General features: G+C 71.3%; 50 protein-coding genes and 2 pseudogenes (1 of these 52 cut by a window edge). 19 read left to right on the top strand and 33 right to left on the bottom strand.

Translation table 11 applies throughout. The features are described from left to right. The 5 genes in view from I4J89_RS26755 to I4J89_RS26735 are tightly spaced (at most 46 nt apart) and all read left to right on the top strand, a layout consistent with a single transcriptional unit that may run on beyond the window. On the top strand, positions 1–659 hold the 3' portion of the coding sequence (locus I4J89_RS26755; protein WP_196416836.1) for an enoyl-CoA hydratase. 178 nt of this gene lie to the left of the window's left edge; the window shows 659 of its 837 coding nt (coding positions 179–837); its start codon lies off the left edge, out of view; it ends in the stop codon at positions 657–659. Next, positions 656–1756, top strand: coding sequence for an acyl-CoA dehydrogenase family protein (locus I4J89_RS26750; RefSeq protein ID WP_196416835.1), 1101 nt, complete (start codon positions 656–658; stop codon positions 1754–1756). Before I4J89_RS26755 ends, I4J89_RS26750 begins: the two co-directional genes overlap by 4 nt. After that, positions 1753–2742 carry an acyl-CoA dehydrogenase family protein gene (locus I4J89_RS26745; protein ID WP_196416834.1) on the top strand — a complete coding sequence of 330 codons (990 nt, stop codon included), beginning with the start codon at positions 1753–1755 and terminating at the stop codon, positions 2740–2742. Before I4J89_RS26750 ends, I4J89_RS26745 begins: the two co-directional genes overlap by 4 nt. Next, the gene (locus I4J89_RS26740; RefSeq protein WP_196416833.1) at positions 2739–3764 is read left to right on the top strand and encodes an acyl-CoA dehydrogenase family protein; all 1026 of its coding nucleotides are present in this window, start codon (positions 2739–2741) and stop codon (positions 3762–3764) included. The genes I4J89_RS26745 and I4J89_RS26740 overlap by 4 nt, the downstream gene beginning before the upstream one ends. Before the next feature lie 46 nt (positions 3765–3810). Next, positions 3811–5649, top strand: coding sequence for a serine/threonine-protein kinase (locus I4J89_RS26735; protein WP_196416832.1), 1839 nt, complete (start codon positions 3811–3813; stop codon positions 5647–5649). Between the two features lie 13 nt (positions 5650–5662). Here the strand turns inward: I4J89_RS26735 and I4J89_RS49880 are convergent, their stop codons facing one another. The 5 genes from I4J89_RS49880 to hsaA form a co-directional block, all read right to left on the bottom strand. Then, complete coding sequence (locus I4J89_RS49880; protein WP_230859628.1) at positions 5663–5815, bottom strand: hypothetical protein; 153 nt, start codon at positions 5813–5815, stop codon at positions 5663–5665. Positions 5816–6071: 256 nt separating this feature from the next. Next, positions 6072–6632 carry a 3-hydroxy-9,10-secoandrosta-1,3,5(10)-triene-9,17-dione monooxygenase reductase subunit gene (gene hsaB / locus I4J89_RS26725; protein WP_196416831.1) on the bottom strand — a complete coding sequence of 187 codons (561 nt, stop codon included), beginning with the start codon at positions 6630–6632 and terminating at the stop codon, positions 6072–6074. Further along, complete coding sequence (gene hsaC / locus I4J89_RS26720) at positions 6629–7531, bottom strand: iron-dependent extradiol dioxygenase HsaC (protein ID WP_196416830.1); 903 nt, start codon at positions 7529–7531, stop codon at positions 6629–6631. Before hsaC ends, hsaB begins: the two co-directional genes overlap by 4 nt. Beyond that, a complete protein-coding gene (gene hsaD, locus I4J89_RS26715) occupies positions 7528–8334 on the bottom strand; it encodes a 4,5:9,10-diseco-3-hydroxy-5,9,17-trioxoandrosta-1(10),2-diene-4-oate hydrolase (RefSeq protein ID WP_196416829.1) in 807 nt (268 codons plus the stop codon). The genes hsaC and hsaD overlap by 4 nt, the downstream gene beginning before the upstream one ends. A gap of 1 nt (position 8335) precedes the next feature. Beyond that, the gene (hsaA, locus tag I4J89_RS26710) at positions 8336–9502 is read right to left on the bottom strand and encodes a 3-hydroxy-9,10-secoandrosta-1,3,5(10)-triene-9,17-dione monooxygenase oxygenase subunit (protein WP_196416828.1); all 1167 of its coding nucleotides are present in this window, start codon (positions 9500–9502) and stop codon (positions 8336–8338) included. Between the two features lie 87 nt (positions 9503–9589). Between hsaA and I4J89_RS26705 the strand changes: the two genes are divergently transcribed. Genes I4J89_RS26705 through I4J89_RS26695 form a run of 3 tightly spaced genes read left to right on the top strand, consistent with a single transcriptional unit; the run spans position 9590 to position 11849 of the window. After that, positions 9590–10705, top strand: a complete 1116-nt coding sequence (locus tag I4J89_RS26705; protein WP_196416827.1) for a 3-ketosteroid-9-alpha-monooxygenase, oxygenase component — start codon at positions 9590–9592, stop codon at positions 10703–10705. After that, positions 10702–10932: a hypothetical protein gene (locus tag I4J89_RS26700; protein ID WP_196416826.1), complete on the top strand. Its 231-nt coding sequence runs from the start codon at positions 10702–10704 to the stop codon at positions 10930–10932. Before I4J89_RS26705 ends, I4J89_RS26700 begins: the two co-directional genes overlap by 4 nt. Next, entirely contained in the window at positions 10932–11849 is a 918-nt protein-coding gene (locus I4J89_RS26695) for a ferredoxin--NADP reductase (protein ID WP_196416825.1), read from the top strand. Before I4J89_RS26700 ends, I4J89_RS26695 begins: the two co-directional genes overlap by 1 nt. A 43-nt stretch (positions 11850–11892) precedes the next feature. Here I4J89_RS26695 and dmpG read toward each other — a convergent pair whose 3' ends face one another. The 4 genes and pseudogenes from dmpG to I4J89_RS26675 form a co-directional block, all read right to left on the bottom strand. Beyond that, positions 11893–12906, bottom strand: a complete 1014-nt coding sequence (gene dmpG / locus I4J89_RS26690; RefSeq protein ID WP_196416824.1) for a 4-hydroxy-2-oxovalerate aldolase — start codon at positions 12904–12906, stop codon at positions 11893–11895. Then, positions 12903–13766: an acetaldehyde dehydrogenase (acetylating) gene (locus I4J89_RS26685; protein WP_196416823.1), complete on the bottom strand. Its 864-nt coding sequence runs from the start codon at positions 13764–13766 to the stop codon at positions 12903–12905. Before I4J89_RS26685 ends, dmpG begins: the two co-directional genes overlap by 4 nt. Further along, on the bottom strand, positions 13763–14560 hold the full coding sequence (locus I4J89_RS26680; RefSeq protein ID WP_196416822.1) for a 2-keto-4-pentenoate hydratase: 798 nt from the start codon (positions 14558–14560) through the stop codon (positions 13763–13765). The genes I4J89_RS26685 and I4J89_RS26680 overlap by 4 nt, the downstream gene beginning before the upstream one ends. Before the next feature lie 115 nt (positions 14561–14675). Beyond that, positions 14676–16316, bottom strand: a pseudogene (locus I4J89_RS26675) (FAD-binding protein); the annotation flags it as partial. 38 nt (positions 16317–16354) lie between these two features. Here I4J89_RS26675 and kstD (I4J89_RS26670) point away from each other — a divergent pair. Then, entirely contained in the window at positions 16355–17989 is a 1635-nt protein-coding gene (gene kstD, locus I4J89_RS26670; protein WP_196416820.1) for a 3-oxosteroid 1-dehydrogenase, read from the top strand. On the opposite strand, the gene I4J89_RS26665 is transcribed toward kstD (I4J89_RS26670), so the two are convergent. Genes I4J89_RS26665 through I4J89_RS26655 form a run of 3 tightly spaced genes read right to left on the bottom strand, consistent with a single transcriptional unit; the run spans position 17990 to position 20102 of the window. Next, positions 17990–19003 (bottom strand): hypothetical protein, encoded by a 1014-nt coding sequence (locus tag I4J89_RS26665; RefSeq protein WP_196416819.1) that lies wholly within the window; start codon positions 19001–19003, stop codon positions 17990–17992. Then, the gene (locus I4J89_RS26660) at positions 19003–19476 is read right to left on the bottom strand and encodes a SigE family RNA polymerase sigma factor (protein ID WP_196416911.1); all 474 of its coding nucleotides are present in this window, start codon (positions 19474–19476) and stop codon (positions 19003–19005) included. The genes I4J89_RS26665 and I4J89_RS26660 overlap by 1 nt, the downstream gene beginning before the upstream one ends. 56 nt (positions 19477–19532) lie before the next feature. Next, positions 19533–20102, bottom strand: a complete 570-nt coding sequence (locus tag I4J89_RS26655) for a TetR/AcrR family transcriptional regulator (RefSeq protein WP_196416818.1) — start codon at positions 20100–20102, stop codon at positions 19533–19535. Positions 20103–20146: 44 nt separating this feature from the next. Here I4J89_RS26655 and I4J89_RS26650 point away from each other — a divergent pair, with 44 nt between their 5' ends. Next, positions 20147–21382 (top strand): macrolide family glycosyltransferase, encoded by a 1236-nt coding sequence (locus I4J89_RS26650; protein ID WP_255521799.1) that lies wholly within the window; start codon positions 20147–20149, stop codon positions 21380–21382. On the opposite strand, the gene I4J89_RS26645 is transcribed toward I4J89_RS26650, so the two are convergent. From I4J89_RS26645 to I4J89_RS26620, 7 genes and pseudogenes are all read right to left on the bottom strand, one after another. After that, complete coding sequence (locus I4J89_RS26645) at positions 21360–22079, bottom strand: alpha/beta fold hydrolase (RefSeq protein ID WP_196416816.1); 720 nt, start codon at positions 22077–22079, stop codon at positions 21360–21362. The genes I4J89_RS26650 and I4J89_RS26645 overlap by 23 nt on opposite strands. An 85-nt stretch (positions 22080–22164) precedes the next feature. After that, positions 22165–22719 carry a hypothetical protein gene (locus I4J89_RS26640; protein WP_196416815.1) on the bottom strand — a complete coding sequence of 185 codons (555 nt, stop codon included), beginning with the start codon at positions 22717–22719 and terminating at the stop codon, positions 22165–22167. A gap of 130 nt (positions 22720–22849) precedes the next feature. Then, positions 22850–23995, bottom strand: coding sequence for a lipid-transfer protein (locus I4J89_RS26635; protein WP_196416814.1), 1146 nt, complete (start codon positions 23993–23995; stop codon positions 22850–22852). Further along, entirely contained in the window at positions 23992–24369 is a 378-nt protein-coding gene (locus tag I4J89_RS49875) for a MaoC/PaaZ C-terminal domain-containing protein (protein ID WP_230859651.1), read from the bottom strand. Before I4J89_RS49875 ends, I4J89_RS26635 begins: the two co-directional genes overlap by 4 nt. Then, positions 24355–25197: pseudogene (locus I4J89_RS26630) on the bottom strand (bifunctional MaoC family dehydratase N-terminal/OB-fold nucleic acid binding domain-containing protein); the annotation flags it as partial. The pseudogene I4J89_RS26630 and the gene I4J89_RS49875, both read right to left, overlap by 15 nt. A gap of 6 nt (positions 25198–25203) precedes the next feature. Further along, positions 25204–26346, bottom strand: a complete 1143-nt coding sequence (locus I4J89_RS26625) for an acyl-CoA dehydrogenase family protein (protein WP_196416812.1) — start codon at positions 26344–26346, stop codon at positions 25204–25206. Next, a complete protein-coding gene (locus I4J89_RS26620; RefSeq protein WP_196416811.1) occupies positions 26331–27407 on the bottom strand; it encodes an acyl-CoA dehydrogenase family protein in 1077 nt (358 codons plus the stop codon). Before I4J89_RS26620 ends, I4J89_RS26625 begins: the two co-directional genes overlap by 16 nt. A gap of 101 nt (positions 27408–27508) precedes the next feature. On the opposite strand from I4J89_RS26620, the gene kstR reads away from it, so the two are divergent. Continuing rightward, positions 27509–28126: a cholesterol catabolism transcriptional regulator KstR gene (gene kstR / locus I4J89_RS26615; RefSeq protein ID WP_196416810.1), complete on the top strand. Its 618-nt coding sequence runs from the start codon at positions 27509–27511 to the stop codon at positions 28124–28126. Here kstR and I4J89_RS26610 read toward each other — a convergent pair. Continuing rightward, positions 28115–28546, bottom strand: coding sequence for a type II toxin-antitoxin system Rv0910 family toxin (locus I4J89_RS26610; protein ID WP_196416809.1), 432 nt, complete (start codon positions 28544–28546; stop codon positions 28115–28117). The genes kstR and I4J89_RS26610 overlap by 12 nt on opposite strands. Positions 28547–28557: 11 nt before the next feature. After that, a complete protein-coding gene (kstD, locus tag I4J89_RS26605; RefSeq protein ID WP_196416808.1) occupies positions 28558–30189 on the bottom strand; it encodes a 3-oxosteroid 1-dehydrogenase in 1632 nt (543 codons plus the stop codon). Between the two features lie 170 nt (positions 30190–30359). On the opposite strand from kstD (I4J89_RS26605), the gene I4J89_RS26600 reads away from it, so the two are divergent. Beyond that, on the top strand, positions 30360–31076 hold the full coding sequence (locus tag I4J89_RS26600) for a PaaI family thioesterase (protein ID WP_373688158.1): 717 nt from the start codon (positions 30360–30362) through the stop codon (positions 31074–31076). 1420 nt (positions 31077–32496) lie between these two features. On the opposite strand, the gene I4J89_RS26595 is transcribed toward I4J89_RS26600, so the two are convergent. The 3 genes from I4J89_RS26595 to I4J89_RS26585 all read right to left on the bottom strand — a co-directional run bounded on the left by I4J89_RS26595 (position 32497) and on the right by I4J89_RS26585 (position 36936). Then, the gene (locus I4J89_RS26595; RefSeq protein ID WP_196416806.1) at positions 32497–33555 is read right to left on the bottom strand and encodes a pectinesterase family protein; all 1059 of its coding nucleotides are present in this window, start codon (positions 33553–33555) and stop codon (positions 32497–32499) included. Positions 33556–33647: 92 nt separating this feature from the next. Further along, a complete protein-coding gene (locus tag I4J89_RS26590; protein WP_196416805.1) occupies positions 33648–35513 on the bottom strand; it encodes a hybrid sensor histidine kinase/response regulator in 1866 nt (621 codons plus the stop codon). 94 nt (positions 35514–35607) lie between these two features. Next, on the bottom strand, positions 35608–36936 hold the full coding sequence (locus I4J89_RS26585; protein ID WP_230859627.1) for a hypothetical protein: 1329 nt from the start codon (positions 36934–36936) through the stop codon (positions 35608–35610). A 188-nt stretch (positions 36937–37124) separates the two neighbouring features. On the opposite strand from I4J89_RS26585, the gene I4J89_RS26580 reads away from it, so the two are divergent. Further along, entirely contained in the window at positions 37125–38672 is a 1548-nt protein-coding gene (locus tag I4J89_RS26580; protein ID WP_196416804.1) for a serine hydrolase domain-containing protein, read from the top strand. Between the two features lie 33 nt (positions 38673–38705). Here I4J89_RS26580 and I4J89_RS26575 read toward each other — a convergent pair whose 3' ends face one another. Genes I4J89_RS26575 through I4J89_RS26565 form a run of 3 tightly spaced genes read right to left on the bottom strand, consistent with a single transcriptional unit; the run spans position 38706 to position 42804 of the window. Beyond that, positions 38706–39500, bottom strand: coding sequence for an isocitrate lyase/PEP mutase family protein (locus I4J89_RS26575; RefSeq protein ID WP_196416803.1), 795 nt, complete (start codon positions 39498–39500; stop codon positions 38706–38708). A 6-nt stretch (positions 39501–39506) separates the two neighbouring features. Then, complete coding sequence (locus I4J89_RS26570) at positions 39507–40373, bottom strand: LacI family DNA-binding transcriptional regulator (protein ID WP_309238489.1); 867 nt, start codon at positions 40371–40373, stop codon at positions 39507–39509. Between the two features lies 1 nt (position 40374). Then, complete coding sequence (locus I4J89_RS26565) at positions 40375–42804, bottom strand: glycoside hydrolase family 2 protein (RefSeq protein WP_196416802.1); 2430 nt, start codon at positions 42802–42804, stop codon at positions 40375–40377. A gap of 108 nt (positions 42805–42912) precedes the next feature. On the opposite strand from I4J89_RS26565, the gene I4J89_RS26560 reads away from it, so the two are divergent. Genes I4J89_RS26560 through I4J89_RS26550 form a run of 3 tightly spaced genes read left to right on the top strand, consistent with a single transcriptional unit; the run spans position 42913 to position 46906 of the window. Then, positions 42913–45069, top strand: coding sequence for an alpha-galactosidase (locus I4J89_RS26560; protein WP_196416801.1), 2157 nt, complete (start codon positions 42913–42915; stop codon positions 45067–45069). Beyond that, entirely contained in the window at positions 45069–46283 is a 1215-nt protein-coding gene (locus I4J89_RS26555; RefSeq protein ID WP_196416800.1) for an ROK family transcriptional regulator, read from the top strand. The genes I4J89_RS26560 and I4J89_RS26555 overlap by 1 nt, the downstream gene beginning before the upstream one ends. A 59-nt stretch (positions 46284–46342) precedes the next feature. Then, a complete protein-coding gene (locus tag I4J89_RS26550; RefSeq protein ID WP_196416799.1) occupies positions 46343–46906 on the top strand; it encodes a hypothetical protein in 564 nt (187 codons plus the stop codon). Between the two features lie 51 nt (positions 46907–46957). Here the strand turns inward: I4J89_RS26550 and I4J89_RS26545 are convergent, their stop codons facing one another. Genes I4J89_RS26545 through I4J89_RS26525 form a run of 5 tightly spaced genes read right to left on the bottom strand, consistent with a single transcriptional unit; the run spans position 46958 to position 52318 of the window. After that, complete coding sequence (locus I4J89_RS26545; RefSeq protein WP_196416798.1) at positions 46958–47764, bottom strand: ABC transporter ATP-binding protein; 807 nt, start codon at positions 47762–47764, stop codon at positions 46958–46960. After that, complete coding sequence (locus I4J89_RS26540) at positions 47761–48645, bottom strand: ABC transporter ATP-binding protein (protein ID WP_196416797.1); 885 nt, start codon at positions 48643–48645, stop codon at positions 47761–47763. Before I4J89_RS26540 ends, I4J89_RS26545 begins: the two co-directional genes overlap by 4 nt. Then, positions 48642–49604: an ABC transporter permease gene (locus I4J89_RS26535; RefSeq protein ID WP_196416796.1), complete on the bottom strand. Its 963-nt coding sequence runs from the start codon at positions 49602–49604 to the stop codon at positions 48642–48644. Before I4J89_RS26535 ends, I4J89_RS26540 begins: the two co-directional genes overlap by 4 nt. 14 nt (positions 49605–49618) lie before the next feature. Beyond that, the gene (locus I4J89_RS26530; protein WP_196416795.1) at positions 49619–50605 is read right to left on the bottom strand and encodes an ABC transporter permease; all 987 of its coding nucleotides are present in this window, start codon (positions 50603–50605) and stop codon (positions 49619–49621) included. 3 nt (positions 50606–50608) lie between these two features. Next, the gene (locus tag I4J89_RS26525; RefSeq protein ID WP_196416794.1) at positions 50609–52318 is read right to left on the bottom strand and encodes an ABC transporter substrate-binding protein; all 1710 of its coding nucleotides are present in this window, start codon (positions 52316–52318) and stop codon (positions 50609–50611) included. Between the two features lie 425 nt (positions 52319–52743). Between I4J89_RS26525 and I4J89_RS26520 the strand changes: the two genes are divergently transcribed. Further along, positions 52744–54123, top strand: a complete 1380-nt coding sequence (locus tag I4J89_RS26520) for a cellulase family glycosylhydrolase (RefSeq protein WP_196416793.1) — start codon at positions 52744–52746, stop codon at positions 54121–54123. Positions 54124–54275: 152 nt separating this feature from the next. On the opposite strand, the gene I4J89_RS26515 is transcribed toward I4J89_RS26520, so the two are convergent. Continuing rightward, positions 54276–54911 carry a TetR/AcrR family transcriptional regulator gene (locus I4J89_RS26515; protein WP_196416792.1) on the bottom strand — a complete coding sequence of 212 codons (636 nt, stop codon included), beginning with the start codon at positions 54909–54911 and terminating at the stop codon, positions 54276–54278. Positions 54912–54973: 62 nt separating this feature from the next. On the opposite strand from I4J89_RS26515, the gene I4J89_RS26510 reads away from it, so the two are divergent. Together I4J89_RS26510 and I4J89_RS26505 are read left to right on the top strand one after the other, a co-directional pair. After that, positions 54974–55840, top strand: a complete 867-nt coding sequence (locus I4J89_RS26510; RefSeq protein ID WP_196416791.1) for a Vgb family protein — start codon at positions 54974–54976, stop codon at positions 55838–55840. 25 nt (positions 55841–55865) lie between these two features. Next, positions 55866–56495 (top strand): DUF5701 family protein, encoded by a 630-nt coding sequence (locus I4J89_RS26505; RefSeq protein WP_196416790.1) that lies wholly within the window; start codon positions 55866–55868, stop codon positions 56493–56495. Positions 56496–56725: the final 230 nt, after the last annotated feature.

The raw sequence follows: 56725 nt of genomic DNA, 5'->3' as shown, positions 1-56725 counted from the left end.
TCTCCGCCGGGCACGACATCGGCACCCCGGAACGGGACGCGGACACCGAGTTCCCGCGCCGGGCCGTGACGTGGTGGACGCACGTCGAGAAAGCCGGCGCGGACCGCCGGTACGCCCGGGAGATGGAGGTCTACCTGGGAATGTGCCGGCGGTGGCGGGAGATCCCGAAACCGGCGGTCGCGATGGTGCAGGGCGCGTGCATCGCGGGCGGCCTGATGCTCGCCTGGGCCTGCGACCTGATCGTCGCCGCCGAGGACGCGTTCTTCGCCGATCCGGTGGTGCGGATGGGCATTCCGGGCGTGGAGTACTTCGCCCACCCCTGGGTGCTGGGGCCCCGGATGGCCAAGGAGGTGCTGTTCACCGGGGAGAGGTTCGGGGCGCTTCGGGCGTACGAGATCGGGATGGTGAATCGCGTCGTGCCGCGCGCCGAACTGGAGACCGCGACCCTCGCACTGGCCGAGAAGATCGCCGGCATGCCGCCGTTCGGTCTCGCGCTCGCGAAGCGGGCGGTGAATCTCTGCGAGGACCAGATGGGGATGCGCTCCGGCATGGACGCCGTCTTCGGCCTGCACCACGTGGCGCACGCGCACAACGCCGAGGTCAGCGCGGACCCGCTGGCCGGAATGGACGCGGCCGCCATGCGGAAGGCCGCGCAGTGAACCTGGACCTGGACGCGGCGGCGATCGGCTTCCGCGACGAGGTCCGCGACTGGCTGGCATCGAACCTGCCGGCGACCCCTCTGCCGTCCGTGGACACGCCGGCGGGCGACGCGGCGCACCGCGACTGGGAGCGCCGGCTGGCGGCGGCCGGACTGGCGGCCGTGTCCTGGCCGGTCGAGTACGGCGGACGGGCCGCGCCACCGCTGCACGCGCTGCTCTTCGACGAGGAGTACCACGCCGCCGGAGCACCGGTGCGGATCGGGCAGAACGGGCTGTTCCTATTGGCGCCGACCCTGCTGGCGCACGGGACCGCCGCGCAGTGCGCCCGCGTCCTGCCGCCGATGGCCCGCGCCGACCAGGTGTGGGCGCAGGCCTGGTCGGAGCCGGAGGCGGGCAGCGACCTCGCCGCGATCCGGTCCCGGGCGATCCGGACCGACGGCGGCTGGCGGCTCAGCGGGCAGAAGACGTGGAGCTCGCGGGCCGCAGTGGCGGACCGGGCGTTCGGGCTGTTCCGCAGTGATCCGGCGGCCGGGCGGCACCGCGGGCTGACGTATCTGATGTTCGACCTGCGGGCGGACGGGGTGAGCGTGCGGCCGATCCGGCAGCTGGACGGGACGGCGGGGTTCGCGGAGATCTTTCTGGACGACGTGTTCGTGCCGGATCAGGACGTGATCGGCGCGCCCGGTGACGGGTGGCGGGTGGCGATGAGCACGGCAGGTCATGAGCGGGGGCTCTCGCTGCGTGGACCGGGCCGATTCACCGCGGCCGCGGACCGCCTGGTGTCGTTGTGGCTGTCCGACCCTCGGCCCGCCCTGCGCGATCGGGTGGTGGACGCGTGGATCGGGGCCCGGGCGTACCGGATGCAGGCGTACGCCTCGCTCGACGCGCCGGTGCCGCCGAGCGCCACCAAGCTGTTCTGGTCCGAGCTGGACGTCGCGCTGCACGAGACGGCGCTCGACGTGCTCGGGGCGCGCGCCGAGGTCGATCCGGCCTGGACGGCCGGGTATCTCTTCGCCCTGGCCGGGCCGATCTATGCGGGCACCAACGAGATCCAGCGGGACATCCTCGCGCGGCGCGTGCTGGGGCTGCCGCGATGAGACTCGCCCCGAGCACCGACCAGGCGGGGTACGCGGCCGCGGTGCACGAACTGCTGACCGACGCCGACCTGCCGGGGGTGGCCTCCGCCTGGGCGGACGGCGACGTGGCGCCGTGGCGGGCGATGTGGAGCCGGCTGGCCGGCCTGGGCGTGACCGGGCTGATCGTGCCCGAGCGGTGGGGCGGCCTCGGCGGGACGGTGGCGGATCTCGTGGTGGTGGCCGAGGAGCTGGGACATCACGCGCTGCCGGGACCGGTGGCGGAGTCGATCGGCGCGGTTCCGGCACTGCTGGCGGCGGCCGGTCGGGACGGGCCGGCGGACAAGTGGCTGCCGGAGATCGCGGCCGGGCGGGTGGTGGCGACGCTGGCGGCACCGCCGTGGCTTCCGTTCGCCGCGGATCCGGACGTGGCCGACCTGATCCTGCTGGCGGGGACGGACACGGTGTGGGCGGGACGGGCCGATTCGGCGTACCCCTCGATCGATGCCGGCCGGACGCTTGCCGAGGTCTCCCCCGCCGGGGTGCTGGCCTCCGGCGCCGCCGGCGCCGTCGCACAGGCGATGAACATGGGCGCGCTGGTCTGCGCGGCGCAACTGCTGGGAGCGGGGCGGGCCTTGCTGGAGACCTCGATCGGGTACGCACGACAGCGCACCCAGTTCGGCCGCCCGATCGGATCGTTCCAGGCCGTCCAGCATCGGCTCGCGGACGTGGCCGTCGGTCTGGAGTTCGCCCGCCCGCTGCTCCACGCGGCCGCCGCCCACCCCGGACAGCGGGATCGGGACGTGTCCGCGGCGAAGGTGGCGTGCGGGGAGGCGGCACACCGGGCGGCCCGCGCGGCCCTCCAGGTGCACGGAGCGATCGGCTACACCCGGGAGCAGGGGCTGGGCCGGTGGCTGACCAAGGTGCGGGCGCTGACCCTGTCCTGGGGCACCGCCGAGCAGCACCGGGCCCGGGTGATGGCGGAACTGGCGAAGGAGGCACGGTCGTGACCGAGGAACGGGAGGCACTGCGCGAAGCGGTCCGGGGCCTGCTGGCCGGCTATCCCACGCGCGCGGCGATCGGGACGCCGGCCGGCTACGACGCGGGGCTGTGGGCACGCCTCTGCAAGGAGATCGGGGTCGCCGGGCTGGCGGTGCCGCAACCGTACGGCGGAGCCGGCGCCGGCCTGCTCGAAACCCACGTGGTGCTGGAGGAACTCGGCCGCCGGCTGACCCCGGCACCGATGCTCGGCGCGCTGCTGGCCGGTCAGGCACTGCTGCGATCCGGCGACGAGGAAGCCTGCGTCCGGCTGCTGCCGGGCATCTGCGCCGGCGATCTGATCGCCACGGTCGCCTTCGCGACGGGCTCCCCCACCTTCTCGGTCGACGGTGATCGGCTCAGCGGCGAGGTCCGGCACGTGCCGGACGCCGGGGTGGCGGATGTGCTGATCGTGGCCGCCGCCGGCTCGCTGTGGGAGGTGGACGCGGCGGCGACCGTCCGGCATCCGGAGGAGTCGCTGGACCTGACCCGCCGGCTGGGCACGGTGCGGCTGGACGGCGCGGCCGGCCGCCGGCTGAGCGGGAAACCGCAGGCTTCGCTGTGGGACATCGGCTGCGTCGCGCTCAGCGCGGAGCAGGTCGGTGCCGCCTCCGGCGCGCTCGAGCTGACCATCGAGTACGCGAAGACCCGCCACCAGTTCGGCCGGCCGATCGGCTCGTTCCAGGTTCTGCAGCACCGGCTCGCCGAGGCACACGTACGCCTGGAGGCCGCCCGTTCCGCCTCCTGGACCGCCGCCGAAGCGCTCGTCGCCGGCGCACCGGAGGCGTACCGGTTGGCCTCGGTGGCGAAGGTCTGCTGCTCCGAGACTTTCCAAGCGGTCGCCGCGGAGATGGTTCAGATGCACGGCGGGCTCGCCATCACCTGGGAACACGACGCGCATCTCTACTTCCGCCGCGCGTACGCCTCCGCCCAGCTGTTCGGCTCCCCCGCCCAGCACGTCGAGCGCCTGGCGTCCGCCGCGGGTCTCGCCTGATGGATCACGGGCAGGCACATCGACGCCCGCCGTCTAACATGATCCGGTGCTTTCCCCGGGGATCGTTCTCAACGGCCGTTACCAGCTGACGCAACGGATCGCGGCCGGGGGCATGGGCGAGGTGTGGCGCGGCTCCGACCTGCTGCTGCACCGTGAGGTCGCGGTCAAGGTGCTGCTCCCGGCGTTGATGGCCGACCAGGAGTTCATCACCCGGTTCCGCACCGAGGCGCGGATGATGGCCGCGCTGCGCCACCCCGGGATCGTGCAGGTCTACGACTACGGCGAGAACGCGATGGCCGGCGACGACCGGTTCGACTTCCTGGTGATGGAGTACATCGAGGGAACGCCGCTGACGAAACGGATTCAGCAGACCGGCCGGCTCGGGGTCGCCGAGACCATGACGATCGTCGCGCAGGTCGCCGAGGCGTTGCAGGCCGCCCACGAGGCCGGGATCATCCACCGCGACGTGAAGCCGAGCAACCTGCTGGTCCGCCCGGCCGGTGCGATCGTGCTCGTCGACTTCGGGGTGGCCCGGTCGGCCGGGATCACCAGCATCACCAGCACCAACGTGGTGATGGGGTCGGCGCACTACATGGCGCCCGAACAGGCCGAGGGCAAGCCGGTGTCGGCCGCCACCGACGTGTACGCCCTGGGCGCGGTCGCGTTCAGCTGCCTGGCCGGGCGGCCGCCGTACGTCGGCGACAACCCGTTGGCCGTGCTCGCGCAACTGATCCACGGACAGCCGCCGGTGCTGCCCGCGGACATCCCGGCGGCGGCCGGCGCCGTGGTGTTGCGGGCTCTCGCGCGCGAGCCCGGGCAGCGTTTCCCGAGCGCGGCCGCGCTGGCCGAGGCGGCCCGCGCGGTCGCTGCCCAGCCGGGTGGGGCGGTGGCCCGCGCCTACGGCAGCGCCGCTCCTGCCCAGACTTACGGCAGCGCCACTCCTGGCCAGACCTACGGCAGCGCCACTCCTGGCCAGACCTACGGCAGCGGCACTCCTGGCCAGACTTTCGGCAGCGCCGCTCCGGTCCAGCCGAGCGCACCCGCATACGGCGCCGCCGCACCCGGCCAGCCGGGCTATCGAGCCGCCGCGCCCGTTCCCGGCGCGGCGGCTTCCGGTGCTGTGCAGGCGCCGGCTGTGCCGGCGCCGGGCGGGGATCGCCGCCGTAAGAAGCTGCTGGCGGTCGTAGCGGGCGCCGTCGTTCTCGCGTTGGGCGGCACCGGCGTCGTCCTGGCCAGCCAGTCCGGCTCCGGCGGCCAGGCACAGGTCCAGCAGCCGCCCGCTCAAGGGGAGGACGTGGCGGCGAAGGAGGAGGTGGCCGTCACCGAGCCCACGAAGTCCAAGGGCGGCAAGCCCGCCAAGCCGAACGGTCCGGCGCCGGCCTCGTCACCGGCCGGCACTGGCGACAGCCCGGCCCACCCGGGCACGACGTCGGCGCCCACCGATCCGGCGACCACGCCGGCGACACCCGGCCCGGGGACGACGACAACGCCGAGCGGCACGCCCACGACCGCGCCGACCACGACGACGCCTGCCGCGCCGGAGCCGACTCAGCCGTACACCGCGACGCAGGTGTGCGGCAGCGGCTATACGGTGATCGACTCGGCGCCGCTGAAGGCGTCCGGCGTCGTGAAGGGCCGGGTCCACCTGCTGTACCAGGCGAGCAGCGGCAAGAACTGCGTGGTCACGCTCAAGACGGTTTCGGTCGGCAAGAAGACGGCGACGACCGCATATCTTGAGGTCAAGGGCAAGTCCCGGGTTACCGACAGCGGTTCGTTCGCGTACTACGCCGGTCCGATCAGCGCTACGGCGAAGGCGACGTGCGTCAAATGGGGCGGCGCGGTGGGCACAGCGACCTACGCGAGCCCGTTCGAGCACTGCGACTGACCCGGGGCGGGCGTCACATCCGGTCGATCTCGGTGAGGTCGATGTCGATGTCGAACGGCCGGGACAGCTCCAGCCGGTCCTGGAAGTCGCCGGTCGGCTTGTATCGACGGGATTCCACGTCCAGCTCGAAGGTCGACACGTTCATCTTTCCGGCCTGGTCGTCCACGAGCCGCTCTCGAGCAGACGAAGAGCCTTTGCATGGACGAGCTTCTGCGGGCTCATCAGAATCAGAGCACCGTCGATGAGTTCGGCGTGTTGCGGAAGGCCAGGGATCCGGTCCAGGTCATCGGCCGTGAAACCCCCGACGGGAGGTCGCAACCACTCCCACACCTGTTCGCTGTCCACGCTGTCCGCCCTTTCGGAGAGACCCTTCTCCATCAAGAGCATCCGTTTCGCATACGACTAGCTGTCACGCGACTAGGTTATATCCAATCGGTGTGCCTTGGCCAGGCCAGCAACGTGTCAACCACCTCCGGCGGCTCGTGCGGCGACACCGCCGCGGTACCGGTGTAGCGGCCCTTGTGAAACAGCAGCGGCCCGGCATCCCGGCACTCCCCCAGGGTCATCACCCGGCCGATCACGATCACGTGGTCACCGCCCGGATGGACCGCCTCGATCCGGCAGTCCGCCCAGGTCAGCGCCCCGTCCAGGACGGGGGCGCCGGACGGCGCGGCGGCCCACCGCACCCCGTCGAACTTGTCGTCGCCGCGGACGCCGAACGCCCTGGAGAGATCCCGCTGATCGTCCGCGAGCACGTTCACGCAGAAGACGCCGCGCTCACGGATGCGGCGCCAGGTGTCGGAGAGGTCCTGCGGGCAGAAGAGCACGAGCGGCGGGTCCAGCGAGAGCGGCGCGAAGGCCTGGCAGGCGAACCCGGCCGGGCCGTCGGGGTCGCAGGTGGTGATGACCGTGACCCCGGTGCAGAAGTGGCCGAACACCCGGCGGAATCGCCGGGTGTTCACACTCACCGGAACGGCCGTCAATGTCCGCCGCCGCCGAAGAAGCGGTGGCCCCAGACGCTGTGCGCGGTGGTCTGCCGGGCCACCCAGGTACGGTCGTCGACGGTCAGCCCGCCGTAGCCGTACTCGATGTCGAAACCGCTCGGCGTGCGCACGTAGAAGGAGATCATCTCGTCGTTGGCGTGCCGGCCCAGCGTGGAGATCATCGGAGCCTTGTGCCTGGCGCAGCGGTCGATGGCCCGGCCCACGTCGTCGATGGTCTCGGTCTCGATCATCAGGTGGACCAGGCCGCTGGGCGCCGGAATGGGTGCGAGGGCCACGCTGTGGTGGCGCGACCCGCAGCCCAGGAACCGCATCCACATCGGCTGATCACTGGGCGGCAGCCCGAGGTGTTCCGGGACCAGGCGCATCGAGTCGCGCAGCCGGAAGCCCAGGACCTCGGTGTAGAAGCGCAGGCTGGCCGCGTCGTCGCGGGCAGGCAGCACGACATGTCCCATGCCCTGGTCACCGGTGACGAACCGGGTGCCGTAGGCGCTGATCGCGGGCCTGGTGTCGAGGGCCGCGCCGCAGAAGAACTCGAGCCGGTTGCCGGACGGGTCGTCCACGCTGATCATCTGGGCCACCCGCCGGTCGTCGACGTCGTCGGCCGGTTTGACCGCCAGGCCCGCCTCCTCCAGCACGCCGGCCAGTCGCGCCAGCGAGGAGAAGTCAGCGACCTCCCAGCCGCTCGCGACCAGCCGGTCCTGCGAGCCCGGCGTCACCACGATGCGGGCCGGCAGGTCGTCCATGCGCAGGTAGGCGGCCTCCGCCGACGGCCCCCGACCGAGGACCATGCCGAGCACCTTGACGCCGAACTCCCGCCAGGCGTCCACGTCGGTGGCCTCGACCCGCAGGTAGCCGAGGGATCGGATCAGACCGCTCATGAGGGGCTTCCCTTCAAAAAGTCGATGGCCAGCCGGTTGAACTCGTCGAACTTCTCCAGATGGGCCCAGTGGCCGCAGCCGCCGAAGACGTGCAGCCGGGCGTTGCGCAGCAGCTTGAGCGCGACCAGGGCGCCGTCGAGCGGGTTCACCCGGTCCTCACGGCCCCAGACCAGCAGGACCTCGTGCCGCAGCCGGTGCGCGTCGCGCCAGAGCAGGCCTTCCTCGTACGTCGAAGGGTCTGCGAAGGAGGCGCCCATCGCACGCATGGCACGCTGCGCGGCCGGGTCCGAAGCCGCCCGGAAGCGTTCTTCGATCAGCTCGTCGGTGACCAGCGCGGAATCGAAGACGAGGGTGCGCAGGAAGGCGGCGATCCGCTCTCGGCTCGGGTCGCGGGCGAAGGCGCCGAGCCGCTTGACGCCCTCGGTCGGGTCGGCCGCGAAGACGTTGAGACTCAGCCCGCCCGGGCCCATCAGCAGCAAGCGGCGGACCCGGCGCGGATACGCCAGGGCGAAGCGGACCGCGGTGCCACCCCCGAGCGAGTTGCCGATCAGGTCGACCTTCTCGATGTCCAGCTTGTCCAACAAGTCGACCAGGCCGGAGGCGGCAGAGGTGAAGTACTGCCCGGTGATCGGCTCGTCGACCGAGCCGCCGTATCCCGGCTGGTCGACGATCAAGACATCGAAGTGCGACGCCAGAACAGGGGCGGTCTTCCCGAAATTACTCGTTCCCGACGCGCCCGGCCCGCCTCCGTGCAGCAGCACGACAGGAGAGCCGGATCCGGAACGTTCGAAATGCAGGGACATGTCACACCATCGCGTCGTTGAGCGGCAGCCCGAACTCGCCGCGGCCGAACATGGACAGGGCGCGTTCCGGGTCGTTGATGGCGTGCACCCGGCCGGCGTGTGCGTCGCGCCAGAACCGCTGGATCGGGGTGCCGACGGCCAGGGCCCGGCCGCCGGAGTTCTCGAAGAGGCGGTCGACGGCGCGGATCGAGAGCTCGGTTCCGCGTACCTGATCGCGGCGGACGCGCAACCGGAGTGGCATCGGGAGCTTCGTGCCGGCGGTGACCAGATCCATCAGTTCGCGCATGTTGGCCTGCAAGGCCAACCAGGCGGAGTCGATGTCGCCGGCCGCCTCCGCCACACGCACCTGGGAGTGCGGGTCCTCGGCGGCCTTGACGCCGACGTAGGACGCCCGGACGCGCTTGCGCGTGTACTCGACGTGCGCCTGGTACGCGCCGGTGGCCATGCCGATGATCGGGGTGGTGATGGCGTACGAGAAAATCGACGCGTACGGGATCTTGTAGAGCGGCCCGGGGTTCTGCTCCTGACCGGGGCAGATGCAGCGGGCGGTGTCGTTGAAGCTGAGCGTCCGGTACTCCGGGACGAACGCGTTGTCGACCACGATGTCGTTGCTGCCGGTGCCGCGCAGGCCGACGGTGTGCCAGACGTCCTCGATGGTGTAGTCGCTGATCGGCAGCAGGAAGGTGCGGAAGTCGGCGGGTGAGCCGTCCTCGCCGGGCGGGATGATGCCGCCGAGCAGCACCCAGGTGGCGTGGTCGCAGCCGGAGGAGAAACTCCAGCGGCCGGTGACCCGGTAGCCGCCCTCGACCGCCGTGATCTTCCCGGTCGGGGCGTAGGACGAGGACATCCGGGTGCTCGTGTCGGACGCCCAGACGTCCTGTTGCGCCTGGTCCGGGAAGAGGCCGAGCTGCCAGTTGTGCACGCCGACGACCGAGGCGACCCAGCCGGTGGAGCCGCAGGCGGAGGCGATCTCGCGCACCGCGGTGAGGAAGGTGAGCGGGTGCGCCTCGAGACCACCGAACCGGGTGGGTTGCAGAAGTCGGAAGAAGCCGGTCTCGGCCAGCGACTTGACGGTCTCGGCCGACAACACCCGGCGGTCCTCGGTCTCCTGCGCTCGTTCGCGTAGAACAGGTAACAGGTCGCGTATTCCGTCGAGGACCGCGTCCATGAGATCCCTCCAGCGGGGGTTGGCCGGGTGTCGGACGATCCCTATACTAGAACACGTTCTACTTGGGGAACAGGTCTGGAGCGGCTCATGGAGCAACCACGCACCATCGACACCGGGACTGTTCCGGCCCGGTTCGCCCGGGGCTGGCACTGCCTCGGTCTCGCCGACTCGTTCCGGGACGGCAAACCGCACGCTATCGAGGCGTTCGGCACGAAGCTCGTCGTCTTCGCGGACTCGCAGGGCGAGCTGCACGTTCTCGACGGCTACTGCCGGCACATGGGCGGCGACCTGACGATGGGGACGATCAAGGGCGACACCGTCGCCTGCCCGTTCCACGACTGGCGGTGGCGCGGGGACGGCCGCTGCGACTCGGTGCCGTACGCGTTCCGCGTCCCGCCGCGCGCCCGCACCCGCTCCTGGCTGACCTGCGAGGAGAACCGCCAGCTCTTCGTCTGGAACGACCCGCAGGGCCGCCCGCCACCGCCCGAGGTGGCGATCCCGCGCATCGAGGGCGCGTTCTCCGACGAGTGGAGCACCTGGACGTGGGACTCGGTACGCATCGACGGCGCGAACTGCCGCGAGGTCATCGACAACGTGGTCGACATGGCGCACTTCTTCTACATCCACTTCGCCTTCCCGACGTTCTTCAAGAACGTCCTGGAGGGGCATGTGGCGGCCCAGTTCCTGAACACCCGGCCACGGCCGGACGTGCCGAGCACGGCCAGCCAGTCCGGTGACGCCACGCTGCGGTCCGAGGCGGCGTACTACGGGCCGTCGTACATGATCGACTACCTGTACCACAACTGGCACGGCATCGACGTGGAGTCGGTGCTGATCAACTGCCACTACCCGGTCACGCCGAACTCGTTCGTGCTCCAGTGGGGCGTGATCGTGAAGAGCCTGCCCGGCCTCACCACCGAGCAGGCGGCGAAGGCGGCGGCCAAGTTCTCCCAGAGCATCGGCGTCGGCTTCCTCCAGGACGTGGAGATCTGGAAACACAAGACCCGCATCGACAACCCGCTGCTCTGCGCCGAGGACGGCCCGGTCTACCAGCTGCGCCGCTGGTACGAGCAGTTCTACGTGGACGTGGAGGACGTCACCGAGGACATGGTGGCGCGCTACGAGTTCGAGGTGGACACCACCCGGGCCGTCGAGACATGGGAGGCCGAGGTCGCCGCCAACCAGGCCCGCGCCGCGTCATGAACATCGCCGAGGAGGTGCTGACCGGCCTCCGGTGCGACAGCTGCGGTCAGGGGGTGCAGGCCGGCAAGCGCAGCGCGATGCAGACCAGCGTGCAGTGGGCCGGCCCGGCCTGTCCGTTGCTGGCGGCGGCGGCCGGCGGGCGGCCCACCGCGCTGGTGCCGACCTGCCCGGACCTGCGGGACAGCATCGACCGCGCGGTGCGTGAGGGCCGCCTGGAGGTGAGCTGATGCTCATCGGAGTCGCTGAGGTGATCATCGAGACGCCGGACGCCTGCTCACTGGTCCTCGGCACCACGCTCGACTACCGCCCCGGGCAGTACCTGACGGTCCGCACCCCGGCCGGAGCCCGGTGCTACTCGCTGGCCAGCTCGCCGTACACCGGCGACGCGCCGAAGGTCACGGTGAAACGGGTCCGCGACGGCGCGGTGTCCAACTGGATCTGCGACCACGTCCGCGCCGGCGACCTCCTGGAATTCTCCGAACCGGCCGGCACGTTCACCCCGGACTCCCTCGACGACGATCTGCTGCTGCTGGCCGGTGGTTCCGGCATCACCCCGATCATGGGAATCATCAAGTCGGTCCGGGCGCGCGGCAGCGGCGACCTGGCCCTGATCTACGCGAACCGCGACCCGTCCTCGGTGATCTTCAAGCAGGAGCTGGACGAGCTGCTCCCGGTGACCTACTGGATGGACAGCGAACAGGGAGTCCCCACCGCGGACACGCTGGCCGCCCTGCTCACCCCGTACGCGGATCGGGAAGCCTTCGTCTGCGGCCCGGAAGCGTTCGTCGCCGTGGCGGAGAAGGCGTTGCAGCTGGCCGGCGTCGCCGCCGTACGGGTGGAACGCTTCGAGACCGAAGCCGTGGGCGGCCAGGAAGCCGTCGCCACGGTCACCATCGACGGCCAGACCCACGAACTCCCCTGGCCGGCCGGCAAGCGCCTCCTCGACGTGATCATCGACGCCGGCCTCAACCCGCCCTTCTCGTGCCGGCAGGGCCAGTGCGGCGCCTGCGCGGTCCGGATGACCAGCGGCGAGGTCGACCTGGTGAACAACGAGATCCTCGAGGAGGAGGATTTCGCCGAAGGCTACATCCTGGCCTGCCAGGCGGTCGCGCGCACCGATCAGGTCACGGTCACCTATTACTGAGAACCCCTCGGCGGGACGGCGGAGCGCGTACCCCGAAGGGTTTTCAAGGGGTGCGGAGCGCGAGCTCGCGTGCGATGCCGATCAACTGGTCCTCCTGGCCGCCGACCAGGCGGCGTTCGCCGGCCTTGACCAGGATCTCGGCGCCGGAGACCTGGTAGCGCTCGGCCAGCGACCAGGCGTGCAGCAGGAAGCTGGAGTAGACCCCGGCGTAACCCATGATCAACGCCATCCGGTCCAGCTTGCACTCGTCCGGCATCGCCGGGCGGACCACGTCCTCGGCCGCGTCCACGATTTTGAAGAAGTCGACCCCGGTGCGGATGCCGAGCTTGTCGCAGACCCCGACGAACGCCTCGACCGGGGTGTTCCCGGCGCCCGCCCCGAACCGGCGGGTGCTGCCGTCGATCTGCTTGGCGCCGGCCCGGTAGGCCAGGACCGAGTTGGCCACGCCGAGGCCCAGGTTCTCGTGGCCGTGAAAGCCCACCTGCGCGGCGTCGCCCAACTCGGCGACGAGCGCGGCGACCCGGTCGCCGACCTGGTCGAGCACGAGCGCGCCGGCCGAGTCGACCACGTAGACGCACTGGCAGCCGGCGTCCGCCATGATCCGGGCCTGCTCGGCGAGCCGCTCCGGCGGGAGCGAGTGGGCCATCATCAGGAAGCCGACGGTCTCCAGGCCGAGGTCGCGGGCGAGGCCGAAGTGCTGGACGGCGATGTCCGCCTCGGTGCAGTGGGTGGCGATCCGGCAGACGCTCGCGCCGTTGCCGGCGGCGGCCCGGATGTCGTCGATGACACCGACGCCGGGCAGCATCAGGAAGGCGATCTTCGCGCGGGTGGCGGTGCGGACCGCGACGCTGATCAGCTCCTGCTCCGGGGTGCGGCTCAGGCCGTAGGTGAACGACGAACCGCCGAGGCCGTCGCCGTGGGTCACTTCGATCACCGGTACGCCGGCCGCGTCGAGAGCGGCGACGATCGAGGCGACCTCCTCGGCGGTGAACTGGTGGCGTTTGGCGTGCGAGCCGTCCCGCAGTGAGGAGTCGGTGATTCGTACGTCGACGGTCATGCCATCGCCTCCCCCACGCGGACCGCCGCAGCGGTCATGATGTCCAGGTTCCCCGCATATTTCGGTAGATAGTCTCCGCTGCCTTCCACCTCGACGAAGATGCCGACCCGGAGGACATCGCCGACCCGGTCGAACTGCGGCTCGTCGAGCAGCCGATAGCCCGGCACGTAGCGGGCGATCTCGGTGACCCGCTCGGTGACCGACTTGGATATCGCAGCGGTGTCGGCGTCCGGCGACACGGCGCAGAAGATCGTGTCCCGCATGATCAGCGGCGGCTCGGCCGGGTTCAGCACGATGATCGCCTTGCCCCGGGCCGCACCGCCGATCGACTCCAGGCCGCGGCTCGTCGTCCGGGTGAACTCGTCGATGTTGGCGCGGGTACCCGGGCCCGCCGACCGGGACGCCACGCTCGCCACGATCTCGGCATAGCTCACCGGCGTCACCTGCGACACCGCGTGCACCATCGGGATCGTCGCCTGCCCGCCACAGGTGGTCAGGTTGAGGTTCGGCGCGTCCCGGTGCTCACCGAGGTTCACCTCCGGCACCACGGACGGGCCCACCGCCGCCGGGGTCAGGTCGATCGCCCGGATGCCGGCCTTCGCGTAGGCCGGCGCGTTGGCCCGGTGCACCGACGCCGAGGTGGCCTCGAAGACCAGGTCAGGAAGCGGATTCTGGCTGAGCAGCCAGTCCGCGCCGCCGGCGCCGGTGACCAGGCCGTGCTGCGCCGCCCGGTGCAGCCCCGGACTGTCCGGATCGATCCCGGCCATCCAGCGCGGTTCGATCACCGGGGAACGCAACAGCTTGTACAGCAGGTCCGTGCCGATGTTGCCGGACCCGACGATGGCGGCGGTCACCTTCATAGCCGATCCTCCTTCGCCTTCTGGAAATGCAGGCGGACCTCGCCGAGACCGGTGAAGACCGCGCGGAACTCGTCGCCGGGGTGCGCGTCGACCGCCCGGGCGCAGGCGCCCGGCAGGATCAGATGTCCGGCACGCAGCCGTACCCCGAACTCCGCGACGGTCCGAGCCAGCCAGGCGACCGCGGTCACCGGATTGCCGAGCACGGCGTCGGACCGGCCCCGCACGACCGGCTCGGCGCCGCGATAGAGGACCGCGGCGATGCCGCGCGGATCAAGATCACCCGGGGGTACGCGCTGAGCACCCACCACGAACCCGGCGGACGAGGCGTTGTCGGCGATCGTGTCCGCGAGGCTGATCTTCCAGTCCACGATCCGGCTGTCGATCAGCTCGATGGACGGAGCGAAGGCCTCGGTGGCCGCCAGCACGTCCGCTTCGGTGCAGTCGTGTCCGGGCAGATCCGCGCCGAGCAGGAACGCGACCTCGATCTCCACACGCGGATAGCAGTAGCGGCCGGCGTCGGCCGGTTCGGTCTCGCTGAGGCGCATGTCGGCGAGCAGGTGCCCGTAGTCGGGCTCGTCGACGCCCATCATCTCCTGCATCGCCTTCGAGGAGAGCCCCACCTTGTGCCCGACGATCGGCGCCGACCGGCGGGCGATGTTGTGCAGCTGGATCGTGTAGGCGTCCGCCGCCGTCAGCTCCGGATGCTCCTGGATCAGTGGCGGGATGGGCGCGCGGTCACGTTCCGCGGCGTAGAGCCGGTCGGCGATGGCACGGCGGTCAGCGTCGGTGAGCATGCTCGGGTCCCTCCTCGCCGGCGTGCTCGACCGGCCCGCCGGCGTGCTCGACCGGCCCGCCGGCGTGCTCGGCCGCGACCGGCCGGCCGGCCCCGCGAACCGGGTCGATCGATTCGGCGTCCGTGCTCCGGCTGATTTGCGCGGCGGCGTGGCCGGCTCGGCGTCCGGAGAAGACGCAGTCGGCCAGGGAGAGGCCGCTGACGTAGGCGCCGGAGCAGATTCCCACCGCGCTCCGGCCCGCCGCGTAGAGGCCGGGAACAGCGGTGCCGTCGGGGCGCAGGACCACGCCGGTGTCCTCGTCGACGGTCAGGCCGCCGAGCGTCAGCATCGGGGCGGGCAGGCGCCGGGCCCGGATCGAGACGTCGATCAGCGAGTAGGGCGGCCGGTTCAGCGGGCGGACCAGCTCGGCCGGTTTGCCGGCCGGATCGCCGGCGGCCGCCCGGTCCGGGCCGTCGGAACCGGCGGCCCCGGGCAGGACCGCCGCCCGATAGGCGGCGACCGTCGCGGCGAGGCCGGCCGGGTCCACCCCGGCGCGCTGGGCCACCAGGTCCAGAGTGGGTGCGGACACCCGGCCACCGCTGAGCATCCACCATGCCTGTAAGCGCTGGAACCAGAGAGTCTGCCGGCGTACCTGCCGTCGGGCCTCGGCCAGCACGCCGGCGTCCACCAGCAGCCAGGCGCGGCCGCCGGGACTGCGCAGGACGGCTTCGCCGACCGCGGCGCCGTACCGGGACTCGTCGCACACCCGATGCCCGTCCCGGTCCACCAACAAGCCGCCGAGCAGCGCAGACGGCGGGGTGATGAACCGCCAGACGGTGACCCGGTCCAGGTGGCCGGTGCCGCCGCCGGCAGCGGCTCCGAGCCGGATGCCGGAACCGTCGTCGCCGGGCGTGCCCAGGCGCAGCCCGCCCCGGTAGGCCGGCGCGTGCGTCCGCATCATGTCGTGGTCGAAGACGAATCCGCCGGCGGCGAGGATCACGCTGCGGGCGGTGACACGCATCGGCCGGCCGTAGCGATCCTCCAGGGCGGCGGCCGCGCGGTGCAGGGTCCGGCCCAGGCCCGGCAGGTAGACGCCGGGTTTGACCGACAGGCGGTGCAGCAGGCGGTGGCCCGCACGGGCCCAGAACGGTGAGCCGGCGAGAGTGCGGCATTCGACACCCACGACCCGGGCGTTTGACGGGTGAGTGATCAGGTGGAGCGCGCGGGTCTGGGTGCGTACCTCGGCACCCGCGGTCCGAGCCGCCTCGGCGAGGCGGGCGTAGAGCAGGCCGCCGGACGTGCCACGGCCGTGGGTGCGATGGCCTCGCGGTACGGGCGGCCGCTCACTGCCGGACACGTACAGGTAGTGGCGGTTGGTGGGGTACGACGTCTTGTACGGGCACAACCGCGAGTCGAACGGAACCCCGTGGCGGGTGAGCCAGTCGAGCAGCCCGGCGCTCTGCTCGCAGAACCGGCGGAGGGTGCCCGGCGTGACCGCGTCGCGGACCTCGTGGCGCAGGTAGTCGTACATCGCCTGCGGGGTGTCGGTGACGCCTGCCGCGCGCTGCGGGCCGGTACCGCCGCCGGCGTAGACGATGCCGCCGGAGATCGCGGTGGCGCCACCCCCGCCGAACCGGTCGAGCACGAGCACGGTGGCACCGGACTCGGCGGCCTCGATCGCGGCGCAGGCGCCGGCCGCCCCGAACCCCACCACCACGACGTCGTACACCGGCTCTCCATTTCTGGAACGCGTATCAGTGTCGTTCGGATTGCTCATGGCCTTCGAGAGCGAGATAACTATAACCTGTTCTAGTGATGAGCGAGGGAGACGCATTCGACGTCGTGGTGGTCGGCAGCGGCGGAGCCGGGATGACGGCGGCACTGGCCGCGGCGCATCACGGGCTGTCCGCGGTCGTGGTCGAGAAGGCGCCGGTCTACGGCGGTTCGACCGCGCGGTCCGGCGGGGCGCTGTGGCTGCCGGGCAACCAGGTGCTGGGTGCCGGGTCCGCTGATGACGGCACGCATCTGGCGTACGTCGCGGGTCCGGACGTGCCGCTCACCCGGCGGCGCGCGTTCCTGGAGCACGGGCCCGCGATGCTGGCGTTCGTCCGGTCGCACACCCCGCTCGACTTCGCCTGGGTGCCGGGCTATCCCGACTATCACCCGGAGGCGCCGGGCGGGCTGGCCCGGGGCCGCTCGATCGAGCCGAAACCCCTGGACACCCGCCTGATCGGGCCGGACCTGGCGACGCTCGCCGCGCCCTACCGGGCGGCGCCGAACGGGATGGCGGTCACGGCGGTGGACTACCGGTGGTTGTCGCTGGGCGTACGGCATCCGCGCTCGGCGCTGACCGCGGCCCGGCTCGGTGTGCGCAGTACGGCGGACCGGCTGCGCGGGCGGCACCGGCTGACCATGGGGCAGGCTCTCGCCGCGGGGTTGCGGGCGGGCCTGCGCCGGGCCGGGGTGCCGGTGCTGCTGGACACCGCGTTGACCGGCCTGGTCGTCGAGCGGGACCGGGTCACCGGGATCCGGTGCGGCGACCGGGTGCTGCACGCCCGGTCCGGGGTGCTGCTGGCCAGCGGCGGGTTCGAGCAGAACGAGCGGATGCGCCGCCACTACCAGCGGATCGGCACCGAGTGGACGGTCGGCGCGACCGGCAACACCGGCGAGGGGATCGAGGCCGGGCAACAGCTCGGTGCGGCGCTGGACCTGATGGACGAGGCCTGGTGGGGTCCGTCGCTGCCGCTCACCGGCGGGGCGTACTTCTGCCTGGCCGAACGCAACCTGCCGGGCAGCCTGATCGTGGACGGTACGGGCCGCCGGTTCGTCAACGAGGCCACGCCGTACCTCGAGGCCGTCCACGCCATGCTGGGCCGCGACGGTTCCGGCCCGCACCTGCCGGCCTGGCTGGTGACCGACCAGTCCTACCGGGACCGTTACCTGTTCGCCGGCCGGGCACCGCGCGCCCCGCTGCCCCGCCGCTGGTTCGACGCCGGCGTGGCGCACCGGGCCGGCACCCTCGACGACCTGGCCGCCCGCATCGAGGTGCCGGCCGAGGCGTTGCGGGCCACGGTGGAGAGATTCAACGGCTTCGCCGAGCGGGGTACGGACGACGACTTCGGCCGGGGCGAGTCGGCGTACGACCGCTACTACGGCGATCCGCGCCAGCGGCCGAACCCGTGCCTGGGCCCGCTGCGCAAGCCGCCGTTCTACGCGTTCTCCCTGGTACCCGGCGACCTGGGCACCAAGGGCGGGCTACGCACCGACGAGCACGCCCGGGTGCTGCGGTCCGACGGCTCCACGATCGCCGGCCTGTACGCCGCCGGCAACGCCAGCGCGACGGTGATGGGTCGCGGCTACGCCGGCGCCGGCGCCACCCTAGGCCCGGCGATGACCTTCGGTTACCTGGCCGCCCTGGACATGGCCGAGGTCCGAGCGGCACGCGCATGATCACCAGGTGCTGATCTCGTCGGGGTCGCCGTTCGGGCGGACGCCGTTCAAGATTGCGCGGCCCTCCTCCTCCGTGTAGCTGCGGGGGGTGTTCCCGAGCCCGGACAGATGGGCCTCCACGGCGAACGGCTCGACGCGCTTCTCCAGGACGTCGGCGCGCTCGCCCCGGCGTCGCACCTCGGCCGGGCCCTCGTCCTCGGTGAGCTGCGCCCGTACGCTCACCCACCGCCGGGTGTCGTCGTTCACCACGAGCGTGCCCTCGATGAAGGTGGCGCCGAGCTGGACCGAGCAGACCAGCGTCCGCGAACCGGCGGGCAGCTCGGTGAGCCGGAACGGCACCGCGCAACGGCGGGCGCCGTCGTAGCGGAACCGCTCGGCCACGGCGATCGCAGCGTCCTGGCCGTTCGCGTAGACCTCCAAGCGCGCCCACAACCCGTCGAGCGGCTCCCAGCGCACCACCCACAGGTCGGGGCCGCCCCCGTTCGGCTCGAAGCGGGCGGTCCCGGGGCGCCCGGCGACACGGACCTCGGTCGGGTTCGACCGGTACTCGATCGAGGCCGTCGAGGAGAGCGCCTGCTTGATCGGGTCGAGCGTGTCGGTGTCCTGGGCCAGCAGGAGACGGCCGTGGCCGCCCGGCCCCCAGTACTCGACGCTCTCGAAGCCGCCGCCCGCCTTCCACTCGACGTGGCCGGCGCCGGCGACGAGATCGTCCGCGGTGAAGTGCAGCGTCCACGGGTCGGTGCCGACCAGGTCGGGGCGGTCGGCGGCGCCGGGCCGGCCCGGTGCCGCGGGCAGCAGGACCGCGTCCGCCCGCCGGACCGGGCCGGACTGCGGGACGAGGAAGACGGCGGCGACGACCGCGCAGACGGCGGCGGCGCCGAGCCCGATCAGCCCGCGGCGGCGGCGCTTGAGGCGGCGGCCGCGGTGACGGGCACGTTCGACGATCGGCGCCGGGTCGGGATCGGCTCCGGCGTGGGCGGCGAGGGTGGCGGCGAGTCGCTCGTCGAGGGACATCAGCACACTCCCTGGAGTACGCGGAGCGCGTCGAGCGCCCGTTTCGCGTGGGTCCGGACGGTGCCGGCGGAACAGTCCATGATCTCGGCGATGGTGGCGTCGTCGAGGTCCTCGTAGTAGCGCAGGACGATCACGGTGCGCTGCCGGTCGGGCAGGGCCTGGACGAGTCGCCACAGCTCGTCACGCTCGGCCTGCTCCGCGGCGGCGTCGGCCGGGCCGGGCCGGTCGGCGACCGTGGCGACCGTGGCCTCCCGGTTGCTGAGCCGCCGCCACCAGGAGTGGTGGGCGTTGACCAGCATCCGGCGCACGTACAGGTCGGGCCGGTCGGTGCGGGCGATCCGGCCCCAGCGGGCGTACGCCCGGGCCAGCACGTCCTGCACGAGGTCCTCGGCCCGGTGCTCGTCGCCGCAGAGCAGGCGTGCGAGCCGGATCAGGGCCGGGCCGCGGGCGTACGCGTACTCCTCGAACGTCACACCCGTGGAACGCGGTGAGCCCTCCGTTCCGTAGACATGATCGGGAACTGTTTCGGTCACGGGGTGATCGCGGTCATCGCCAGATCGACGAGCTCATCGGCGTACCCCTCGGTGAGCGGCCCGTTGCGCAGCAGCCAGCGATGATAGATCGGACCGAAGAGCAGCTCGACCGTCAGGTCGAGGTCGATGCCGTCGCGGGCCTGCCCGGTGGCCTGCCCGGCGCGCAGCCGGTCCTTCACGGCGGCGAGCTGGGGCCGCAGGAGCTGGTCGCGGACCTGCTCGGCGAGCGCCTCGTCGGATAGCGTCTCGATGGTGATGGCCCGGGTGGTGGCCGACAGCCTGGGGTCGGCGAACTCGGCGACCGTGGCGCGGATGACGGTACGCAGGTCGGCGCGCAGATCGCCGGTGTCGGGAAGGACCGCGTTCGGAGGCACGGAGTCCACCATCGCCTCGAGGATGACCGCCCCCTTGCCGCGCCACCAGCGGTAGATCGTCTGCTTGCCGACGCCGGCCCGGGCGGCGATCGCCTCGACGGTCAGGTCGGGGTAGCCGGTTTCGGTCAGGAGCTCCAGGGCGGCGGTGAGGATCGCGCGGCGGGAGCGTTCGTTGCGGCGGGGAGCGGTCACGGCGGAGAGCCTACCGAAAATGAGACGAGACGTCGCGTCTCGTTTTGTGCTACGGTCAGGGCACACCACGAAAGGACCATCCCGTGCCGCACATCGCCATCGTCAGCATCCCCGCCCACGGACACGTCAACCCGAGCCTGGAGATCGTGCGCACGCTGGTGGCCCGCGGCCACCGGGTGACTTATGCGAATGACCCCTCGTTCGCCGACCCGGTCCGCGGCAGCGGCGCCGAGCTCAAGCCATACGAATCGACCCTGCTCAAAGGCAGGCTGGGCACGGACGGGGACCAGATCGACCAGCTCACGCTCTTCCTCGACGACGCGATCGCCATGCTCCCGCAGCTGCGGGCGGCGTATCAGGACGACCGCCCCGACCTGTTCCTCTACGACATCGCCGGTGCGCCGGCCCGGATCCTCGCCGACGAGTGGGGTGTCCCGGCCGTCCAGCTCTCCCCCACGTTCGTCGCCTGGGACGGGTACGAGCAGGACATGGCCCCGATGATCGAGGCCATGCGGGCCGACCCGCGAGGCGCCGACTACTACCGGCGGTTCACCGCCTGGCTGACCGAGTCGGGATCGCGGGTCACCGACGGCCCCGCCTTCATGGGCCGGCCGGATCGGAGCCTGGCGCTCATCCCCCGCGCCCTGCAACCGTGCGCGGACCGGGTCGACGCCAAGGTCTACGACTTCGTCGGCCCGATCCTCGGCGACCGGTCCGCGCAGGGCACCTGGACCCGGCCCGCCGACGCGGAGAAAGTGCTGCTGGTCTCGCTCGGCTCGGCCTTCACCAAGCATCCCGGCTTCTACCGGCGCTCCATCGCCGCCTTCGGCTCGCTGCCCGGCTGGCACACGGTCCTGCAGATCGGCAGCCAGGTCGACCCGGCCGAGCTCGGCGCCGTGCCGGACAGCGTCGAGGTGCGTTCATGGGTGCCGCAGCTGGCCATCCTGGAGCAGGCGGACGCGTTCCTCACCCACGCCGGGATGGGCGGCAGCAGCGAGGGGCTGTACTGCGGCGTACCGATGATCGCCGCACCGCAGGCGGCCGACCAGTTCGCCAACGCCGAGCAACTGGCCGCCCTCGGCGTCGGCCGGGTCGTCGACTCGGCCACGGTCACCCCGGAAGAGCTCCGCGAGGCATTGCTGCACCTCACGACCGATGCCGCGGTGGCCGCGCGATGCGCGGAGATCAAGAACGAGCTGCGTACGCACGGCGGCGCCGACCGCGCAGCGGACCTGATCGAGGCCGCGCTGCCGGTCGTCAGCGAGCGTTTTCCGCGATGAAGGTACGGATGAGCTCGGCGCACCGCCGCGGCTGATCCTCCGGGATCAGGGTGTACGAGTCGGGCACCTCGGCCAGGCGGCCGTCCGGAAACTGCCGGGCGAGCCGCGGGCCGTGGTCCGGCCGCCGGATGCGGGCGGACCCGAGGGCCGGGCGCAGCCACTCGTCCATCACCGCGTCCGGGACCGGGCGTTTCGACATCAACCCGAAGTTCAGTGGGGAACGCCGGATCGGCCGGATCCGCATCTGCTGGAGTGCCAGCGCGAGCAGGCCCGGCACCTTGGAGGCGAGCCAGGCCGTCTTGCCGGGCAGCCCGGGCGGATAGTTCTCGAAGGACTCCTGCGGCAGCAGGACCAGCCGGCCGACCCGCTCGTGCGGTCCGTACGCGGCGACGAGCTGCGCACCGCCCCAGTCGCAGCCGACCAGGGTGACGTCGTGCAGGTCAAAGCGTTCGAGAAACTCGGCGACCAGGCCGGCCAGCCCGCGCCCGCTCAAGTCGGCGCCGTCACGCATCGGCTCGCGGTGCGCGCCGAGCGGCAGCTCCAGCACGAGGCAGCGGTGGCCGGGCGCGAGGTCCGCGACCACGGCCCGCCACAGCGAGCGGCCGATGAACAACCCGGTGAGCAGCACGATCACCGGTCCGGAACCGCCGGTGTCGTCGAACTCCAGCACGCCGGCGGACAACTCGATCTCAGGCATAGACGGGCCCCCGGCCCCGAAGCCTACGCGCGTGAAGTTCGATCATGACGATACGAGCTGATCGACGCGCTGCGGCCGTGAGGGACTACTCCGGTCCGCAGGTCTCGTCCGGCACGGTCTCGCGCTTCTCCTGCTGGAACGACCCGCCGCTGAACTTGTAGCGGTACGTGAAGACCACCTCGGGGCAGGCCGCGTCGCTCGTCTCGTCGACGCCGTTGGCCTTGATCAGCAGGCCGCCCTCGCTGAACTCGACCGAGTCCACGTACGGCTTGTCCGGGTTCACGTCGGCCAGCAGCGTGCCGAGCCGCTTGGGCTGGGCCGCCGCCGAGGCGCCGTCGAAGACCTCGACCGTCGACGGGCCGTACTCGTCGACACCCTCACAGGCCCGGGCCACCGCGGAGTCGACAGCGCCGTCGCCGGTCACGTCGGCGGTCGCCACGTCCTGGACGACGACCAGTTCGCCCGACTTGCACGGTTCGACGACTTTCTCCCACTCGATCCCGTCGCCGGCGACGGCGAGCGAGTTCGACTGGTCGACGACCTCCTGCTCTTTCTTCGGCTCGGAGTCGGAGGTGCACCCCGCGACCAACGCGAGCGCCAGCATCGGGACGGAGGCGAACAGAACGGCGCGTTTCGACAAGACTGTATTCCCCGTAGCATCGGCGGCCGCCCCTGCCGGGCCGCATCGCGCCACAGCATATGAAAGATCCTCCAGCGGTACGGGACCCGCACCCCACCCGCTACCGGAACGGACGGCGGAGTCTGACCGATCAGGCGGCAGCGAGGATCAGGCCGCTGGTGGGTACGCCGGTCCCGGCGGTCACCAGAACCGGCCCGTCGCCGGGGACCTGGTTCACGGCCGTGCCGCGGACCTGCCGTACCGCCTCGGCGATGCCGTTCATCCCGTGGATGTACGCCTCCCCGAGCTGCCCACCGTGCGGATTAACCGGCAGCCGCCCGCCCAGCTCGATCCCGCCGCCGGCGATCAGGTGCCGGGCCTCGCCGCGCCCGCAGAACCCGAGCTCCTCCAGCTGCATCAGCACGTACGGGGTGAAGTGGTCATAGAGGACAGCAGTCCGCACGTCCTCCGGACCGTAGCCGGACTGCCCCCACAACTGCCGCGCCACCACACCCATCTCCGGCAGCGCCGCCACGTCGTCCCGGTAGTAGCTGGTCATCACGTACTGATCGGGCCCGCTGCCCTGTGCCGCCGCCGCGATCACCGCCGGCGGCCGGGCCAGATCCCGGGCGCGGGCCAGCGACGTGACCACCAGGGCGACCGCGCCGTCGCTCTCCTGGCAGCAGTCGAGCAGCCGGAGCGGCTCGGTGATCCACCGGGAGGCGCGGTGCTCGTCGAGGGTGATCGGGCGGCCGTGGAACCAGGCGTACGGGTTGGTCGCGGCGTGCCGGCGGGCGGCGACCGTGACCCGGCCGAAGTCGTCGGTGGACGCGCCGTAGTCGTGCAGGTACCGCTGGGCGACCATGGCGACCATCGCGCCCGGGGTGGCCAGCCCCATCGGGTGGTGCCAGCCGGAGTCGACGTCCGGTGACGCGAAGGCCTGCCCGAACCGGCGGCCAGACCGCTCGTTGAGCGCGCGGTAGCAGACCACCACGTCGGCGAGGCCCGCGGTGACGGCGAGGACGGCCTGCTGCACGACCGCGCAGGCGGCGCCTCCCCCGTACCCGATCCGGCTCAGGAAGCTCAGCTCGCCCATGCCCAGCTCGCGCGCGACGGCGATCTCCGCGTTGCTGTCCATGGTGAAGGTGACCAGGCCGGAGACGTCGCCGGGCCGCAGGCCGGCGTCGTCGAGGGCGGCACGGACGGCCTCGGTGGCCAGGCGCAGCTCGCTGCGGCCGGAGTCCTTGGAGAACTCGGTCGCCCCGATGCCGGCGATCGCGGACATCCGGCCGATCATGAGCTGACCCGCACTGTTCCGGTGACGTGCACGCCCGCCGCGGTACGCCCGACGACCTCCACCACTCCGGCCTCGACCACCTGGCCGGTGAAGGTGAGCGTGTCGTACGCGTGGCAGGGCGTGCCGAGCCGGATCGCGATGGAGTGCACGACGGCCTCCGGTCCCGCCCAGTCGGTGACGTAGCGCTGGACCAGGCCGGTGGTACTGAGGATGTTGAGGAAGATGTCCCGGCCGCCGAGCCGGACGGCGGCGTCCCGGTCGTGGTGGACGTTCTGAAAGTCGCGGGTGGCCAGCGCGGTGCTGATGATCAGCGTGGGGGTGGCCGTCAGCTCCCAGGTGGGCAGTACCGGCTGGTCGGGGCGCCAGACCGGCAGGCCGTCGTCGAAGAACACCCGCACCGGGTCGCCGATGGCCGGGCGGGGACCGCGGAACTCGGCGATCATCCGTACCCCCTCGGTGAGGTCGACGAGCGCGACCACGAACGGCGCCCGCCGGCCGGGGATCGGCGGATGGTGGTGCACCACGAAGCTGTGGACGCGGCCGGTGCCGGACGCGACGGCGTACTCCGGCTTGGTGGCGCCGCAGGCCGGGCAGGCCGGGCCCGGCGGATGCCGCAACGTGCGACATTCGCCGCAGCGCTGGATGCGCAGCTCGCCCGCCTCGACGCCGGCCCAGAAAAAGGCGGTGTCCGGAGTGACCACCGGCCGCAGCGGCGCCACGTCCGGCCTTTCGCCACGCGGCTCCGGGCGGTAGCGCAGGATCCGGAACCGCATGTCGGCGACCGCTTCCCCACCGGCGAACCAGGTGCTCACCGTGGTGACGAACCACCCCTCACCGAGCGCGGTCCGCTTCGGCCCGGTCACCGACTCCAGCCGGCTACGGACCGTGATCTCTTCACCGAGTCGGAGATAGCGGTGGTAATTCTGTTCCGAGTCGGTGGCGACCACCGCGGTGTATCCGGCGTCCTCCAGCACCGTCGACATGACCTGGAGCGGATCGTCCGGGGTGACCGTGCCGAGGCCACGCATGGTCCAGACCTGGATCATCGCGGGCGGGGCGAGCCGGTCCCGTTCGTAGGCCGGGTTGGCGTCACCCATCGCCTCCAGCCAGGTGCGGATCATCGGCAGGTTGACCGGGTCCCGGCCGGCCCGCGGTTCCGTCTCACCGGCTTCCTTCAGACGCTGCGCCGTCTCGGTGATCATCAGGACCTACCTGGGCACTCGGGGCAGGCCGAGGCCCGCGCTGGCGATGATCTCGCGCTGGATCTCGTTGACACCGCCGCCGAAGGTGAGCACCAGATTGCGCTTGGCCTGCAGATCCAGCCACTCACGCAGGGCGGCGGTGTCCGGGTCGGCGGGATCGCCGAAGCGATCCACCAGCTCCTCGAGCTGGCTGCCCAGCTCGAGCAGCCGCTCGGAGGCGAAGACCTTGGTCGCCGAGGCGTCGGCCGGGCTCGGCTCGCCGCCGGCGACCTGCCAGTTGAGCAGCTCGTTGACGCGAAGCGCGGCGTGGGTCCGGGCCAGCGCGCGGCGGACCTCGGCACGTTCGGAAACCCCTGAGGCGTACGTCCAGTCGCGCACCCGATCCAGAAGGACCCCGATCCGCCCGGCCGGCCCCAGCATGACGCGCTCATGGTTGAGCTGCGCGGTGAGCAGCCGCCAGCCACCGTTCTCCTCGCCGACCCGGCGGCTGACCGGCACGCGCACGTCGCTGAGATAGGTCGCGTTGACATGATGCGCCCCGTCGCACGTGATGATCGGCGTCCACGAGTAGCCGGGGTCCGCTGTGTCGACGATCAGGATGGACAGGCCGCGGTGCCGGGGCGCGTCCGGATCGGTGCGGCAGGCCAGCCACAGGTAGTCCGCGTCGTGCGCTCCGGTGGTGAACGTCTTCTGGCCGTTGACCAGGTATTCCTCGCCCCGCCGGACGGCCCGGGTGCGCAGCGCGGCCAGGTCGGTGCCGGCCTCCGGCTCGGTGTAGCCGATCGCGAAGTGCAGCTCGCCGGCGAGGATCCGCGGCAGGAAGAACTCCTTCTGCTCGTCGGTGCCGTGCGCGAGCAGGGTGGGCGCGACGGTCTGCAGGGTCACGGCGGGCAGCGGCACGTCGGCGCGGGCCGCCTCGTTGACGAAGATCTGCTGTTCGGCCGGGCCGAGGCCGCGGCCGCCGTACTCCACCGGGAAGCCGAGGCCGAGCCAGCCGTCGCGGCCCAGGCGGGACACCAGGTCGCGATGCGCGCGCCCGTGCCGTTCGCGAAGGAGCACGGCGCGTTGCGCCGGGGTCAAAACCATTCGCAGGTACGCGCGAAGCTCGTCCCGAAGCTCCCGCTGCTCCTCAGTCAGGTCGATGAACACGGCGCTCCCACCCTCTTGCCCAGCGCCTCCACGCAGTGCTCGCGGCCGCCGAGGAAGCGGACCATGTCGCGCAGCAGGGTGGTGTGGCGGTGCAGCGGATAGTCAGCGACCAGGCCGAGGCCGCCGTGCAGGTGGTGGCAGGTCCGTACGGCCGGTAACGCCTCGGCGGTGAGCCATTGCGCTGCGACGGCTAGATCGTCGTCGGCGGGGCGGCCGGCGCCGAGACGCCAGGCGGCCGCGAGCGTGATCACGTGCAGCGTGCGGCTGGCGATGTAGACGTCGGCGATCTGCTGGGCGACGGCCTGGAACGTGGCGAGCGGCCGGCCGAACTGGTGGCGGGTGCGCACGTGGTCGGCGGTGAGCGCGAGAGCGCCGGCGAGGGCTCCGTCGGCCAGGGCACAGGCGCCGCTTCGGGCGTACCGATGCAGGTCGGCATGGCAATCTGCCCGGCTCGCGCCGTCGTGCCGCGCCTGCGCCCGATCCTTGCCCGGTGGCCGCGCCTGCGGCCGGTCCTCGCCCAGCGGCCGCGCTTGTGCCTGGTCGAGGCGCAGGATCTGGCCCTCGCGGCTGACGCCGGGCGTCGCGGGATCGATGATCGCGACGGCTGGGCCCTCTTCGGTGCTGACGGTGACGAGGATGTGGTCGGCTTCGGTCACACCGGTCTTGACGCCGGTGAGCTGCCAGTCCGGCGTGGCGAGCGTGCGGGGCGCGGCCGGGAGCGGATCGCCGGGCTCGGCGATGGCCGCTGTGAAGGTGCGCCCGTCGGTGAGCAGCTCGTCCTGCTGCTGCTCGGTGCCCCAGCGGGCGACCGGCAGCACACCTAGGGCGAGAGTCTGGAAGGCCGGGACGTCGACCGCCCGGCGGCCGATCTCGGTCAGCACGAGGGCGGTCTCCAGGGCACCGAAGCCCGCTCCGCCGAGCCGGGCCGGCACCGCGAGGCTGAGCAGTCCGGCTCGGCCGAGATCCGCCCAGGCCTTCTCCGGGGCGTCCGGGTTGCCGTCCAGCACCTCGCCGGTGAGGCGGATGATCGCCTGCTGTGCCTCGTCCGGACGGAAATCCATGCAGCGATTAGAACACGTTTCAGTTTCGGCGCGCCACCGATGGGTGACCCGGGTAGGCAACGCGCCGTTGCTAGGCTTGATTCAGAGGCGAAAGGGCAACCATGGCGACAGCGAGAACGAGTACCAACCGGGGCGCTGTCCCCGGCGCGGAGGCCGAGCAGGGTTCGGCCGCACAGCGGGATCGGCGGCGGCGGATCCTGGAGGCCACGCTGGCGCTGGCGTCCAAGGGTGGCTACGACGCGGTGCAGATGCGCACCGTCGCGGAGAAGGCCGAGGTCGCTCTCGGCACGTTGTACCGCTATTTCCCCTCGAAGATCCACCTACTGGTGTCGGCGCTCGCTCTGGAGCTGGAGGCGATCCAGGACAAGCTGACCCGCAAGCCGCTTCCCGGCGACACGCCGTATGAGCGGACCATCTACGTGCTGGGCCTGATGACCCGGTCCCTGCAGCGCGATCCGCTGCTCGCCGAGGCGATGACCCGGGCCTTCATGTTCGCCGACCCGTCCGCCAGCGCGGAGGTGAACGCGGTGGCGCGCCTGATGGAGGAGATGGTCACCCGGGCCGTCCACGACGGCGAGCCGACCGCGGACGACCGGGCGAAAGCGCGGGTGATCGGTGATGTCTGGCTGTCCAACCTGGTGGCCTGGGTAACCCGCCGAGCCTCGGCGAACGACGTGGTCAACCACCTCGAGCTGGCGACCCGGCTGCTACTCCACTAGACCCTTCAACTTCTCCAGGGCCTGCTTCGCGGCGGGCCCTGCCTGCTTCTCCAGCATCGCGGCCATCGGACCGTTCAGTGCCGGCCCGTTGAACTCCATGTCGTAGGTGATCTGCGTGCCGCCATCGGCCGGTTCCAGCAGGAAGCGGTTCTTCGACTTCACGCCCATCGGGCCGTCGCCGGCCTGCTCGAGGACCTTGCCGGCGTCCGCCGCGACGACCTTCCAGGCCATCTCGGCGGGCATGCCCATCAGCTTCACCTTCTGCTTGTACGTGGTGCCCTCGGCGAGGGTGGCCGGCACGTCGCCGGTGAAACCCTGGTGCATGTCGTTCCACTCGGGGGTCCGGGACGGATCGGCCAGGACCTGGTAAACCCGCTCCGGGTCGGCCGTGGTGACGGCCGTGACGCTGACCTTGGGCATCGTTGTTCCTCCTATTTTCTCGCTGCAAGATCCGTTCCGGCGACATAGCCGAACGTCATCGCCGGGCCGAGGGTGGAGCCGGCACCGGCGTAGCTGTGTCCCATGACGGCCGCGCTGGCGTTACCGGCCGCGTAGAGACCCGGGATCGCCGAGCCGTCCGGCCGCAGGACGCGGGCCCGGGCGTCGGTGACCAGGCCGCCCTTGGTGCCCAGGTCGCCGGGCACGATCTTGAAGGCGTAGAACGGCGGCAGCCAGATCGGCGCCAGGCACGGGCTCGGCTGGTTGGTGGGATCGGCGAAGTACGCGTCGTAGGCGCTGTCGCCGCGATGGAAGTCGGGGTCACGCCCGGCACGGGCCTGGGCGTTGAACCGGTCGACCGTGGCGCGCAGCGCGGCCGCCGGCACGCCGATCTTCGCGGCCAGCCCGCCGATCGACCAGTCCTTGGCCTCGTACCAGCCTTCCGGATAGGGCAGCAGCGGGGCGAGATCCTTGAACAGGTACCGGTTGCGGTACTCCTGGTCGGTGATCATCCAGCACGGGATGTGGTCCTTTTCGTACATGACATGCACGACGTCGCTGTACGGCGCGGCCTCGTTGACGAACCGCCGACCGGCCTGGTTGACGAAGATGGTGCCGGGCAGGGTCCGCTCGGACAGGCAGAACCAGGGACCGTCCGGGAGCGGGATCATCGGGCCCCACCAGGCGTCGTCCATCAGCCCGAGTGCGGCTCCGGCCCGCTCCCCCGCCTCGATGCCGTCACCGGTGTTGCTCGCGGCTCCGACCGTCCAGTCCGTACCGATCGGCGCCTCCTGGTATTGCTTGCGCATCCGCTCGTTGTGCTCGAAGCCGCCGCTGCCGATGATCGTTTTCTGTCGTGCCCGGATCAAAACCTCCTGGCCGTCACGCCGGGCCACCACCCCGGCGACCCGGCCGTTCTCCACGTGCAGGTCGAGCAGCGGGGTGTCCAGCCAGACCGGCACGCCGGCGGCGAGCAGGCCGGCCCGGAGGCCGCCGGCGAGGGCCTGGCCCATGCTGATCGGTTTCTGCCCCTGCGCGGAGAGTTGGAGGTAACGCCAGACGATCTCGGTGGCGGTGGCCACGCCCTGCGGGTGCCGGGCGACCAGGGAGAGCCACTTGTAGTCCACGTCGTACACCACGGTGCCCGGCGGGGTCGGGACGTAGGACGGATTCAGCTTGGTGTACTCCGCGCCGAGGATGTTGGCGTCGAGAGCCTGCGGCTCGATCGACCGGCCGTCCGGCATCCCGCCCGGCAGCTCCGGGTAGTAGTCGGGGTAGCCCCGCATCCAGGAGAAACGCAGCGGCGACCAGCGCAGCAGGAACGAGATCGCCCGTGGCCCGCCGGTCAGGAAGGCTTGCCTGCGCGCGGCCGGCACCTCGGGACCGACCACCGCCGCCAGGTAGGTGTCCGCCTTGCTCGGCGTGTCCGGCACTCCCGCGGCCAGGATCACCTCGTTGTTCGGGATCCAGATGCCGGCTCCGGAACGGGCGGTGGATCCGCCGTAGACGGGCGCCTTCTCGATCACCACGGTGCTCAGCCCGCTGCGGGCCGTCGCCAACGCCGCCGTCATGCCGGCCGCGCCGGCGCCCACCACGACCGCGTCGTACTCCATGGTGACCGCCATGGTCTCCCCATCCGCCGTGTCGTTTACCGGCCCGCAATAACTAGAACAGGTTATAGCAGTGTGAGAAGATTCACTAGGTGCAGGCGTGCGGGTGGCCCCAGCCTTGGTAGAACCTGATGCTGTTCAGCACTCGCATGTGCAGGGGCCGTGACGCGGCTGGAGGACACCCGGTGACCGATGGCGAGAAGACTCCGGCGGAAGAACACGCTCCAGCCACGCGCCGCCTGCACGCGGTGGACGGTTTGCTGGGTCGCCGCGAGGCGATCAGCGAGCTGGGCGACGCGCTGCGCCTGCTGGTGGAGTACGCGACGACCACCGAGGCCCCGACCGAGGAGCTGCGCCGCGCCGCCGAACGCATCCGGCAGGCCGCCGCACCACTGGGCGAGCGGGTCCGCGACCGCGAAGTCCTCCCCACCGCCGACGACCTGCTCGGCGGGGTGCGCATGTACAACCCGGTGACTGGCAGCGGCAGCGCCCTCGCACCACCCCTGCACATCGCGGCCGACAACGGGGTCGCGGTCGGCACCTGCACCCTCGGCATGGCTTTCGAGGGTCCGCCGACATACGCGCACGGCGGCGTCAGCGCCATGCTCCTCGACCAGATGCTCGGCTACGCGGCCGGCATCGCCGGGCACCCCGGCATGACGGTGCGGCTGGACACCACGTACCGCAAGCCGGTCCCGCTGCTCACCCCGCTACGGCTCACCGCCACGGTCCAGGACATCGACGGCCGCCGGGTGACCGCGACGGGTCAGCTCACCACCGCCGACGATCCCGACACGGTTTTGGTCGCCGCGACCGGTGTCTTCATCGCGCTGCGGGCGGAGCAGGCCCGCCGCCTCTTCGGCCGTGTCGTCAACACGAACCGGCCGTCCCGGGCTGGTTGACGCCTCGGTTGTGCGGCTGCCGTGCCCATTCGGCGTCTCCGGCCGCCCCATCGCCAGGACCTGCCGAGTCACCTAGCCTTGGTTAGGCGCTAGCCGCGCGGGAACACTTGGACTCAAGTTGATCTTTATTCGCCCCCGAGAGGTCGCAGTTTCCTCACGTGCGAAACAACTTGGCCGGGTCGCCGCCAGGGAGGTCGCCGACGCCCGCGATCGCCTACCGGCAGGTCGCAACCATGATCACTCAAGCCACGTTGCATAGCACCCGCCGAGCTGTCGCTGAGGTACGCAATCGGACACGGAAGGGTGCGTGGCCGACGGCTCACCCTGCCCAGCCGTCGCTCATGCACGCAACCCGGCACCCAAACGTGCGTAGACGACGGCTCACCCAGCACAGCCGTCGCTGATGCACGGAACCGCGCGGCGCGGCTGACAACGGCACGGCTCGGCGCGGCGCGACCCAGCGCGGCGCGGCGCGGCCCAGCGCGGCCCAGCGCGGTGCGGCCCAGCGCGGCTCAGCGCGGTGCGGGAGGTGGTGACAGCCATCAGGCACAGCCGGGCCCGCTCTTTCGGCCTATCTGATCACCCGGCTGTGGGGGGGGCGCCCGCGGCGGCGGGCGGGGGGGCGCCCCCCCCCCCCCCCCCCCCCCCCCCCCCCCCCCGGCCCGCACAACCCCGCCTTGTCGACCACCGAGCTAGCAGCAGTGGCTGTCTCGCTGATCCACACCACACCCGCCATGCCCGGGCGGTCGGCAACCAGCGGCCGGCCGCAACCGGCCCTGCAAGCCGCGAGTAGGCGCTCCAGCCGCTGGCCAGCAACCACCGGCCGACCGCAAGCGGCCCTACAACCGCAAGCAGGCACCTCGGCCGCTGGCCAGCAACCACCGGCAGGCCGCGACCGGCCCCTGCAACCGCTAGATAGAGGGCTTCCGTGGTCAGGGTCTTGTCCGGCCCAACGTGGGTGCTGTCTGGCGGCCGTTGAGACAGCACTGAGCGTGGGCCAAGAAAGATCACCGCATGGGGACCCTGACTACGGAAGCCCTCTAGCACCCCGGCCGCTACCGGCCCCACACACCGCAAGCAGGCAGCTCGGCCGCTGGCCGGCAACCACCGGACGGCCGCAAGCGCAAAGGCTGCCACCACCTACCCGGGCCCGGCGGTCGCGGTAGGGCCGCGGCGCAGGCAGTCAGCTCGCGCGGGAACGCGGAGAACACCGCGGGACGCGTACCCCGAAGAAGCGAACAGCCAACCTGACCCCGAAAGGTGGCTGGGCGGCCTTAAGTTGATCTTGCTGGGCCCCGGATGGTGGGCGGGCGTTGTGGCGGATGCCGGGGGGTCGTGGCGCTTCTTGGTTCGGTAGCGGTTGTGGTGTGGGCGTTCGGCCTCAGGGAGCCGCGAAGGGTGAGTCGCGCGCGGGCTTGGCTCAAGGGCAGAGGTGAGGGGCCCAGTTGTCGGCGCCTCGGAGGAAGGTTGTGGGGCTGTGTGCCGCGGCCTCGGTGGGGGTGAGCTGGGGGCGGTCGGCCGAAGGGGCGGCGCCGGGGCCGTAGTTGCGGTATTCGGCGAAGCGGGCGTCGCGCCAGGGCCAGGTGCCGAAGTCGGACCAGGCGGTGGCGGGGATGTGGGCGCCGATGAACGACTCGCGGATGATCGTCTGGCCGATGGCGTTGGGGTCGTTGCTGGGGTGCCAGGGGCGGCCGAGGAAGACCGAGCCGGCGGGTGCCGCGGCGGTGAGGCGGCAGCGGGTGAAGAGCAGGCCGTACGGGTTGGTGATGTCGGTGCTGGGGGCGGTCACGTAGCCGGCCGGGGTCGAAGCCCGGTCTAGGGAGTAAATGTGGCAGCGGTCGAAGACCGCGGTGGCGCGGCCGAAGATGAAGTCGACGTCGCCCTCGACGTAGCAGTCGCGGAAGTAGGCGCGGGCCACTACGCCGGCGGCCCGGCTGTTGACGTAGAGGGTGTCCTGGTTGCCGAGGAAGCGGACCCGGTCGAAGACGAGCCGGTCGGCGCGGGTCAGGACGGCTACCGCCTGCCGGTTGGTGATCTCCGGGTGGGCGGCCTCGTCGAAGAGGTTGGCGAAGGTCAGGTTGGTCGCCCGCAGGTCGGCACCGTCGATGGTGACGGACGCGCTGCCCGAGGTGCCCCAGGTGCCGCCGCCGGGCTTCGGGGTGCCGTTGGCGCGGTCGTCGGCGATCACCACGTCGGCGGGGCGGCGGCCGAGGCCGCGGAGTTCGATGTACGGCTTGTCGGCCGGAATGATCACCTGACCGAGGTAGGTGCCGGGGCGGACGCCGATGACGAAGGGTTCGGTGTTGCCGGAGGGGACGGCGTCGACCGCGGCCTGGACGCCGGTGTGGTCGCCGGTGCCGTCGGCGGCGACGATCAGCCGGGGCCGTGGCCCGGCCAGCGCGGGTCGCGCGCCCACCAGGCCGGTGGCGGCGACAGCGCTGATACTGGTCGACAGATGCAGAAAGGTGCGTCGGCGCATGGGGATCCTTAGCTGCGGGAAAGGGCTTTCCTGCGCACCGTAGGACAGACGATCCAGCGCCGTCAATGAATGTTTACTGCAAACACAAACCCTCAGGTCCGCTGACTGATCAGCCGGTGCACCTCGTTCAGCAGGGTCTGCGTCTCGAACGGCTTACGGATCAGCGGGGCGTCGGCCGGCAACTCCTGACCGCCGGGGGCCGGTCCGCTGGTGTAGCCGGACATGAAGAGCACCGGCAGGTCGGGGCGGTCGCGCCGCAGTTCGGCGGCGAGCTGAGTACCGGACATCCCCGGCATGATCACGTCGGTGAGCAGGACGTCGAAGGTCAGGTTGTCGTCCCGGCACATGTCCAGCGCCGCGGCCGGGTTCGGGGCGGAGAACACCTGGTAGCCGGCCTTGCCGAGGAGACGGCAGACGATGTCGCGGACCGCCTCCTCGTCCTCGACGACCAGGATGCTCCAGCCGTCACCGGCGAGCACCGGCGCGGTCGGGGCGGCAGGGCTGACCGCCTGGGTGGACGCGGTGCCGGCCGGCAGGCGTACGCGCAGAGTGGTCCCCTTACCCTGCTCCGACTCCAGGCTGATGGTGCCACCCGCGTCGGTGACCACCCCGTACGCCGTAGCCAGTCCCAGCCCGGTGCCGCTGCCCCGCCCGCGAGTGGTGAAGAACGGCTCGAAGGCCCGGGCCAGCACCTCCGGCGGCATGCCGACACCGGTGTCGATCACCGAGAGGCAGACCAGGTCGTCGCCACCGCCGTCGTGCTCCAGCGCCGTCGTGATCGTCAGGTGCCCGCCGCCGGGCATCGCGGCCCGTGAGTTGAGCGCCGCGTTCATCACCACCTGTTCCAGTTTGCTGCGGTCCATCACGATGGCCGGCAGCTCCGGGGCGAGCATCGTGCTGACCTCGATGTCCTCGCCGAGCGTACGAGCCAGCAGCCGCTGCATGTCGACGGCGACCGCGTTGAGGTCGAGCATCTCCGGCTGGGACGGTTCCGACCGGCTGAAGATCAGCAGCTGGCGGGTGAGCGCCGCACCCCGGGCCGCGGCCTGCTTGATACCGGCCGCGTCAGCGGCGCTGAAGTGTTCCTCGCCGAGCTCCTCGACCAGCATGTCGGCGTACCCGGAGATCACCGCGAGGATGTTGTTGAAGTCGTGCGCGATGCCGCCGGCGAGCTGGCCCAGCGAGTCGAGCCGCTCCGCCTGGCGAAGCTGCTGCTCGAGTTCGGCCCGGTCCCGTTCGGCGGCGAGCCGCTCGCTGACGTCGCGCAGGATCCCCTCGACGGCGATCACCCGGCCGGCGTCGTCGGTGACCGTGCTGGCCCGCTGTTCGATCCAGACCTCGTCGCCGCCGTTGCGGCGCAGGCGCACGGTGAGCGTGCCGGGACGCGGGTTGCGCCAGGACTGCTCGAAGATCTGCCGATCCGCCGGGTCGACGCATTGGAAGATCAGCCGCGGGTCGGCGTAGAACTCCTCGGCGGTGTGCCCGGTGACCGCCTGAACGGCCCGGCTCATGTACTCCATGGCCGGGTCCGGTTCCAGCCGATAGCGGAAGATGATGTCCTGAGCGTGCTCGGCGAGCAGCCGGAACCGTTCCTCACTGTCGCGCAGGGCGGCCACGGCCCGGCTGCGCTCGGTGATGTCGGTGGAGATGCCGGCCACCGCGTACGCCGTACCGGCCTCGTCGATCAGGGGAAACTTGACCGTCAGATAGATGCGGTTCCCGGCGTCGCCGGGCACCTGCTCCTCCATCTGGATCGGCACCCCACCGGCGAGGGCCTGCCGGTCGTTGGTCCGGAACGCGTCGGCCGTCTCCAGCGGAAACAGGTCGTGGTCGGTGAGCCCGACGATGTCCTCGCGGCGCAGGCCGAACAGACGCTCGTACTCCCGGTTGACGAGCATGTACCGCCCGTCCGCGTCGCGCATGTAGATGACCGATGACGTGTGGTCGATCAGCGCCATCAACTGATCGCGCCCGAGTTCCGGCAGCGGCCAGCTGTGGCTGTCGGGGCGCCCCCCGGCGCCGGTTCGAGGTCTCACCCCACCCCCGGTCAAGTCAGCCGGCCAGCTCCACCACCACCGGTGTGGCCGCTCCCCGACCGGAACGTACCGCTGCCGCAGGCCCGCTGTCCGGGCTTTCCGGGATCAGAACCGGCCGCAGCGAGGCGAGGGCGTGGTTCTGGCGGGCCCGGGTCACCCGTTCCAGGAAGGACTCGGTCATGCCGGTGGTGCCGGCCCGGTTGGAGACCAGCAACCGGTCGCCGATTCCCTCCTCGTCGCGCCGCCGCTGCGGCTTGAACAGGAATTTCTTGCTCAGCCTCAGGTGGGCGCCGGAGGCTCGGGCGTGCATGGACAGCAGCTGGTACCAGTCGACCAGGGCCGGGTGGTGTGCGACCAGCCGGCGCAGGTCGCCGTCGTCGGACAGGCGCAGCTCGTGCTCGTCGGTGCCGATCTCGGCGAGCAGCCGCTGCGGCAGGGTCGGGCCGCACATCAGCTCTTCCAGATCGGCGCGTTCAGTGGCGAGCAGGGCCGGGAAGAGCCGCCGGGCCTGCTGGTCGTAACCGTCGAGGGCGAGGCCGAGCAGGAAGTCGCGTTTCAGCGCCTCCGGGTCGAGGGCGCCGCTCGGCGGGATGTCGCCCGGTGTCCAGTGCGCGGCGAACTGCCGGAACACGTCCATGAACATCTCCGGCGGCATGGTCTCCTCCGGCGGCGACGCCGCCCAGTCGATCATCAGCTGGCGGAGGCTCGCCAGAAGCCCGGTCGCCATCCGTACGCACTGCCGGGCGTGCTCGCCGATCAGGCTGGCCCGGCCCCGGGCGAGCGGGCAGAGCAGCTCGTTGACCGCCGCCTCGATCGCCTCACCCTGTTTGACCAGGAGGAAGAAGCGCTCCTCCCCCACCGTGCCGGTGTAGCTGCGGATCCGGCCGTCGTTGAAGACGCCGGGCAGCTCGGCGATCACCTCGTCGTCGACACGCACCCGGACGGTGCCGACGTTCCACCGCACCAGCGACGCGTAGCTGTCCCGGTCGTAGTGGCCGGTGCCGGTGTGCTGGGCGAGCTTCGTGAAGTAAGCCCGGAACGGGATCTCCGCCCCACCGACGGTCAGCGGGTCGAACGCGTGTTCCGGGTGCTCGATGCCACCCGGAGTGTGTTCCTGGTAATGGCGGGCCACCGACGCGCCGGCGAAGCCGAGCAGCACCACCAGCCGCTGGGCCTGCGCCGGGCTGAGCTGGGTCACCTCCGGCAGGCGGTCCAGCACGTGCTCCTCGAGCTCCGTGACGAGCAGTTCAGGCGGTGCGTGGTCGTTGAGGATTGCCTGGTTGAGACGGGGAAGTTCGGTCAGCACCCAAGCGCCGACCTGTTCCGGAACCATCCGGTAGATCACCTCCGGGACTCCTACCCGTCCCTTCGGCCGCGGGGCGCCGACGTTGAGTGTGGTGAATCGCGCCCTGCGCACGTTCGGCGGTTCGGCCGGTGACCGGCACGAATGCGACAGCCGGGCGGGAAAGTGACGGCGATATATACAGTGGCTCGCGGCTGCGCCAATCGGGCGCCAGAGACAGGGGGTAACCGATGTCCGAGCCGATGTCCCGCCGCACGCTGCTGGGCGCCACCGCGGGGACGGCGGTGGCTGCCGCCACCGGCTTCGTACCGGCGCCGGCGACCGCCGCCGGCAACCGGGTGCCGGCCGTGGTGCGGGAGCTGGACGCCAAGATCGAAGAGGCCATGGCGGCGTACATGGTGCCCGGGGTCGCCTACGGGCTGCGGTACCGGGGCCGGGACTATGTCCGCGGATTCGGCGTGACCAGCCTCGACGACCCGCAACCGGTGGACGCCGACACGGTCTTCCGGGTCGCTTCCACGACCAAACCCTTCACCGGTACGGCGGTGATGCGCCTGGTCGAGCGTGGGCGGCTCGATCTGGACCGCACGGTACGCAGTTACCTGCCCGGCTTCCGTACCGCCGATCCGGCCGCCTCGGCCCGGGTCACGGTGCGTCAGGCGCTCAACCACAGCGCCGGCTGGCTGGGCGACTACTTCCTGGACACCGGCAACGACGACGGTGCCCTGGCCCGATATGTGGATGAGATGTCCCGGGTGCCGCAGTTGAACCCGCCGGGCAAGTACTTCGCCTACAACAACGCCGCGATCTCCGTCGCCGGCCGGCTCATCGAGGTGGTGACCGGTGTCACCTACGAGCGGGCGGTGCGGGAGTTGCTGACCGGGCCGCTCGGGCTGCGGCACAGCGCGTTCTCCCTCGAGGAGTTGCCGGGAGTGCGCTGGGCCGTACCCCATGTCCCGAACGAAGCCCAGACCGAGATCGTGCCGCAGCCGGCGGCATGGGCCATGCCGCGCGCCATCAATCCCGCCGGTGGCCTGATCTCCAGTGCCCGGGACCAGCTGCGCTGGGCCCGTTTCCACCTGGGCGACGGTCGCGTGCCGGGCAGCGACCGGCGGCTGCTCAGCCGCCGGTCGATGCACCTCATGCAGTCGAATCCGGGGCCGGGCGGCACGCTGTTCGTGGAGCTCGACGGTGTCGGCGTGACCTGGCTGCTGCGGCCGACCGCCGAGGGGCCCAAGGTGGTGCAGCACGGCGGCGACTGGGCCGGGCAGCACTCCGGCTTCCTGATGGTGCCGGCCCGGGACTTCGCGCTGACCGTGCTGACCAACAGCGACACCGGGCCCACGCTGCTCGACGACCTGTTCGTCGGCGACTGGGCGCTGAGCCGCTTCGCCGGGGTGCACAACCTGCCCGCGGTCCCGCGTGCGCTGCCCGCCGGGGAACTGGCCGCCTACCAGGGCGTCTACACCGGCGAGCAGATCTACTTCGACGGGAGCACGCTCACCACGCAATTCGAGGTGGTGCCGGACGCCGGTCAGCTCAGTGTGCGGATCGACGGCACCGAGGTGGCGCGGCTCGCGTTCTACCGGAGGGACTACGTGGTGTTCCCGAACCCGGACGGGACCGTGGGCAACCAGCGGGCCAACTTCGTCCGGGACCGCGACGGCGAGGTCACCTGGTTCCGCCTCGGCGGCCGCCTCTACCGGCGTGGTGCGGAAGCGACCGTGCAACGCCGTTCGTCGGCGCCGGCCACCCTGCCGCGGCCGATCCTGTCCTGACGGCCGGACACCCGGGCGACGGCCGCCTTCGGCTCACGATCCGAAGGCGGCCTCGGCCTCCTCGCCGGTGAGCGAGCGGGAACGGAACGTCGTGGTGCCGGCCCCGAGCAGCTCACGCGCGGCGTCGCGGGCCGCACCGTACGCCGCCCAGGCCAGTGCCCCGCCGGTGGAGACCCGCCGGACACCGAGCTCCGCCAGCTCCGGGACGCTCGGGCCGCCGCCGACCGCCAGCACGTTGACCGGAGCCCGCACCGCTTCGACCAGCCGGGCGATGTCGGCCCGGTCGCGCAGTCCCGGCGCGTAGAGCACGTCGGCGCCGGCCTGCCGGTACGCCTGCAGCCGGGTGATCGTGTCGTCCAGGTCGGCGCGCCCGTACAGGTGGTTCTCGGCGCGGGCGGTCAGCACGATGCCGTACCGGGCGCACGCCTCGGCGGCCGCCGCCACCCGCTCGGCTCCGGCCGCGACCGTCTCGATGCAGTCCTCGGACGGGTCGTAGTCCTCGATGGAGATGCCGGACGCCCCGGCCTCCGCGAGCAGCTGCACGCTGTCGGCGATCCCGTCGGTGGTGTCGGCGAAGAGCCGCTCCGCGTCCACGTTGACCGGCACGGTCACGGCCGCTGTCAGCGCGGTGACGTGCGCGACCAGCTCGTCCCGGGTGACCTGCTGGTCCAGCTTGCCGAGGGCGGCGGCCAGTCCGGACGAGGTGGTGGCGAGCGCGACGAATCCCAGCGACTCCAGCAGCCGGGCGGAACCGACGTCCCAGGGGTTGGGCAGCAGGAAGGTGCCGGACTCATGCAGCGCGCGGAAGCGTTCGCGAAGGGAGCTCATGGGACATCACCCTGGCACAGAACCGGTGTCGCCGACGCGGGCGGGCCCGGTGCTCTCCCGGCGCAGGACCCGGATGGGTGGGCCGGGGTGCTCGACCGGCTCGGCGCCGTCCAGGACCGCCAGCACCGCGCGGCCCAGGGTGAGCCCGTGGTCGTGCACGTCGATGCTGAGCGCGGACAGCGGGGGCACGGCGAGTTCGCAAAGTGGTGAGTCGTCGTAGACCAGCAGGCTCACCTGGTCTGGGACTCCCACGCCGGTGCGGATGAGTTCCTGCTCGGCGGCGACCGCCATGACGTCGTTGTCGAACACGACGGCGGTGGGTGCCGGCACCGCGGCGAGCAGGTCCTGCACGCCGCGAACGCCGGCCGCGGCGCCGTAGTCGCCCTCGACGATGTGCACGTGTACGCCGTGCCGCGCGGCCGCGATGTGCATGGCGGCCGAGCGTTCCGCGGTGTGCACCAGGTCGGCCGGCCCGCTGACCCGGCCGATCACGCGGTGGCCGAGGGAGGCGAGCATCTCCACGGCGGCGGTCATCGCACCCGCGTCGTCGGTGACCACGCGGGGGAACGCCGGGGCGTCGGCGCGGCCGGCGAGCACCGCGGGCAGGCCCAGAGCGGCCAGGTGGGCCGGGCGGGTGTCGTCGTGGACCAGGTTGACCACGACGACGGCCTGCACGGTGTGGTCGCCGGCCCACCGGCGATAGGTGGCCAGCTCGGCCTCCAGATCGGGCACCACCAGCAGGAGGACGGTGGCGCCGTGCGGCGCCAGGCCCTCCTCCATGCCGGCGATCAACTCCATGAAGAACGGCTCGACGCCGACCCGGGCGGCGCTGCCGGTCAGCACCAGCCCGATCAGGCCACCCGGGTCGGTCACGTCAGCCGACCTTGGCCGGGATCGTCAAAGCGTTCGCCGAGCGCAGCACCTCGGGGGCGGAGAACGCCTCGCCGTCCACGGTGGCGGCCGTGGTGACGGTGAAGGTGTGCGTCTCACCGGGGAGCAGGTCGACGAGCATGTCGTCGACGACGACGTCGGGGGCGACCCGGTCGGCGAGCACGGCGACGTCCCGGGCGAACGATGCGGCGGTCACGGTGACCGAGTATCCGCCTTCGATGGCGACGGCGTGTGCCCGTACCGCGGCCGGGTCGTAGTGCAGGTCGTAGTCCTCGGCGAACAGGTGGGTGGCGCGCAGGCCACCGGCGTCGGCGACCAGCACCTCCCGGTCCGGCTCGGCCGCGGCGAGCAGTGCCGGGTCGAGGACGACCACGGCGACCGAGCGGGCCGGGACGTCGACGCCGGTGGTGACGGCGGCCAGCTCGGTGCCGTCGAAGCGGACGCGGCGCAGGGCGACCTCCGCCGGCCAGGGCGCGTCACTGTCGTTGATCACGACCAGCCGCTGCTTCTGGAGAGCGAGCAATCGGGGGGCGTACGCGCGGCGCAGGGCGTACCAGGCGGGCTTGAGGCGGCCGGCGCCGTCGACGACCGCCCAGGACGTGACCGGCCAGCAGTCGTTGAGCTGCCACAGGATGCTGCCCATGGTGCGCGGCGCGTGGGCCCGCAGGTGGTTGACCGCGTACGCGGTGGCCCGCGCCTGGTTCAGCTGGGTGGCCCAGTGCCAGGCCGCGAAGTCCTCGGGCACCGCCATGTGCTGGGCCAGCCCGCGGTCCAGCTTGCCGTTGCCGTCCTCGGCCTTCTGGTGCAGCAGGAAGGCGGCCGAGTCCTTGCGCAGGTCCTCGGGGGCGAGTGTGGTGATCAGGGTGGACCAGGCCGGGGGTGCCTGCCAGCCGAACTCGGAGCAGAACCGCGGCACGAAGTTGTCGTGGAAGGTGTAGTCCTCCCGGTTCCAGGCCTCCCACTCGTGGCGGGTGCCGTACCGGTCGTCGTTGGGGTGCACGGCCGACGGGTCGTGGCCCGGGCTGGACGGGCTGCCCGGGTGGTACGGCCGGGTCGGGTCCAGCTCGGCCAGCAGCGCCGGGAAGTCCTCGTAGTAGTAGCGGGCTCCCCAGGTCGCGCCGTTCAGATCGGACTTCCAGTTCCAGTCCTCGTGACCCCAGATGTTCTCGTTGCCGCCGTTCCACAGGATCAGCGACGGGTGCGGGGCGAGGCGGGTGATGTTCTCCCGGGCCTCGGCGAGGATCTCCGAGCGGATCGGCTCCTCCTCGGCGTACGCGGCGCAGGCCAGCGGGAAGTCCTGCCACACCAGGACGCCCTTCTCATCGCAGACGTCGTAGAAGTCGTCGGTCTCCCAGATGCCGCCGCCCCAGATGCGCAGCAGGTTCGCGTTTCCACGAACCGCCCGGTCGACGGCGGCTTCCAGGTCGGCGCGGGTGATCCTGGTGAGCAGGTGGTCCTCGGGGATCCAGTTCAGGCCGAGGACGAAGATCTCCTTGCCGTTGACGCTCAGGGCGAACCTGCTGCCGTGCTCGTCCGGGCTCTCGTCGAGGTGCACGTCGCGGAAGCCGACCCGGGTGTGGTGCTCGTCGAGGGTCTCCTCGCCGGCGAGCAGGGTCACGCTGACCGGGACGAGCGGCTGCTCGCCGTGCCCCACCGGCCACCAGAGCGGTGCGTCCGGGACATCGAGTTCGATGGTCGCCCCGTCACCCGGCACGGCCACACGGGTGATCCGGTCGCCGGCCGCCACCTCGATGGTGAGAGCGGCGGAGGAAGCGCGTTCCACCGAGACGTGCACGGTGAGCCGGTCCCGCGTGGCCAGCGGCCGGACCGAGGCGAGGCGGGCGGTGTGCCAGCGCTCCAGACGGACCGGCTTCCAGATGCCGGCGGTCTGCAGGTCCGGGCCCCAGTCCCAGCCGAACGAGCAGGCCATCTTGCGGACCGCGTTGAACGGGTGCGGGTACGGCCGGGGCCGGCTGCCGATCCGCGCCTCGATCTGCTCCGCGTATTCCAGAGCGGAGTCGAAGCGCACGCTGAGCGGGATCTCGCCGTCACGCAGCAGATGCCGTACGTCGAACCGGTACCCCCGGTGCATGTTGAACGTCCGGCCCAGCTCGACACCGCCGAGCTCGATGGTGGCGACCGTGTCCAGGCCGTCGAAGACCAGGTCGACGCGCTCGCCCGGCTCGGCCGGTGCCGCGGTCAGGGTGGTCTCGTAGAGCCAGGCGGTGCGGTGGAACCAGGCGAGGGCGGCCTCGTTGGCGTCCAGGTACGGATCGGGGATCAGCCCGGCCGCCAGCAGATCGGTGTGGACAGTGCCGGGCACGGCGGCGGGCAACGCTCCGGCGATCTGCGGAGGGACCGGGCCACCGGCGGCGCGGACGGTCCAGCCCACGTGAAGATCGGTTTTGAGCATGTCGGAGTGCTCCCTGTCATGTCATTAAAGGGTTGCCGCCGCGTCGGGGCTCCCACATTCTTAAGCTACTGAACGAAGTCCGTCAACGCTGGTGAACCCGGAGGAACAATGGCCGATCTGGTGCACCTGACCGCCGCCGGAGTGAGCGTGGTCCTGGACTGCCGGGGCACCGCGCTCCCGGCGATCGTGCACTGGGGCGAAGCCCTCGGCGACCTCACGCCCGAGCAGCTCGCCGGCCTCGCGCTGGCCGCCGCGCCGCAGCCGATCGGGTTCTCCGCCGACACCGGAGTCCGCGTCTCGATTCTGCCCGAGCAGTCCGCCGGGTGGCAGGGACATCCCGGCCTCGCCGGGCACCGGGACGGCACGGCGTGGTCGAGCAGGTTCGGCGTCACCGGCGTGCGGCGGGACGCGGACGGCGTACGCATAAAAGCGCGTGACCAGGCGGCCGAGCTGGACCTGGAGATCGACCTGGAGTTGCATCCCAGCGGGGTGCTGCGCACCCGGGCCCGGCTGACCAGCACGGCGCCCGGAACCTACTGGCTGGAGCATCTGCTGCCGTTCCTGCCGGTGCCCGCCGAGACCACCGAACTGCTCGACTTCACCGGCCATCACCTGCGCGAACGCTCCCCGCAGCGGACCGCGTTCACGCACGGGCTGCGGGTCCGGGAGAACCGCACCGGCCGCACCGGCTACGACTCGGCGTACGTGTTGTGCGCCGGAACCGCCGGGTTCGCCAACCGGCACGGCCGGGTCTGGGGTGTGCACACCGCGTTCTCCGGCGGGGCGCGGACCGTGGCCGAGCGCAACTACCACGGCCACTCCGCGCTCGGCGGCGGTGAGCTGCTGCTGCCCGGTGAGGTCGGCCTCGGCGAGGGCGAGTCGTACACGACGCCGTGGCTCTACGGCTCGTTCGGCGCGGCCGGCCTGGACGAGCTCTCCGGCCGGTTCCACGCCTTTCTGCGGGCCCGCCCGTGGCATCCGTCGAGCCCGCGGCCCGTGGTGGTCAACACCTGGGAGGCGGTGTACTTCGACCACGACCTGGGCCGGCTCACCGAGCTGGCCAAGGCGGCCGCGGCGGTCGGTGCGGAGCGGTTCGTGCTGGACGACGGCTGGTTCGGGTCGCGCCGCGACGACACGTCAGGCCTCGGCGACTGGGTGGTCTCCCCCGACGTCTGGCCGGACGGACTCGGCCCGCTGATCACCGTGGTCCGCGACCTGGGCATGGAGTTCGGGCTCTGGGTGGAACCCGAGATGATCAATCCGGATTCGGACCTGGCGCGGGCCCACCCGGACTGGATCATGGCCGCCGGGGACCGGCTTCCGCCGCCGGCGCGGTCTCAGCAGGTGCTCGATCTGGGCAACCCTTCGGCGTACGAGTACCTGCGCGAACGCCTCGACACGCTGCTCACCGAGTACGACATCGCCTACCTGAAATGGGATCACAACCGGGACCTGGTGGACGCCGGGCACCCCGGCACCGGACGCGCCGGGGTGCACGACCAGACACACGCCGTGTACCGGCTCCTCGACGAGCTGCGGGCGCTGCACCCCGGGGTGGAGATCGAGTCCTGCTCGTCCGGCGGCGGCCGGGTCGACCTGGAGATCCTGCAACGCACCGACCGGATCTGGGCGTCGGACTGCATCGACGCGCACGAGCGGGTTGCGATCCAGCGGTGGACCTCGCTGCTCGTACCGCTGGAGTTGATCGGCTCGCACGTGGGTGCGCCGATCTCGCACACCACCCACCGCTCGCTGCCGCTTGACATGCGCGCCGGGAGCGCCATCTTCGGCCATCTCGGCATCGAGTGGGACCTGACAGCGGCTTCGGACGCCGACCGGGCCCGGCTCGCCGAGTGGGTGGCCCTCTACAAGGAGGTGCGCGGCCTGCTGCACACCGGCACGCTGGTGCACGGCGACGTCGCCGACCCGGCGTACACGGTGACCGGCGTGGTCGGGGACTCCGACGCCCTCTTCGCGCTGACCGCCATCGCCACCAGCGACGCCTACCCGCCGGGCACGGTGGCCCTTCCCGGCCTCGATCCGGACACGGTCTACCACGTGCGGCCACAACCTCCCGGTGACGCGCCGGACGGCAACGCCGCTGCCTGGGGCGCTGCGTTACCCTGGTGCACGCCGCAGGGTGTCCGGCTGACCGGGCGCGCGCTCGGCACCTCCGGGCTGCGGCTTCCGGTGTTGTATCCCGATCGCGTCATGCTCGTGCGCGCCACGGCGGTCGACGACCAGGCTGGCAGGGTGGTGGCGTAGTGAGAGAAGCGGTCGGCGACGCCGTCCCGGCGAACCGGCCGGGCCGCGGGCGCCGCCCGGCAGCCCGGGAGAGCATCCTCGACGCGATCCGCGCCTCCGAGCCGTTGAGCCGCGTCGAGCTTGCCGCGATGACCGGGCTCACCGAGGCGGCCGTGTCGATGACCGTGCGCCGCCTGCTGGAGGAGGGGCTGGTCGTCGAGACCGGCCGCACCCCGACCGGCGGCAAACCCCGTACGCTGCTGCGCCTCGACCCGGCGGCCCGGCTCGCGGTCGGCGTCTACCTGGACCGGGACACCACCACCTACGTGCTCACCGGCCAGACCGGCGGGGTCATCTCCCGGCTGGCCCGGCCGGCACCCACCGGCGACCTGCTCGAGCATCTGACCACCGACATCGGCACCCTGCTGGCCGGTTCCGGCGTGGACCGGGCCCGCTGCCTCGGCGTCGGCGTGGTCTGGCCGGGGCCGCGCGGCAGCATGGCCCGCTTCGACGACGCGCCGCCGCACCTGCGCGGCTGGGACAGCGAGGAACTGGGCCAGCGGCTCGCCGCGGGCACCGGCTGGCCGGTGCTGGTGGAGAACGACGCGACCGCGGCGGCGGTCGGCGAGTACTGGGTGGCCCGGGTCGGACCGGAGCAGGCGTTCGCCGCGCTCTACATGGGCAGCGGCATCGGCGCCGGGATCGTCGTCGAGGGCCGGGCGATGCGCGGCGGGCACGGCGCGGCGGGCGAGTTCGGCCACGTCTGCGTGCAGGTCGACGGCCCGGAGTGCTGGTGCGGCAGCCGGGGATGCCTGGAGATCCTGGCCGGGCCGCGGACCGTGGTGACGGCCGCGCGCACCGACCCGGTGGCGGCCGCCGAGGCCGGACTGGACCCGTCGGCGGGGCGCGGTGTGGCCGCCGACTTCGCCGCGGTGGCGCGGGCCGCCCGGGCCGGGGCGCCGCGCTGCCTGGGACTGCTGGAGGACTCGGCGCGGTACGTCGCGGCCGCGGCGGAGTCCGTGGTGAACCTGCTCGACATCGATCTCGTGGTGCTGACCGGCCCGGGGTTCGCGGCGGCGTCGTTCGTCTACGGCCCGGCGATCATGCGCCGGGTCTCGGACGCCGACACGCGTACCTGGGGCCGCTCGGTGACGGTGACGGTCTCCCTGGCCGCCGCGACCGCCTCGGCCACCGGCGCGGCCGCGCTGGTGCTCCAGTCCCACCTGCGCCGCTGACCCTCGCGGCAGCCACCCGGGCGACGGTCCGATTCCAGGACGATCAATAGGATCGCTGCATGACGGGGAATGGACGACCTGATGGTCTGGTGATCGGTTCGCTGATCGCCATCTCTTTCGGCACGGCGTTCGTGATGGTCAACAGCGGTGGTCTGCCGGCGCCGTGGCCGCTGGTGATCCGGGCGGCCGGCGCGGTGGTGGCGGTGGGGCTGGTCGTCGCGCTGTTCCGGACGGCGCGCACGGCGCAGCCCGTGGCGGCGCGCGGTGGCTTCTCGGACCGGCGGTACTGGTTGATCGTCGCGGCCGAGGTGGTGGCGCTGTTCGGCGGCCTCGCGGTGATCAACCAGGTGCTGGAGGCGCCGGACGTGTCGGTCGCCTGGATCGCGGTGGTGGTGGGCACGCACTTCTTCGCGCTGGCGTGGGCCTGGCGGATGCCGCTGTTCCACTGGCTGGGCGCGGTGATGACCGCGCTGGGGCTGGCGGGCTTCCTGGCGTACGCGGCGGGTGCCTCCGCGGCGGTCGTCGCGCTGATCGCCGGGGTGGGCTCGGGCTTCGCGTTGTTCGGCTCGGCCGCGGCGGGAATGCGCGGGTCCCGCCGGGTGCCGGATCCGGCGGCGGCCTGATTTCGGGCCGCCCGAGACGCGCGAGGGCCTGCGCGTCTCGGGCGGGTCCGGTCAGCGGCGCAGTTCCCCCAGCCGCCGCTCGGGGTTGGGCGCGGCGTCGGCGAGGGTCTTCGTGTACTCGTGCCGCGGGTTGAGGATCACGTCGTCGGCGGGGCCGCGCTCGACGATCTCGCCCTTGTACATCACCAGGATCTCGTCGGAGAAGTGCCGGGCGGTGGCCAGGTCGTGGGTGATGTAAAGGACGCCCAGGTCCTCCTCGCGTTGCAGGGTGGCGAGCAGGTTGAGCACGCCGAGGCGGATGGAGACGTCCAGCATCGACACCGGTTCGTCGGCGATCAGCACGCCGGGTTCCGGGGCGAGGGCGCGGGCGATGGCGACGCGCTGGCGCTGGCCGCCGGAGAGCTCGTGCGGGCGCCGCTGGGCGACGTTCTCCGCCGGGCTGAGCCGGACCCGATCCAGCAGGTGCAGGACCCGGCGGTGGACCTCCGCGTTGGTCATCCTCGGGTGGTGCAGGCGGATCGGCCGTTCCAGGTGGTGCCCGACGGTGTGGAACGGGTTCAGCGAGGCGAACGGGTCCTGGAAGACCATCTGCACGGTACGGCGGTATTCGGCGAGCCCGGAGCCGCGGCGGGCCACCGGCTTGCCGTCCAGCAGGATCTCGCCGGAGGTCGGGTGTTCCAGCTGGAGCAGCAGTTTGGCGATGGTGGACTTGCCGCTGCCGCTCTGCCCGACCAGCGCCACGGTACGGCTGTGGTCGAGGGTGAAGCTGACGTCGTTCACCGCGCGCAGGGTGCTCGTCCGCAGGCCGTCGCGCAGCCGGTAGTCCTTGACCAGGCTGCGCACTTCCAGTGTGGTCATGACTGCTCCTCACCGACGGAGACGGCGTCCAGGGCGAGCAGACGGTCGTCCATCGCACCGCGGACGAACGAGCCGCGGTCGCCGGTGAGGCTGGGGAAGGACGCCAGCAGCTGGCGGGTGTACTCGTGCCGGGGGTTGGTGTAGAGGTCCAGGGCGTTCCCGAGTTCGACGATCTCGCCGTGGCGCATCACCGCGATCCGGTCGCTGATCTCCAGCAGCAGCGGCAGGTCGTGGGTGATGAAGATGACCGCGAAGCCGAGCTCGTCCCGCAGCCGGGTGATCTCGCGCAGGATCTCGCGCTGCACCACCACGTCGAGGGCGGTGGTCGGCTCATCCATGATCATGATCTGCGGTTCCAGCGCCATCGCCATCGCGATCATCACGCGTTGCCGCATGCCGCCGGAGAGCTCGTGCGGGTACGCGTTCAGCCGTGCCCGGTCCACACCGACCCGTTCCAGCAGGTCGCCGCAGCGCTCCCGGCGTTCCTTCTTCTTCATCTCCGGCCGGTGCGTCTCGAAGATGTCCTCGAACTGGTCCCGGACCGAGATGACCGGGTTCAGCGAGTTCATCGCGCCCTGGAAGACCATCGAGATCTTGTCCCAGCGGGCGGCCCGCAGGTCTTCCGGGCTCAGGTCGCCCCAGTCGATGTCGTAGCCCTCGCGGGAGTGGAACACGGCGTGCCCGGTAGTGATCATGGCCGGGGGCTTGAGGAGACGGACGATCCCGTACGCCAGGGTGCTCTTGCCGCAGCCGCTCTCCCCGGCCAGACCCAGCACCTCGCCGCGCTTGAGCTCGAACGAGACGTCCTTGACCGCGTGCACGACCGGATCGACCAGGTAGTCCACGCTGAAGTTCTCGACGGTCAGAACAGGATGGCTCACAGCGTCGACTCCTTGGCCTTGCGCAGCTGCGCCTTCGACATCCGCCAGCCGCGGCGGGCGGCGCGCGTCTGGTTGCGCAGCTTCGGGTTGATGATCTCGTCGATCGAGAAGTTGATCAGCGAGAGGGCGGCGCCGAAGAGCGCCAGCATCAGGCCCGGCGGTACGAACCACCACCAGGCGCCGAGCCGCAGGGCCAGGCCGTTCTGCGCGTAGTAGAGCATGGTGCCCCAGGTGAACGAGCCGCTGGCGCCCAAGCCCAGATAGGAGAGGCCGGCCTCGCCGAGGATGGCGAAGATGACCGCGAAGACGACCTGGGAGGCGAGCAGCGGGACCAGGTTGGGCAGGATCTCGACGAACAGGATCCGCCAGCGCTTCTCCCCCGCGACCCGGCACGCGAGGACGTAGTCGCGGCTGCGCAGGCTGAGCGTGGAGCCGCGCAGCACCCGTGCCGAGCCGGCCCAGCTGGTGATGGCGAGCACCACGGAGACGAGCAGGATGCTCTTGTCCGGCACGTACGCGCTGATCACGATCACCACGGGCAGGCCGGGGATGACCAGCATGATGTTGGTGAACAGCGAGAACGACTCGTCGACCCAGCCGCCGGCGTAGGCGCCGACGATGCCGAAGAAGCTGGACAGGATCAGGGTCAGCACGCCGACGATGAGGCCGACCAGCAGGGAGCCGCGGGTGGCGTACGCGAGCTGCGCCAGCACGTCCTGACCGGTTTGGGTGGTGCCGAGCAGGTGCTCGCTGCTGGGCCCGGCCAGGCCGATGTCGCTGACCGTGGACGGGTCCTGGACGAACAGTGGGCCGATCAGCCCGAAGAGCACGATGGCGCCACCGATGATCAAGCCGGCAGCCAGTTTGCCGGTCATCGGTGGCAGGGCGATGCGGCGTTTTTTGCTGGGGACCGGTGTGTCCGCCGGAACGGCGTCAGCGGTCTGGGTGGTCAGGGTCATGGTCGGCTCCTTCCTCAGCTCCGCGCCCGGGTGCGCGGATCGATGACCGAGTACAGGAGGTCGACCAGCAGGTTCGCGCCCAGTACCGACAGCGTGATGATCAGGAAGATGCCCTGCATGAGGGCGTAGTCGTTGCCGCCGACGGCCTGTAGCAGCGCCGAGCCGATGCCCGGGTAGGAGAAGACCGCCTCGGTGACGATCGAGCCGGCGACCACGAAGCCGAGCGAGATGGCGAAACTGGAGATCGACGGGAGGACGGCGTTGCGGGCCGCGTACCGGCGCATGATCCGGCCGTTGCGCAGGCCCTTCGCCTCGGCGGTGAGCATGTAGTCCTCGGAGAGGGTGGAGACCATCATGTTGCGCATGCCGAGCATCCAGCCGCCGACCGAGCTGATGATGATGGTCAGCGCCGGCAGGGTGCCGTAGTAGATGACCGAGCCGATGAACGGCCCGTTCCAGCCCGGCGTGACGTTGTAGACGTCGTACCCGCCGTTGAGCGGGAAGAGCGGCCAGATGCTGCCGAACAGGAAGAGCAGGATCAGCGCCAGCCAGAAGTACGGCACCGACTGGAACATCGTGGTGACCGGGATCAGGCTGTCCAGCCAGGACCCCCGTTTCCAGCCGGCGAGGGTGCCGAGACCCACGCCGACCAGGAACGAGATGATGGTGGCCAGCCCGATCAGGCCGATCGTCCAGGGCAGGGTCTGCCCGATGATGTCGCTGACCGAGGCGGGGAAGAACGTCACCGAAACACCCAGGTCCCCGGTGGCCAGCCCGGACAGGTAGTCCAGGTACTGGCCCCAGAGCGGCTGGTTGGAGTCGGTGCCGAGCATCGCCTCGATCGAGGCCCGGGTTTCCGGGCTTACCGGCCCCTTCTGGCCGAGTTTCGAGATCATGATCTCGACCGGGTCGCCCGGCATGAGTCGCGGGATGAAGAAGTTGACCGTCAGCGCGGCCCAGAGGGCGACCAGGTAGAACCCGGCCTTCCGGAGCAGGAACATGGGTTACTTCGCCGCCGGCTTCAGGTTGGACAGGACGACGCCGTTGTCCCACGCCTTCCAGGTCGCGGGCAGCGCGAACTTGTTGTCCTCGGTCGGCCAGCCGGTGGCGTTGGCGGTGCTGAACTCGGTGAGCATCGAGTTCAGGTAGATCGGGATGTACGGCAGGTCCCGCACGATCTCGGTCTGGATCTTCGCGTACTCGGCCTTCTGCGCGTTCTCGTCGTTGGTGGCCGACGCCGCCTCGATGGCCTTGTCCACGATGGCGTTGCTGTAGCGCGAGTAGTTGCCGCTGGTGCCGGCCGCCTCACCGACCTTGGCGGTGGTCTTGGTGACGTACTTCAGGCTGTAGGTCGCGAACGGGTTGGTGGACGCGCCGAGACCGATCGAGTCCAGCGAGAGCTGGTACTTGCCCTGCACCTGGTTGTTGTTCCACTCGGGCCAGGCGACCTGGGTCGGCTTGAGCTCGATGCCGACCTCCTTGAGCTGCTGGGTCATCGCGTCGTTGAGCGAGATGTAGTCGCTCCAGCCGGTGACCGTCTGGATGGTCAGCGAGAGGCGCTCGCCGCCCTTGGCCCGGATGCCGTCGCTGCCCTTGGCCCAGCCGGCCGCGTCCAGGAGCTGGTTCGCCTTGGCCGCGTCCGGGGCGCCGGGGATGGTGAGGTTCGCCGGGTCGGCGATCCACTTCTTGTCCCGCTCCGGCGGCAGCATCGTGGGCGAGGCGGTCTTCGCGAAGCCGCCGCCGGCCAGCTTGTTCAGCTGGTCACGGTTGAGCGCGTGGTAGATCGCCTGCCGCACGGCGACGTCGGTCTGCGGGCCCTTGCAGCCCAGGTCGGCGTTGGCGCAGGTGAAGATCGACGTGGTCATCGCCGGGGTGTTGACGTACGTCAGGTTCTTGTTGGAGGCGATCAGCTGGTCGAGGCCGGGCAGGAAGGAGCTCATCCAGTCGACCTGGCCGGCGGTCAGCGCGGCGCTCGCGGCGTCGGCGGTCGCCAGGGAGATGTACCGGACGTTCTGGATCTGCGGCTTGTCCGGCTGCCAGTAGCTGCCGTTCTTCTCCATCATGTAGCTCTGTGCGGTGAACTGCTTGAGCTTGTACGGCCCGGTGCCGACCGGGTTCTGGTTGATCGTCTTCGCCGGATCGTCGATCTTGCTCCAGATGTGCTCCGGAATGATCGCGGTGTTGCCGATGATCGACGCTTCCTCGGTGTACGAGGTGACCGGGAAGGTCAGGACCACGGTCTTGTCGTCCTTGGCCTCGACCGAGGACAGCTTCAGGCCGGTCGCGTTAATCGACTTGGTCTTGTTGATCAGGTCGAAGGTGAAGGCCACGTCCTTCGCGGTGAACGGCTGACCGTCGGACCACTTCACGCCCTCCCGGACGTTGATGGTCAGCTGCTTGCCGTCCGGGCTCCAGGAGTGCCCGGTGGCCAGCATCGGCGCGGGCTCCGCCTCGGTGGCGAAGTTGAAGTAGTAGAGCGGCTCGTAGATGAGCCCCTGGGTGGGCTGGAGGAAGGTCGGCGAGAAGGGGTTCCAGTTCTCGACGATCGTCCCGGTCGCGCCGTTGAAGACGGTGACCGTGCTGTTCCCCGAGTTGGTGCCGGACTTGTTCCCGCCGGAGGAGTCGGAACAGCCGGTCAGCGCCAGTGCCATCGCGGCGGTCGCCGCGACGGCCGCGCCGGCCCGGCGGCCGCGGCGGGTGAAGAGGTCATACATCAGCGAATCCCTCGTTCGGATCGCCACCGGGGGCGGCGAGTGAAGCGGTTCAGTCGCACCGCGGAAGTGCGGCGCGGATCACCTTCGAGGGCCATTATTAAGTCGCTTAAGTTTGCCGTGTCAAGAGCAGGTTTCCGGTCGTCGCTCAGTACGCCACTTCGCGGCCCGGCATAAGAGGTGGAGAACCATCGATGCCTCGCCCATCGACCGCGATCAGGGCGCGCCGCCCCGGCAGGGGCACGGGAGCCGGCGAGACCCTTGACCCCTTAGTTAACTCATTTTAGATTCGCTGCTACTTGGATGAACGTAGCCATTGACAATCATGAAACCTTCAGCGCATCGTGGGAGCGCTCCCAGCAAACCCCGTCCCCCGGGAGCACCCCACGACCGTCCGCCACCGCACCCGGCGGACAGGGAGGAACCCCATGAAAGCGAAATGGTGGGGCGGCCTAGTGGCCGTGCTGACCGCCGCTGCCGCGGTGTTCACGCTCGCCCAGCCCGCCCAGGCCGCCGCCGGATTCACCGTCTCCGGCACCCGCATCCTCGACGCCAACGGCAACGCGTTCGTCATGCGCGGCGTCAACCACGCACACACCTGGTACCAGGACCGCACGCCCCAGGCCCTGGCCGACATCAAGGCGCTGGGCGCCAACACCGTCCGGGTGGTGCTCGGCAGCGGGCAGCGCTGGGGACCGGACAGCGCCGCCAACGTGTCCGCCGTGATCAGCCAGTGCAAGGCGAACCGGTTGATCTGCGTCCTGGAGGTGCACGACACCACCGGGTACGGCGAGCAGGCCGGCGCCGCCACCCTGGCCCAGGCCGTCGACTACTGGATCTCGATCAAGAGCGCGCTCGACGGCCAGGAGAACTTCGTCATCCTGAACATCGGCAACGAGCCGTACGGCAACGGCTCCACCGCCACCAACTGGACCGCCGACACCAAGTCGGCGATCACCCGGCTGCGCGCCGCCGGCTTCCAGCACCAGATCATGGTGGACGCGCCGAACTGGGGCCAGGACTGGCAGTTCATCATGCGCGACAACGCCGCCTCGGTGTTCGCCGCCGACCCGCAGCGCAACACCGTCTTCTCGATCCACATGTACGGCGTGTTCGACACCGCCGCCGAGATCAACGACTACCTGGGCCGGTTCCAGACCGCGAACCTGCCGATCGTGGTCGGCGAGTTCGGCTTCGACCACTCCGACGGCAACCCCGACGAGGACACCATCTTCGCCACCGCTCAGCAGCGCGGCATCGGCTACCTGGGCTGGTCCTGGTCCGGCAACGGCGGCGGCGTCGAGTACCTGGACATGGTCACCGGCTTTAACGCGGCGCAGCTGACCACCTGGGGTCAGCGGATCTTCAACGGCGCGAACGGGATCAAGGCGACCTCGCGGGAAGCGACCGTCTTCGGCGGCACGACCTCGCCGTCGCCGTCGCGCAGCAACTCGGTCTCGCCGTCACCCAGCGTCTCGGTCTCGCCGTCACCCAGCACCCCGACCGGTGCGTGCACCGCGACCTACGCGGTGACCAACTCCTGGCCGGGTGGCTTCCAGGGCACCGTCACCGTCAAGGCCGGCGCGGCAGCCATCAACGGCTGGACCGTCAGCTGGACCTGGCCCGACGGGCAACGCTTCACCAACTCCTGGAACGCGACCGTGACGAGCTCCGGCGACGCGGTGACCGCCCGTAACGCTGGATACAACGGCAGGCTGGCGGCCGGCGCCGAGGCGAGCTTCGGCTTCACCGCCTCCCGCGGCACCACCAACACCGCTCCGGCACCGGTGACCTGCGCCGCGAGCTGACCATTCATTACTGCCGGTGCCGCGGGCTCGCTCGCTTGCGGCACCGGCCTTTTTCGGGGTACGCGTCACGCACAGTCCCGCCGAGCCGCGCGATCCGAGCGGTCCGTCCCGGCCCCACCGCGACCCCCGGGACCATGCAGGCCGTTCCGCCCCTACCGGACCGCGTAGCCGCCGAGGGCCGGCTCCAGCAGAGCGAAAGCCTCGCCGGCCTGCACCGTGACGGCGCGGGCGATCTCCTCGTCGGGGTGGCCGTCGAGCGTACGCCGCTGGGTCTCCTCGAACAGCAGCCGCAGCACCCCGCCCAGCTGCATCGCCGCGACGCGCGGCCGGATGTCGGCGGCGGTCGTGCCGGTCTCCTCGGCCAGCGCCCGGGCCAGCGCCCGCTCCCGCTCGTCGTGGAACTCGCGCAGCCTGCCGGTCAGGGCCGGGCTCCCGGCGACCATGCGGGCGAACGCCGGCCCGGAGAAGCCGATCACCGGATCGTGAGCCGCGACGGAAGCCAGGAGTGAGTCATGCAGCGCGCTCAGGGCGGACTCACCGGGCCCCCGCTCCCGGACGGTGACCGCGGGACCCTGGACGTACGCCTCCTGGAGGTCGAGGGCCAGGTCCTCCTTGCGCGGGAAGTAGTTGGTGACGGTCATCTTGGCCACCTGCGCGGCGGCCGCCACCTCGGCGATCGTCACGTTGTCGAAGCCGCGCTCCAGGAACAGGCGGGTGGCCTGGTGGGAGATGTGCTCACGGGTCTGCTGCTTCTTCCGCTCGCGCAGGCCGGCCGGTCGTTCGGTCACGGCCGCCACTATAACCAAAAAATAGTCTTGACATAAGTTTAGACTCGACCTAAGTTTGTCCGGTGACAGTCGAAGAGTTTCCCGTGGACGCGGGACCCTATGCGCTGACCACCGGTTCCGACGGCGCCCTCTGGTTCACGCTGGTCCACAGCGGGCGGATCGGCCGGCTGATGCCCGGCCAGTCGCCGATCACCTATCCGGCCGATCCCGCCTCCGGACCGACGATCATCACCAACGGGCCGGACGGCGCCCTCTGGTTCACCGAGTTCCGGGCGCACCGCATCGGCCGGATCACCACGAGCGGTGAGGTCACGGAGTTCGCGCTGCCCACCCCGGAGTGCGGGCCGTTCGGCATCACCGCCGGACCGGACGGGGCGCTGTGGTTCACGATGTCCGCCGCCGACCGGATCGGCCGGATCACCACCGACGGCGAGATCACCGAGTTCCCCCTGCCGATGACCGGTGCTTTCGTGTCCGCGATCACGGCGGGCGGCGACGGCGGGCTCTGGTTCACGCTGAACCAGGCGAACGCCATCGGCCGGATCAGCACGGACGGCGTCGTCACGGTCCACCCGCTGCCGACCGAGGGTGCCGCGCCGGTCGGGATCACCGCCGGGCCGGACGGGGTGCTGTGGTTCGTGGAGATCGGGGCCGGCCAGATCGGCCGGATCACGCCGGACGGCGTGATCAAGGAGTTCCCGCTGCCGGACCGCGAGGCCCGGCCGCACGCGATCACCGTGGACGGTTCGGGCACTCCGTGGTTCACCGAGTGGGGCGCCAACCGGGTCGCCTGGATCGCTCCCGACGGCACGGTCACCGGTTACGAGATGCCGACGCCCCGGTCCGAGCCGCACGGCATCGCCGTCGGGCCGGACGGAGCACTGTGGGCGGCCCTGGAGGTCGGGGCACTCGCCCGCGTCACCCGCTGATCCCTCCCTGCGACGAAAGGAATCGATGACCGACTTCGATCCGCGTACCGAGTTCGACCGTCAGCTTCACAACCTGCTCGAGCTGGGCTATCCGGCCCAGCTCCGGGAGCAACTCGCGGACCTGCGGGAGCTCGCCGTCCGGGCCGGTGACACGGCGCCTGATCCGGACGCCGGCCGGGTGCCGTTCCTGCTGGTGGTGACCCGAGCGGTGGCACCGATCGAGGAGATGATGCCGCGTACCACCCTCGCCGGGAAGAAGAAGCCCGGCTTCGTGGACCGCCTGTTCGAGCCGGGTTCGCTGGAGCGTTTCGTCACCACGCCGGCGGCGGCGCTGCCCGGGCACGACGGGTACCTGCTGTTCGGCGTGGAGCGGGGCGAGGAGTTCTGCGGCGTGGTGCCGAACGACGCCATGGACGTCATCGCCGGCCGGGAGCGGACCCTGCTGACGATCGAGGAGGGCATCGCGCTGATCACCCACTTCCCGCAGATCCTGGTGAAGAACAAGTGCTTCTCGCTCGGCGGCTCCCGCTCCACCGACCGCCGGGTGCCGGCCATCTGGATCAGTCAGCTGGCACCGAAGCTCGGCTGGTGCTGGGCCGGCAACCCGCACACCTGGCTCGGCATGGCCTCGGCCACCGGCCGCGCCGCCGGCTAGGCGGCCCAACGTGGGTGCTGTCTCGCGGCCGTTGAGACAGCAGTGAGGTTGGGCCGAGCACGATCACTGCCTGGGAGTCCTGACTACGGAAGCCCTCTTGACTGCCGGACAACGAAGGCCGCCTATGAAATGGTGGCTGGGTGGAAACCGTGGACGCCGGCGCGGCCCCCCGGCGGGGGGGGGCGCCGGGGCCCCCCCCCGGGGGGGCGGCCGGCCGCGGGCGCAGGGTG

It is taken from the genome of Actinoplanes aureus (genome assembly GCF_015704865.1).
Taxonomy (GTDB): Bacteria; Actinomycetota; Actinomycetes; order Mycobacteriales; family Micromonosporaceae; genus Actinoplanes; species Actinoplanes aureus.
The sequence above is the reverse complement of the archived record's forward strand: the minus strand, read 5'-3'. Positions and strand labels throughout refer to the sequence as shown.

Excerpts from the sequence above, each read along its gene's own strand:
- I4J89_RS26745 (WP_196416834.1), top strand. The coding sequence starts at position 1,753 with ATGAGACTCGCCCCGAGCACCGACCAGGCGGGGTACGCGGCCGCGGTG.
- hsaC (WP_196416830.1), bottom strand. The coding sequence starts at position 7,531 with ATGAGCGGTCTGATCCGATCCCTCGGCTACCTGCGGGTCGAGGCCACC.
- hsaD (WP_196416829.1), bottom strand. The coding sequence starts at position 8,334 with ATGTCCCTGCATTTCGAACGTTCCGGATCCGGCTCTCCTGTCGTGCTG.
- hsaA (WP_196416828.1), bottom strand. The coding sequence starts at position 9,502 with ATGGACGCGGTCCTCGACGGAATACGCGACCTGTTACCTGTTCTACGC.
- I4J89_RS26705 (WP_196416827.1), top strand. The coding sequence starts at position 9,590 with ATGGAGCAACCACGCACCATCGACACCGGGACTGTTCCGGCCCGGTTC.
- I4J89_RS26700 (WP_196416826.1), top strand. The coding sequence starts at position 10,702 with ATGAACATCGCCGAGGAGGTGCTGACCGGCCTCCGGTGCGACAGCTGC.
- I4J89_RS26695 (WP_196416825.1), top strand. The coding sequence starts at position 10,932 with ATGCTCATCGGAGTCGCTGAGGTGATCATCGAGACGCCGGACGCCTGC.
- dmpG (WP_196416824.1), bottom strand. The coding sequence starts at position 12,906 with ATGACCGTCGACGTACGAATCACCGACTCCTCACTGCGGGACGGCTCG.
- I4J89_RS26685 (WP_196416823.1), bottom strand. The coding sequence starts at position 13,766 with ATGAAGGTGACCGCCGCCATCGTCGGGTCCGGCAACATCGGCACGGAC.
- I4J89_RS26680 (WP_196416822.1), bottom strand. The coding sequence starts at position 14,560 with ATGCTCACCGACGCTGACCGCCGTGCCATCGCCGACCGGCTCTACGCC.
- kstD (WP_196416820.1), top strand. The coding sequence starts at position 16,355 with ATGAGCGAGGGAGACGCATTCGACGTCGTGGTGGTCGGCAGCGGCGGA.
- I4J89_RS26665 (WP_196416819.1), bottom strand. The coding sequence starts at position 19,003 with ATGTCCCTCGACGAGCGACTCGCCGCCACCCTCGCCGCCCACGCCGGA.
- I4J89_RS26645 (WP_196416816.1), bottom strand. The coding sequence starts at position 22,079 with ATGCCTGAGATCGAGTTGTCCGCCGGCGTGCTGGAGTTCGACGACACC.
- I4J89_RS26635 (WP_196416814.1), bottom strand. The coding sequence starts at position 23,995 with ATGATCGGCCGGATGTCCGCGATCGCCGGCATCGGGGCGACCGAGTTC.
- I4J89_RS26620 (WP_196416811.1), bottom strand. The coding sequence starts at position 27,407 with ATGGATTTCCGTCCGGACGAGGCACAGCAGGCGATCATCCGCCTCACC.
- kstR (WP_196416810.1), top strand. The coding sequence starts at position 27,509 with ATGGCGACAGCGAGAACGAGTACCAACCGGGGCGCTGTCCCCGGCGCG.
- I4J89_RS26610 (WP_196416809.1), bottom strand. The coding sequence starts at position 28,546 with ATGCCCAAGGTCAGCGTCACGGCCGTCACCACGGCCGACCCGGAGCGG.
- kstD (WP_196416808.1), bottom strand. The coding sequence starts at position 30,189 with ATGGCGGTCACCATGGAGTACGACGCGGTCGTGGTGGGCGCCGGCGCG.
- I4J89_RS26595 (WP_196416806.1), bottom strand. The coding sequence starts at position 33,555 with ATGCGCCGACGCACCTTTCTGCATCTGTCGACCAGTATCAGCGCTGTC.
- I4J89_RS26590 (WP_196416805.1), bottom strand. The coding sequence starts at position 35,513 with ATGGCGCTGATCGACCACACGTCATCGGTCATCTACATGCGCGACGCG.
- I4J89_RS26580 (WP_196416804.1), top strand. The coding sequence starts at position 37,125 with ATGTCCGAGCCGATGTCCCGCCGCACGCTGCTGGGCGCCACCGCGGGG.
- I4J89_RS26575 (WP_196416803.1), bottom strand. The coding sequence starts at position 39,500 with ATGAGCTCCCTTCGCGAACGCTTCCGCGCGCTGCATGAGTCCGGCACC.
- I4J89_RS26565 (WP_196416802.1), bottom strand. The coding sequence starts at position 42,804 with ATGCTCAAAACCGATCTTCACGTGGGCTGGACCGTCCGCGCCGCCGGT.
- I4J89_RS26560 (WP_196416801.1), top strand. The coding sequence starts at position 42,913 with ATGGCCGATCTGGTGCACCTGACCGCCGCCGGAGTGAGCGTGGTCCTG.
- I4J89_RS26550 (WP_196416799.1), top strand. The coding sequence starts at position 46,343 with ATGACGGGGAATGGACGACCTGATGGTCTGGTGATCGGTTCGCTGATC.
- I4J89_RS26545 (WP_196416798.1), bottom strand. The coding sequence starts at position 47,764 with ATGACCACACTGGAAGTGCGCAGCCTGGTCAAGGACTACCGGCTGCGC.
- I4J89_RS26535 (WP_196416796.1), bottom strand. The coding sequence starts at position 49,604 with ATGACCCTGACCACCCAGACCGCTGACGCCGTTCCGGCGGACACACCG.
- I4J89_RS26530 (WP_196416795.1), bottom strand. The coding sequence starts at position 50,605 with ATGTTCCTGCTCCGGAAGGCCGGGTTCTACCTGGTCGCCCTCTGGGCC.
- I4J89_RS26525 (WP_196416794.1), bottom strand. The coding sequence starts at position 52,318 with ATGTATGACCTCTTCACCCGCCGCGGCCGCCGGGCCGGCGCGGCCGTC.
- I4J89_RS26520 (WP_196416793.1), top strand. The coding sequence starts at position 52,744 with ATGAAAGCGAAATGGTGGGGCGGCCTAGTGGCCGTGCTGACCGCCGCT.
- I4J89_RS26505 (WP_196416790.1), top strand. The coding sequence starts at position 55,866 with ATGACCGACTTCGATCCGCGTACCGAGTTCGACCGTCAGCTTCACAAC.